The organism is Bordetella sp. (genome assembly GCF_057362025.1).
In genome coordinates, this window is sequence record NZ_JBMQQZ010000105.1 from 1 (window position 1) to 57,671 (window position 57,671).

Here is a 57,671-nt window from a genome sequence, read left to right on the forward strand (position 1 = left end):
CGGCCAGCGCATCGACCTGTTCGGCGCGCAGCTGCACGAGCTGCCCGACATCTGGGAAGCGCTGATCGCCGCCGGCTTCGAGACCGGGCACGCCTATGGCAAGGCCACCCGCACGGTGAAGTCCTGCGTCGGCAGCACCTGGTGCCGCTACGGCGTGCAGGACAGCGTCAGGATGGCGCTGGACATCGAAAACCGCTACAAGGGCCTGCGCGCGCCGCACAAGCTGAAATTCGCGGTCTCCGGCTGCACACGTGAATGCGCGGAAGCGCAGAGCAAGGACGTCGGCGTGATCGCCACCGAAAAGGGCTGGAACCTGTACGTGTGCGGCAACGGCGGCATGCGGCCGCGCCATGCGGAGCTGTTCGCCACCGATCTGGACGACGCCACCCTGATCCGCTATATCGACCGCTTCCTGATGTTCTATATCCGTACCGCGGACAAGCTGCAGCGCACGTCGGTATGGCGCGACTCCCTGGAAGGCGGCCTGGACTACCTGAAGGCCGTCATCGTCGAAGACAGCCTGGGGTTGGCCGCCGAACTGGAAGCGCAGATGCAGCTGGTCGTCGACCGCTACGAATGCGAATGGGCGAACGCGCTGAAAGACCCGGAAAAACTGAAGCGCTTCCGCACCTTCGTCAACGACCGGCGCGCCGACCCGGACATCCGCTTCGTGCAGGAGCGCGGCCAGCCCCGGCCGGCGCGGCCGGATGAAATCCGCGCCATCCCCATCGTCGAGGAGATCGCCTGATGCATGCATCCGATAACCCCCAGGCCGGCTGGCGTCCCGTCTGCCACCGCCGCGACCTGGTCGGCAACTCCGGCGTCGTCGCCCTGGTTGACGACGCGCAGATCGCCCTGTTCTACGTCCCCGGCAACGAAGGCCAGACCCTGTACGCGATCGACAACCGCGACCCGAAGTCCGGCGCCAACGTACTCGGCCGGGGCATCGTCGGCCATCTGGGAGGAGAGCTGGTGGTGGCCTCGCCCCTGTACAAGCAGCATTTCCGCCTGCGCGACGGCCTCTGCGTGGAATATCCCGAACACCGACTGCGCACCTGGCGCGCGCGGTTCAATGGGGATGTCGTCGAAACGCTGGCGGATGCCGCGTTCTAGGCCCCGGCGGCGCTAAGGCGCGCCGCGCGGCGCGCCCGTCACGAACAACAGGCGCAGCCGGCTGGCGTAAACGACGCGCGCGTCGCGCGGCAGCCGGGCGACGGCTTCGCCCTCGTCGTCGCGCGCAACCGCCACGAAAACCCGGCCCCCCGCCGGCGCGATGACATCGCCCAGCCGCTCCAGCGGGACGGCCCGCGCGGTGCCGCGCGTATAGAAACGCCCGGAAAACGGCACGCGCCCGACAAAGTAAAGGGGCTCGCCTGGCGCCTGCATGGAAGCGGCCTTGGCCACCAGGTCCTTCTCCGTCTTGAACCGTTCGGGGCTGAGGATCGCCGCCAGTGCCACCACCGCGAAAGCCAGCGGCACCGCCGCCGCACAGGCCAGAATGGCCCTGCGCGTGGCCGGCCGGGATGCGGCGGGCACGGCGGCGGCGATCAACAGCGCCACCGGCGGCAGCGCCGGCAGCACATAGGTCCAAAGGATGTTGCCCGAGAAAGTAAAGAACAGCGGCGTCGCCAGCGACCAGGCCAGCAGGTAGGTCCAGCGCGTGTCGCGCAGGACCGCGGGCAGGCGCTCGCGGACGGTGGCCCAGCGCCGGCAGCGCCAGGCAAGCGCCAGCAACCCCACGATGCCCCAGGGCAGCGACGCGACCAGCCATTGCAGCCAGATGGCCCCGTAGGCGCTGTCATGGGCCGAGCCGTACATATCGCCTTTCCACCCGGGATCCACGAAGCGGTAGAAGTGCTCGCCCAGGATGAAATAACGCAGGAAGCCGGGCGTCTTGAGCTCCGCGGCGACATACCAGGGCAGCGCCAGCACGGCGACCAGCAGTATGCCGCCGGCCCAGGGCAGGCGCCGCGCGGGGCGCGCATCCGCGGGAGCGAAGAGCCGGCACCACAGCAGCCAGGGAATAATGGCGCCCGCCACCAGGACCACGGCGACCGGGCCTTTCGCCAACAGTCCGATGGCCAATCCGGCGAAGAAGGCATAGCCCCAGCCCCGCCCCGCCGTATGCCGCGCCAGCAGGAAAGACACCATGCTCAAGGTGACGGCGAAGGCCAGATAGGGATCGGTCAGCACCGCCCCCGCCGTCGCCGCCGGCAATAGCATCGTGCTGAAGATCAGCAGCCACCACACCGCCGCATCGCGCGATATCATGCGGCGCGCCAGCACATGGCCCAGCCATAGCATGCCGATCATGGGCGGCAGCGATGCCAGCCGTATGGCCAATTCCGACAGGCCGAACATCTTGATGAACAGCGCCTGCATCCAGAAGGCCAGCGGCGGCTTGCCCCAGAATGGCACGTCCGGCGCGAACCAGGGCGTAATCCAATCGCCCGATTCCGCCATCAGCCGGGCGATCTCCGCATAGCGCGGTTCGGACGTATCCACGAAGGGCATCGCCGCCATGGCGAACAGGCGCAGGGCCCATATACCGGCCAGTGCCGGCCAGACCATTCGATCGACGAACCCCATAAGCGCTGCCTCCCCGCATCGCATCGTGGAGGCGTAGTATCGCCGTGGGACACGACGGCTGCCAAGGGCAACCGGCCGGAACGGTCAGCTCACACGGCTGCGCAGGAAGGCGGACATGCGTTCGGCGCAGACCACCAGCACGAACGTCATCACCAGCAGGAACGAGACTGTCTGGTATTGGAACAGGTTCATCGCCGTCAACAGTTGGAAGCCGATGCCGCCGGCCCCGACGAAACCCAGTACCAGCGAGGACCGCAGGTTCTCGTCGAAGCGGAACAGGCTGATGCCCAGCAGCGAGGGCAGCACGCCCGGCACCACCGCGTGCGTGAACACCTGCATCCGGCCCGCGCCGGTCAGCGTCAAGGCCTCGACGGGGCCCATATCCATGTCCTCTATCACCTCGGCGAAAAGGCGGCCCAGCATCCCCACCGAATGAACGGCCAGCGCGAGCGCCCCCGGGAAAGGCCCCAGCCCGACCGCCGTCACGAACAGCAGGGCCCACACCAGGTCGGGCACCACCCGGCATACGCCGATTACCGTCCGCGCCGCGACGTACAGCGGCCGCGATGGCGTCACGTTGGCGGCCGCCAGCACGGCCAGCGGGAAGGCCAGCATTACGCCGAACACGGTGCCGAAAATCGCCAGGTCCACGGTTTCCAGCGCCGGCTGCAGGCTGGGCAGGAACTGGTCGAAGGCGGGCGGCAGGGAGCGCGCAAGGATGTCGGCCATGCCATGCACGCCGGTGATCAGGTCCTGCGGCCGTGCCTGGACCACGATGCAGGCCTGTACGAACACGGCAATCAGCAGGATCGCCAGCAGCGCCGGATAGACGGTGCGCGTCCGGGACAGGACGGGGGACGAGCCGGAAATGGGCAGGACGCGGGACATGGATGGCAATCAGGAAGCGTAGAGGCTGGAGATGCGCTGCATGGATACCCGGGATACGGGATCGTCGAACTGCATGCGGCCGCGCCGCAGGCCCACCAGGCGGTCGGCGTACTTCGTCGCGAGCTCCGGCTGATGCAGGACGCACACCACGGCAAGCCCGTCGTCGGTGGACAGGCGGCGCAACAGGCGCATGACTTCGTCGGCAGCTTCCGGGTCCAGGCTGGCGACGGGTTCGTCGGCCAGCAGCACATGGGGCCGCTGCGCCAGCGCGCGAGCGATGGCCACGCGCTGCGCCTGGCCGCCGGAAAGCGTGCCCGCCCGCTGGCTTGCCAGGTGCAGCAAGCCCACTTCATCCAGGAAACCCAACGCCGGTTCGACCTCGACGCGCGGTATCCGGCCGAACATCGAGGCCAGGGTGCGATGCCGTCCGAGCGTGCCGGCGCAGACATTGGCCAGAACGCTGCGGCGCTTGACCAGGTTCGCATTCTGCGAAATCAAGGCGATGGGCATGCGCGCTGCCCGCAGCGCCTTGCCCGTCAAACTCGCGAGATCGCGCCCGGCAACTTCGACCGAGCCGCCGGTGGGCCGGTTCAGGCCCACCACGCACTTCATGAAGGTCGATTTGCCGCAGCCGTTGCTGCCCAGGATTACCACCATCTCGCCGGCCCGCACCGACAGGTCGAAGCGATCCAGCGCCAGATGCCCATCGGCATAGCGCATCGAGAGCTCGCGCACCGTCAGGCGTCCGTGGCGATCCGCGGCCATGGGCCGCTCGAACGTCGAGGGGCCCGGATCGGAGCCCAGCAGCGCAGCGTCCAGGGCCATTTCCATAGGGGTTGCGTGTCCGAGGCTCATAGCTTGGTCAGGTCTATTTTCAGCGTCGATACCAGGTCGCGGATCAAGTTGTAGGAATCGTCCGTCTGCGGCACCGTCTTCAGCGCGGGGGTCGCGTTGGCGGCCAGGAACTTCTGGTCGGCCTCGGGCAACTCGCGGAAATCCAGCGATTGCAGGACGGAGGTCAGCCTGGCCTTGAAATCCGCCGGCAGGTCGCCGCGCACCACCAGCGGATCCAGAGGGATCTCATCGGACTTCCACAAGGTCACGAAGCCCTTGGGATCGTATTCGTTGTGCAGCTTGGCGCTGGAAATCTCTTCGCTGTTCAGCTCGCCGGATTGCACCTTGTGGTTGCGCAGTGCCTCGTAGGAAGCGGTATGGCTGCCCGCGTAGATCGCCTTGACGCCATGATCCGGATCGATACCGTTCTTGCGCAGGCCGTAGGCCGGAAACAGGTGGCCCGAAGTCGAGGCAGGATCCGAATAGGCAAACGATTTGCCCTTGACGTCGGCGATCGTGGCGATGCCCGAGCCGGGCCAGGTCACGATCGAGGCGTAATACGTCGCCGGCTTGCCGTTCGGGCCGACGAAACTGGCGACGGCCTGCGCCTGCGCCACCTGGTGCGCCAGGACGTAGCCCAGCGGGCCGAACTGCGCGAACTCCAGCTTCTTGTTGCGCATGGCCTCGATCTCGGCGTTGTAGCTCGTCGCGAGGTAGAGCGTCACATCGCAGCCGATCTTGCTTCCTATCAGCTTCGCCAGGTCGGTATACACGGGCAGCAGGCGCTGCGAGGACTCGTAGGGCTCGACACCGAAGCGGACGGGACCATCGACGGGACAGGTGCCGGCGGCGTGCGCGCCGTTGGCAAGGCCGCAGAAGAGCGCGAGGGTGGCGGAGATTTTCAGGAGTTTCATGATGGGCGGGGAATGGACGGGTGGAGTAAGGCAATGGCGAATCGCGATCTACTTTAGGCGCGGAAAATGATGGCAAGGTGACAACGTACGGTCATACGTCTCATATATATTCCCGCGCGCGCGCGGGCCGACACGAAACCGCAACATTCGCCACGCGGCAGCCGCATCGTCAGCCGCCGCGCCTGTGCAGCAGCACCCTGGCCAGGATGTTGATGGCCAGCACCACCGCCACCACCAGCACCGCCGCGGCATAGGCGAGCGCATGCGCCGAAGGAAACGGCTGGTTGATGAAACTCCAGATGACATAAGTCAGGTAACCGATGGGTTCCTGCGTCAGCCTGCCGGTCCACAGATAGTTGGACCACCCGACGGTGTAGATCAGCGGCGCGGTCTCACCCACCGAGATCGCCAGCGACAGCAGAATGCCGGTGATGACGCCGGAGCGCGCGGCGGGAAGCAGGATGCGCAGCGTGGCGACGTACTCCCGGCAACCCAGCGCGTACGCGGACTCGCGCAGCGCCGGCGGATTCTGGCGCATGGAAAGCTCGGTGAAGCGGACGATGTAGGGCAGCACCAATACGCCCAGCGTGATCACGCCCGCGAGGACGGAGAATTGCCAGCCCAGCCAGACCACCATCGTGATGTAGCTGACGTAGCCCAGCACGATGGAAGGCACCCCCACCAGCACGTCCGCCAGGAAGCGCACGATGGCGGCCCATGCGCCGTGGCCGTGCTCGGCCAGGTAGATGCCGGCCGCCACGCCGGCGGGAGCGGCCCACGCCAGCGCACCCAGGCTGAGCACCAGCGTGCCTTCGATCGCATTCAGCAGGCCGCCGCTGATGCCGTTCGTGACTTCGGTGAAGACGCGCCAGGTCAGCGCGTCGGCGCCACGTGCGAACACCGTCCACAATATGCTGGCCAGCGGAAGGACCACCAGCGCGAATGCCACCAGGCACAGCAGTGTGAAGACGGCGTCGCCACGGCGCCGCGCGGGCGCCATGGCGGGGAAGCGCTCACGCGTCGGCGCCGGCGAGAGCGTGTCGGGTAAGAAGGCGTGCGATGACATTGACGATGACCGAAATGACCAGCAGCACCAGCGCGATCTCCGCCAGCGACCGCACGGCCATGCCGCTGGGGTCCTGCAGGGCGCTGTCCAGCTGCGAGGCGATGAAAGCCGCCACGCTGGTGATGGGGCTGTAGAGGGTATTGGGCAAATAGTTCAGCGCCCCGCCGCTGACCATAAGCACCGCCATGGTCTCGCCCAGCGCCCGCCCCATGGCCAGCATCGCGGAGCCGATCAAGGGCACGCGCACGGCCGGCAGCAGGATCTTGCGCACCATTTCGGTCCGCGTGGCGCCCAGCGCCATGGTCGATTCGCGCAGCTCGCGCGGCACCCGCTGCATGGCTTCCAGCAAGGTACTCGAAATGACGGGCAGCACCATCAGCACCAGGACCAGGCCCGCCGTCAGCAGGCCATAGCCGGAGCCGGCACGCGCCGACAGGAACGGAACGAAGAAAAAGACCTTGGCGATCAGGGGCGCGATGTTTTTGTAGACCAGCGGCGCCAGCACTTCCAGGCCCCACAGGCCGTAGACGACGCTGGGAACCATGGCCAGGACCTCGACGATCTGCGCGAAGACATGGCGCACCGCCGGGGGGGTGTACTCGGAGACGAACAGCCCCACCCCGATCCCCATGGGCACCGCGACGGCCAGCGCAATGGCGGAGCTGGCCAGGGTACCCACGATAAACACCCAGATGCCGTAATGCGCGCCGGCCGGGACCGCCTGTCCATCCCGCATCACGGGATCGGCGTACAGATTGCCCAGGCTCCAGGTATCGGAGACCAGGAAATGCAGGCCATTGAAGCGGATCGCCGGCCACGCATAGACGGCCAGGAAGACGAACAGGGACAGCAGCGCCAGCGGCACGAGCGCGGCGAAGCATCCAAGACCGGTACGGAAAAATCGCATGAAAGGACGCCGGCGCCGCCCCGCGCGGATGACGCCGCGACGTCATCCGGCATGGGCGGCTGATGGGCAGCTACCGGATCTTCAGGATCTGGTCGCGGCTCAGGTCGGCAATCTTGGACGGCAGCGGCACGAAGCGCACGGCGTTCAGGTATTGATCGGAGTTGCCGCCGGTCGCGCTGATGCTCCAGTTCAGGAACTGCTTCAAGGCGCTGGCGGCGGCGGCGTTGGCCTGGTGCGTATTGACGATGGCGTACTCGTAGTTGACGATGGGATAGGAGTTCTCGCCCGGTGCGAAGATCAGGCTCAATCGCTCGTCCTTGGGCGTTTTCGCGGCCATCGCGGCGGCCGCCGCATTGACGGTGGCGGTGGTCGGCAGCAGATACTTTCCGGAATGGTTCTTCAGCATCGCGGTGCCCAGGCCGGCCTCGTCGATCTGCTGGTGGAAGCTCACCCCGATATAGGCGATGGAATACGGGGTTTGCTGGGCGGCCTGGACCATGCCGGGGTTGCCGTTGGCGCCGACCGCGCCCTGCACGGCGGGCCAGCTCACCGACGTGCCGTAGCCGGCGGCATTCTTCCATGCCGGCGTGGTGAACGCCAGATACTGCGTGAAGAGGAAGGTATCGCCGCTGCCGTCGGCGCGATGGATGGTGACGATGGGGTGATCGGGCAGTTGCACGCCGGGATTCAGCGCGGCGATCTTCGCATCGTTCCAGTTCTTGATCGAACCGTCATAGATGCCGGCCAGCACCGGCCCGTCCAGCTTCAAATGCGTGCCGTTCAGACCGGGCAGGTTGTAGTTCACGGTCTGCGCCGAAATCGCCAGCGGAATGTTGACGATGTTCGCGTTCTGCTTCATCTGCGCATCGCTCATGTATGCGTCGGAAGCGCCGATCTGCGCCACGCCCGAGATCGCCTGTGCGATCCCGGTACCGCTGCCCGTCCCTTGCGTGGTGATCTTCACATCGGGATTGGCTTTCGTATACGCGGGCACCCACAGATTGAACAGCGGATACAGCAGCGTGGAGCCGGTTTCCAGCAGGTTGGCCTGGGCGGCGTGCGCACCGCAGCTGACGGCGAGGGCGGCCGCGGCGATCAGCGGCTTGAAAGGAAGGCGTCGTGTGGTCGTCATGTCGAGCTCTCTTCGTTTTGATGGATGCCGGCGCAACAGGCTGGCCATGAATCGAGCGCAACTTCAACACGAGCCGATGACGAGTCCGTGAACTTTTGTTTTCACAAAACTGAATCGTCCGCCGGCCGGCGTAGCGGTCCCCCGCGATGCGCGCGTCCCGAAGGGCGCGCCGCGAAAAATGGAGATTTATTGAAGATCGGCGTCCCGCCCCTCCCGCGCCTTCCCTCGCGGCAGCGATCGCTACTGGGTCAGGTGGCTGGACAGCTTGTCGACGGTGGCCTGCGCGCGCTTGACGGTCGCGGCGAATTCCTCCGGCGAGCTTCCCACCGGCTGGATCAGCAGGGGCTGCAGCACTTTCTGCACTTGCGGATCCCTGGCGGCCAGCCGCATGCCGTCCGCGATCCTGCCGACGACGGCATCGGGCGTCTTTGCCGGCACGAAGATGCCGTACCAGTTGTTGGTGAAATCCACGTCGCCCAGGCCGCTCTCGGCATAGGTGGGGACATCCGGGACTTCCGGCAACCGCTTGTCGCTGCTGAGCGCCAGGATTTTCATGGTGCCGGCCTTGTGATGCGGCACCACGGACGAGAGCCCGGTGACAACCATCGTGACCCGGCCTCCGATGATGTCATTGACGGCTGCCGACGTGCCGGCATAGCGCACGTTGGTCATGTTCTTAAGGCCCATTTTCTCCACCAGCCCCGTCCCCGCCAGCAAGGTAAACGGCTCGCCGCTGGCCCAGCTGCAGCGCGCGGCATTCTTGGCGCAGGCTTTCTTCAGATCGTCGATCGTCCGGATATCGGTCCCGCCCTTCACGACGATGCCGGTGGGACCCGATGCCAGCATGCTGACGGGACGCAATTCCACCAGCGGATCGGCGTCCATTGCCTTGTTGATGTACTTCAGCGCCGCGATGGCCGGGATCGAGATGAGCAGCGTGTAGCCATCGGGCGCCGCCCGCATGACCTGCCGGGTGGCGATCATGCCGTCCGCGCCGGGCTTGTTCTCGACGATGACGGGATGCTTCCAGTACTGCGACAGGAAGTTCGCGGCGGCGCGCGCGATATTGTCGCTGCCCCCGCCCGGCGAATACGGCACGACCAGGGTCACGGGCTTGTCCGGAAAACTGTCCGCCTGGGCCTGTACCGCCGTACCGATGAACCCCAGCGTGGAGGCGATGAGCGCTGCGATGATCCGTTGCTTCATGGTTTGTCTCCTATAAGACCCTAGACGGCATAGCGGGATTCTTCCCGCGCGATACGATCCAGGCCGACGAAGCCGTTGAAGTCCTCGAAGGACGTCAGGCGGTCCGCGATGGCGTTGGTGGAGCATCCTTCGCGCATGAAGGTCTCCATCATTTCCTTGACGGCCTTGTGCATGGCGAGCATGGGTTCGACCGGACACAGCGCATAGTCGAAACCGATATCGTGGACCTCCTTCAGTGACAGATAGGGACTTTTGCCGGATCGCACCATGTTGAACAGGATGGGTTTGCCCAGCGGCTTCAGCCGGCGCACGATCTCTCGCATCTGCTCGACGCTTTCCGGCGCGTCGGCGTACAGGCCGTCGACGCCGGTCTCCGAATACGCCTCCAGGCGATCCAGCGCATCGGCAAGCCCCGTGACGGCGATCGCGTCGGTGCGCGCCACGACAAAGAAGTTCGGGTCGGTGCGCGCGTCCAGCATGGCGCGCAGCTTCTGCGTCATCTCCTCCTTGGAAACCAGCTGCTTGCCGGCGAAGTGCCCGCACCGCTTGGGCACTGCCTGGTCTTCCAGGTGCAGGACTGAGGCTCCGGCCTCTTCCCAGAGCTGGATGGTGCGCTGCGCATCGAGCACACCGCCGTAGCCGGTATCGGCGTCGGCGAACACGGGGATGCTGGTCACGCGGCAGATGCGGCGGATATGGTCGAACATCTCCGTCTGCGACAACAGCCCCACGTCCGGCTTGCCGGCCACGATGGCCGACGCGACGAAACCGCTGACATAAATGGCCGGCGCGCCGGCCTGTTCGGCAAGCATGGCGGTCACGGCGTCGTGGGCGCCCATGCAGACGAACGGCGGTTTCCTGAGCAGTTCGCGAAATCTTTCAGAACGGGTCAAAGCAGTCTCCTCGTCGTGGTTCTTATCCGGGACGGCATCCCGCCGCCCGGCTCGGGCCGCCGTGGCACCCCTACCGCGCCGGCGTACGCGCGTGCCCGCCAGCGCGGGCACACATGCCATGCCTCAGTTCTTTCCGGCTGCCTTGCCGCGGACCTCCACGCCCGCGGCCTGCTCGGCCAGCCGCACGATCTCGGTCATGTCGGCCTGGTCGCCCAGGCGCGCCACCGCGTCATCGAGAAGGTCGCGCACGGCGCGGCCGACGCGCAGCGGTACGCCGATCGCCTCGCTTTCCGCCAGGCACAGGCCGACATCCTTGGCGGACAGGCCCATGGCGAAACCGAAGCCGAAGCTGCGGCTCAGGACGTACTTCGGAATCTTGTCTTCCGACGAGTTGCTGCGACCCGAGCCGGAATTGATGACCTGCACCATGATGTCCGGATCCAGTCCTGCCTTGACGCCCATCACCAGCGCTTCGGACGTGACCGCCAGCGCGGTCACCGAGACCAGGTTGTTGATGACCTTCATGGTCTGCGCCAGGCCGGGCTGTTCGCCGATGTAGAAGGACTTTCCCAATACTTCCAGCACCGGACCCAGCGTATCGCACGCCTCCTTGGGCCCGGATAGCATCAAGGCCAGGGTGCCCTTGGCCGCACCACCGATTCCCCCGCTGACCGGGCAATCCACCGACGCGATCCCATGTTCGCCCAGGCCTCGCGCCAGGCGCTGCGCCGCCTGGGCGCCCGAGGTCGAAAGGTCGACGACGATGCGTACCGCCTTGCCATGCATCAGCCCTTCGGCCCCCAGCGCGACCTCGGTGACGATATCCGGTTTCGGCAACGAGACCAGCACGATGGACGCCGCGTCGGCCACCGCCCGCGGCGTATCCGCCGCGCGGGCACCCAGCGCCACCAGGGTCTGTACCGCGTCGGCCTGCCGGTCGTGAATCGTCAGCGGAAAACCGGCTTCCAGCAGGCGCCGCGCCATGGGTGCGCCCATGCGGCCGATGCCCACGAAGCCCAGGTGGGGTTTTGCCTTATCGTTCATCGTCGTCTCCATTCAGTGCGATAGGTAGAAGTGCTTGCGCCCGCGGGACCGCGGCGCCATTCATGCAGGCGGGCCGCTCACGCGGCCGTCCAGCCGCCATCGACGGGCAACATGGCGCCCGTGATGTCGGCCCCGGCCGTCGAACACAGCAGCATCGCCATCGCGGCGACGCTTTCCATCGCCACGAAACGGCCGGTGGGCTGGCGTGCCCGCAGGTAATCCGACGCCGCCTCCGCCTCGGAAATGCCGCGGTCGGCGGCAATACCGGCGATCCGCTCCACGATGGGCGGCGTCGGTACCGTGCCGGGCATCAACGCGTTGCAGGTCACGCCGGTACGCGCGGTTTCGATGGCGATGGCGCGCGTCATGCCGATCAGCGCCGTCTTGGTCGTGATGTAGGCGATCCTGTCCTGGGTGGCGCCGGCCCCATAGACCGAGGACATATTGACGATGCGGCCCCAGCCCCGTTCGCGCATTCCGGGCAGGGATAGCCGCACGGCATGAAAGGCCGCCGACAGATTGACGGCCAGGGCCTCGTTCCACTGCTCCGTGCGCAGCTGGTCCACCGGCGCGAAATGCCGGACCACGGCGTTGTTCACCAGGATATCGATACCGCCCAGCTCTTCCTCGGCCTGGGCCATCATCGCCTCGATCTGGCCGACGTCGGTCAGGTCCGCGCGCGACAGCCGTACCCGCGCGCCGGTTTCGCGCGCCAATCGATCCGCCGCCGCCCGCGCCACCTGCGGCGGTTCGAGGCCATGCAGGACTACGGCGGCGCCCGCGGTAGCGAGCCGGCTGGCAATGGCGTGGCCCAGTCCCGCGACCGACCCGGTCACCAGCGCACGTTTGCCGCGCAGCGATGGCGCAAGCGCCTCATCGTTCTCCATGATCGTTTTCGTCTCCAGCGGCCCGTGGCAGAAACCCGGGCGAATCGATGTTCTGGTTCAGCAGGACGGTATGATTGTATTACCGAAATGACATTCCAGTGATATATTCAGTCAATCATACAATCATCCAAGATAGCGCACCGATACGCGCCGCGGGGCCGGCGATCCGCAGGCGATACCACGCCCGTCCCGCGCACCTCTCCATGGAGCAGACATGTCGCACGCATCCCGCCTGGACCACTTCGGCCCCCTCACACGGGACATCGCCAGATTCGGGGCGGAGTGGCGCTGGGAAGACATCCCGGAGACGGTGCGCCATGAAGCGAGGCGTTCGCTGTTGAATTACTTCGCGGTGGCGCTGGCCGGCGCGACCGACCCCACTCTGGACATCGCCGCCCGCGTCTTCGCGCCGTTCAGCGCCGGCCGGCAGGCCGATATCATCGGACGCGGCAAGCGCACCGATATCCTGCACGCGGCCAGCTTGAATGCGATGGCGGCCAACGTCTTCGATTTCGACGACACGCACCCCGCCACCATCATCCATCCGACCGCGCCGGTCGCGCCGGTGGTCTTCGCGCTGGCGCAGTGCAGCCCCATCACCGGCGCGCAATTGCTGCACGCTTTCATACTGGGCGCGGAAATCGAATGCCGCATGGGCAAGGCGCTGACGCTGGGCCACTACACGCGAGGCTGGCATATCACGTCGACCTGTGGGGTATTCGGGGCGGCCATCGCCGCCGCCCGGCTGCTGGGGCTGGATCCTTGCCGTACCGCCTGGGCCCTGGCCTGCGCCGGCAACCAGACCGGCGGCCTGGTAGAGACCCTGGGCACGATGGCCAAGAGCATTGCGGTCGGCAATGCGGCCCGCAACGGCCTGCTTTCCGCGCTGCTCGCGCGCGAAGGCTACACGGGGCCCGACCAGCCGCTGGAAGGGCCGCGCGGCGTCCTGCAGGTGCTGTCGGATTCCCCGGACCCGGCGCAGCTGAACGGCGAACTGGGCCAGCGCTGGGAGCTGGGCGGCAACACCTACAAGCCCTACCCTTGCGGCGTCGTGCTGAACCCGGTGATCGAGGCTGTGCTCGCCCTGCGCGGCGACCCGGAGCTGGGCGCCGCCGGCCTGGCGCGCGTGGCGCGCGTGGACCTGCACGGCCACCCGCTGCTGCGCCAACGCACCGATCGCCCCGGCGCACGCACGGGGCGGGAATCGCAGGTCAGTGCCCAGCATGCCGTCGCGGCCTGCCTGCTGCATGGGCGCGCCGGCCTGGCCGAGTTCTCCGACGCCGCCGTCGCCGAGCCGCGCGCACATGTCCTGGACACGCGGCTGCACTTCCACGACGACCCCCACTACGCCATCGATGCGGTGGAAGTCCGCATCGCGCTGGACGACGGCCGCACCTTCGCGCATCGGGTCGCCGCGGCGCGAGGGTCGGCATCCAACCCGCTTGCCGACACGGACCTCGAACGCAAGTTGCGCGAGCTCTGCGCCTACGGCAATACCGGCTGCGACCCGCAAGCCATCATCGATGGCGTCTGGGCACTCGAGCGGACGGCAGACGCCGGCAGCCTGATGGCGCTCGCCGCCGGAAGGCCCAGGGGGCCGGAGGCCTGAGGTACGGGCGCGCATGCGAATGTTCCCGCAATTCGCCACGGCGGAAGCGCGGGGCTCTTCGACTTACCGGGCAGGAAAGGAAACGCGAAAATTCCGATCGCGCGGCCTGACCGGACAGGCGGCTGCCGCTAGCGGCCGGGGCGGCCGGCGGGTGGGCGCAGCCGGTCCAGCCGCAGGCGGTCGCGCGTATCCGTCAGTCGCCGCATGGCCGCGTAGGCGGCGCCCATGGCGGCCAGCGCGCTGGCGCCGCACAGCAGGAACATCAGCAGGATCTGGTATTTGGCGGCTTCCACGGGATCCATCCCGGCGATGATCTGGCCGGTCATGATGCCGGGCAAGGTGATGATGCCGGCGGCCGACATCTGGTTGACGCTGGGAACAATGCCGCGCCGCACCGACTCGCGCAGCAGGCCCGCGAACGCCTGCCGCGCGGATGCGCCCAGCGCCAGCCTGGCCTCGATGGCTCCGCGCTCGCGCCGCACGCCGGACAGGATGGTATCCAGGCTCAGGCTTGCGGAATTCAATACGCTGCCCAAGACAATCCCGACCAGCGCGATGCTGTAGCGCGGGTCGTACCAGGGATCGGGCCGCATCGCCGTATGCAGGACGAACATGGCCGTTACCAATGTGGTGGACATCACGGTAAGCGCCGCGACGACGCCGTTGCCGTGCCCCTTCATCCGGATCGCCGGCCGCGCGGCGACTTCGCGCGCGGCAAGGGCCATCATGACCACGCCCACCAGGACGGTCAGCCATGCCGATGCATGCGCGAACACCAGGCGCAGGATATGCCCGACCAACAACAGCTGCACGACCGTCCGCGCCGCCGCCCACAGGACCTGCCCGTGCAAGGCCAGGCGCATGCCCATGGAGATCAGCGCCGCCAGCGCGACCAGGCATGCGGCAAGCGCGATATCCGAGGCGCTCAGATAAATGACATTCATCCGGCCTGCTCCAGGCGTCCCTGCCGCATACTCCAGAAATGCGTGGCCACGCGCCGCGCCTGTTCGGCGCTGTGCGTCACCCATAGCACGGCCGCGCCATCGCGCCGGCAGGCTTCGATTTCCTGTTCGACGCGCAGGGTGGACTGCGCGTCCAGCGATGCGGTCGGCTCGTCCAGCAGCAGGACCGCGGGACGCAGCAGCAGCGCGCGTATCAATCCCAAACGCTGCCGTTCGCCGGTCGATAGGTCGTGCACCACGGCATCCAGCTTGTCGGGCGACAGCCCCAGGCGCGCCATGATGGCAAGCGCCGCGGCGCGATCGGGAAAATGGGACGCGACCTGTTCATGCCACCATCCCGCTTCCGCCTGGCAATACATCACTTGCCGGCGCCATTGCGGCCCCGACATCCGCGAACGGTCGACACCGCGCAGGGCGACCGTACCCTGGCCGGGATCCAGGTCGGCGATCAGGCGCAGCAGCACGGATTTTCCGGACCCGGACGGGCCCAGGACGGCGTGGCAGTCACCGGCTTCGCAACGCAGGTCCACCGGCGACAGGCGCGGGGACGAAAGCTGAGTCAGTTCCAGTAACGGCATGCCGGGGATCATACCCCGGCGAAAGGCCCTTCGATGAAGCGCGGCGGCCTCGAAAAGCGGCTGTGGCGCAAATCGATTCGGCGCGGCCGCGTGCGCAATGGGCCGCGCCGCCCCGGATCAGCCGCGATGGGTCTCCGCCATCTTTGCCAGGGCGACCGTTAGTGCGGCACCGCCCAGGGTCTTGATCAGGCTGGCGTGCTGCGCATAGAAGGCGCTCATATGCTCGACGATGTCCGGGTTGTGCTGCTCGGCGTGGGCGGCGATCTGCGCCACCTGGTCCGGCGTGACGGCCGCTGCCTGCTCGGGCGTGACCGTCGGCGGCGCCCCGCCTTCGGCCGGTGCCGCCTGTCCCAGAAGGGAAGCGAGCCCGCCGCCGGCGGCCCCGCCCATGAGCGAGGCCAGCGCCGTCGGCCCCATGCCGCTCAGCAACTGGTTGAGAATGCCGGCCTGTTGGGTCCCGTTGGCCTGGCCGAACAACTGGGCCACCGTCTGCTGGAAGGGCGGCGTCGCATCGGAATGGAACATGGCCGCCAGCCCCTGGCTGAGCAGGTCCGGCGGGGCCGCCTGCGCGGCTTGCTCGAAATGATCGGACACGTCGCCGGCGGCGGCGTTCGCGCCGGCAGGGACGGTGGTGTTGTTGCCACTGGCGGCGTTGGCGAATTGCGCGAGCAGATTACCGAGATCGAAAGCCATGATGGTCTTCCTTCAAGAGCAGGCCGCGGCTGCGTCCGCCGGCTGGCCAGAGGGAAAAATCTCGCCGGGAACCGTCGAAAAAATCATGTCGATTCCCCTTCAAGGGGCTGACGCTAGGCCGGATAGTATCGCCGCCCACCTGCCGCGCGGCGGCCCGGCGCATTTGCTTACCTTTCATTTCGCCATAGGTTTCCGCGCGAAGCTTTGCCGCCAGGCGCACGCGCGCCGTCGCCATGGAACGTCCGCCGGAGTTCCATGTCGAAGCATCGGGGCCGAACGGACGCCCCGGTTCCGGAGCGCCGATGTGCGACTACTGCTGATAGAAGACGACGCGATGATCGCGGAAAGCCTGTTCGAAGCGCTGCGGCGCGCCGGCTACGCGGTCGACCGCGTGGGGGACGGACGGCAGGCGGAACTGGCCACGGCACACGATGTTTACGACCTGATCCTGCTCGACCTGGGCTTGCCGGTGCGTGACGGCATCGCGCTGCTGAAGGACTATCGCAAGAGAGGGGGACGGGCACCCGTCCTGATCGTGACGGCGCGCGATTCGGTGGCGGACCGTATCGGCGGACTCGATGCCGGCGCGGACGACTACATGGTCAAGCCTTTCGATATCGATGAATTGGGGGCCCGCGTGCGCGCCCTGCTGCGCCGCCGGCACGGCAACGTCATGCCGGTCCATGTCCACGGCGATCTGCGCCTCGATCCCGTGGCGCACGAGGCCCATCTGGGCGACACGCCGCTTACCCTGGTGCCGCGCGAATTCGCCCTGCTGCATGCCCTGATAGAGGAACCGCGGCGGGTATTCACCCGGGAACAGCTGGAGGAAAAACTCTACGGCTGGAACGAGGAAGTCGGCAGCAACACCATCGAGGTCTATATCCACAGCTTGCGGCGAAAAATGGGCGCCAGACGCATCGTCACCGTGCGCGGGGTGGGCTATCGCCTGGCGGCGGTGGAGCATGGCGCATGAGGTCCATGAAACGCTGGCTGCTCGCCTGGCTGATTTGCGGCTTCGCCGTCGTCAGCGCGATGGCGGGCTACCTGATCTTTCGTACCGCCACGATCGAGGCGGGGGAACTCTTTGACTACGAGCTGCATGCCGTCGCCATCTCCCTGCCCCATGGCGCGGACTCGGACGTCGCCATAGAGAAGTCTCCCGACTTCGAAGGCATCGCCGACGACGGCATCGCCATCCAGATCTGGGACGCCGCCGGAAACATCGGCTACCGGTCCCTGGCGAGCACCGGATTACCTCCATTGGGGGATGGGTTCCATGACGCCGAATTCCAGGGCAGGCGCTGGCGCGCGTTCGGCCTGACGGACGGCGACCGCGTGGTCCAGGTGGCGCAGCCGACCGCCATACGCAACGAACTCGCCCTGAAACTGGCGGCGCGCGTGCTCTGGCCCCTGGCGCTGCTCTTTCCCTGCGCCATCCTGCTCGTATGGTTCGTGGTTACGCGCGGGCTGCGCCCGCTTACCACCCTGTCGGACCTGATCGCCACGCGCTCGGCGGATGTACTGGACCCGCTGCGCGTGGACAACGGCGTATCCCGCGAGTTCATGCCCCTGGTCAAGCGCATGAACGATCTGCTGGCACGCCTGGATACCGCATTGCGCAGCCAGCGGCTGTTCGTCGCGGACGCGGCGCATGAGCTGCGCTCGCCCCTGACCGCCCTCAAACTGCAGTTCCAGCTCGCCGCCCGCGATGGCGCGCTCCAGGGCAATCCCGAGCTGCTGACCAAGATAGACGGGCGGCTGAACCGCACCATCCATCTCGTCCAGCAGCTGCTGACTTTGGCGCGGGAAGATGCCGGGGTAACGCCCAACGAAGGCGCGTTCGACCTTGCCGAAGTCGCGACGCAGGTCGTCAGCGACGCCTCGATCCTGGCCGAGCAGAAAAATATCGACCTGGGGTTGCTGCGCGACCGGAATCGACAGGTCCCCGCCGTCGGCGCCCCCGCCGCGATTACCGTGCTACTGGCCAACCTGGTGGACAATGCCATCCGCTACACGCCGGAGGGCGGACGCGTCGATGTTTCCATCGGATGGCAAGAGGAATACGCCTGGGCCGATGTCACCGACAGCGGCCCGGGGATCCCGCCGGGCGAGCTCGAACGGGTATTCGACCGCTTCTATCGGGTGGCCGGGTCCGCCGCGCACGGCTCCGGATTGGGGCTTGCCATCGCCCGCCGTATCGCCGACCGGCATCGGGCGGAATTGCAGCTCAGCAACCGCGAACCGGGACCGGGACTGCGCGCGCGGCTGGTGCTGTACTACCACGATGGCCTCCGCACCCAGCCGGAAATCGACGCCGCGCCCGCCCGCGTGGCGGGCCACGCCACGATGGCCCCGCCTGGCTAGCCGCTGCCCATGGCACGGCCGGCCGGCGCGATGGGATCCCGCGCCAGGACCGCCTCGCCGGCAGTTGCAGCCGAAGCCGCGCTGTCCACGGCATCGGGCACGCCGGCACCAGGGGTGGACAGGAAGGCCTCCAGGCACACCATGGTGCGCCGGACGACGCCGGCATGGCTGGCGACGTAGCGCAGGCCGGCGGCCGCCATCGCGGCCCCGGCGGACACGTCGGCCAGCAAGCCGGCCGCGGCATCGATTGCCGCGCCGGCGGAAGGCCGGCGTAGCGCGGCCCCGGCGGCGATGGCCTCATCCGTGACCTGCTGGAAGTTGCGCGCATGCGGGCCGACGACGACCGGCACGCCGGCGGCGCACGCTTCGATAAGATTCTGCCCGCCTTCGGCGATAAAGCTGCCGGCGACGATGGCGACGTCGCTGGCGGCGTAGTAGGTCGCCAGCTCGCCCATGCTATCGCCCAACAGCACCTGCGTTTGCGCCGGCAGCGGCTGCCAGGGATCTACCGCCGTGCGGCGCGCCACGCGCAGGCCGCAGGCTTGCAATTGCTTTTCCACGGCGTCGAATCTTTCCGGATGGCGTGGCACGATGACCAGCAACGCGTTCCTCAATTCCGCCGCGCGCCCCGTGATGGCGCGCGCGAATTCCGCTTCCTCGCCTTCATGCGTGCTGGCCACCGTGATGACGGGCCGGTCCCACGCGGCTCGCCAGGCACGGCCTCGCGCCATCTGATGCTCCGAAAGCACAGAGTCGAACTTCAGGTTGCCGCAGGTCTCGACGCGACGCGCGCCGGCCGCGCGCAGGCGCCGCGCGTCAGCCTCGGACTGCGCGAGCACAATGTCCAGCCCGGCGTAAGCATCGCGCAGCACCCTGCCCGCATGCAGGCCTCGCCGCGCCGAACGCGCCGACAGCCGCGCGCTGGCCATGATCATCGGAACGCTACGCCGATTGGCCTCGTGGATCAGATTCGGCCAGACCTCGCGTTCGATCAGCACGCCGCAGACGGGATTCATCATCTCGAAAAAACGGCTGCAGGCACCGGGCAGATCGTAGGGTAGCCAGGCTTGCAGCAACTGGCCCCGCTCGATCGCGACGGCAAACAGTTTGCTGCCTTCGCGGCGCCCCGTCGCGGTCATGTGTGTAAGCAGCACCGGAATCTGGCGCTCCAGCAGCGCCTGTATCAGCGGCTGCGCGGCGCGCGTCTCGCCCAGGCTGACGGCGTGCACCCATACCGGCCGCGCGCGCATCGTCCTGCCGCCGGCGAACGCAGCGGCATGCATCGCATCGCGATACCACCCGAACCGTTCGCCGATCGCCGTGCCGTACGAAGAATCGAAACGGGCCCGCATCAACACACGCGCGGCCAATAGCGGCGCGAGAGCCCGCGCCAGACAGCTGTAAAGGGCCCGATTCATCGCGCCCTCTCTTCACGAGCATTCCGGCCGCATCCGCGGCAGGACAAACAATCCGCACCGATAAACAAAGCGAACTCCCGAGCACTTCCTCTCTTGCGAGCGGTGTGGCAAACCCACGCCGGGCATTGTCTTCAGTGAATGATTAAGAGACCCTTAAGCAGCGGCGCGATCGCGCGGCCGCGCGCCGCTCGGACCGGAATGCATACGGTGGACATTTGCGATGCGACAGCGGCAAGGCCCACGCACGACATATCGCCGACGAAAAATTCGATGAGAATTCGACACGACCGAAGCCATACTCACCAACGCCCCGTCAACCGCAACGCATCAGGAAGGACTGGACGAACAGCCATGGACGCAGACCCGAAGATCACCGTCGCCAAAGTCCCCGAGGTCGTCCTCGGCTTCTGGCTTATCAAGATCGCCGCGACCACGCTCGGGGAAACCGGCGGCGACGCGGTATCGATGTCGATGAACCTGGGCTATCTGGTCAGCACGGGGCTGTTCGCCGTGCTGTTCCTGATCGCAGTCACCGCGCAGATCAGGTCCAGCAAGTTCCACCCCTTCCTGTACTGGACGACCATCATCGCGACCACCACGCTCGGCACGACGCTGGCCGATTTCGCCGATCGCTCGCTTGGCATCGGCTATGCGGGCGGCTCGACCCTGCTGCTGCTCTTGCTGCTCGCCTCGCTGTTTGCCTGGCACCGGACGCTAGGGTCGATTTCGGTAAGCACCGTCAATGCTCCCGTCGCCGAAGCGTTCTACTGGATCACGATCATGTTCTCGCAGACGCTGGGCACGGCACTGGGCGATTGGACGGCCAGCATGGGGGACATGGGCTACGGTGGCGCGGCCATGCTGTTCGCCGCGGCGCTTATCGTGGTCGCGGCGGCCTATTACCGGACCCGCGTGTCGCGTACCCTGCTGTTCTGGCTGGCGTTCGTCCTGACGCGGCCGCTCGGCGCCGCCGTCGGCGATTTCCTGGACAAGCCGGTCAGCAATGGCGGCCTGGATTTGAGCCGCTACTCGGCGTCCGCGGCATTGCTGGCCTTCATCCTGCTGATGATTCTGCTATTGAAGCCGCGCGCGGCCAGAACCGCGCACTGACGGGCGGCCCCACGCCCCCGCCACGCGATGCACGCCCCGCAACGCGGAATCGGCGTCCGAAAGCAAGGCGATCGGCGCGGCCATTGCCCGAAAAACAAAAGGACTTACAGCTCAAAAAAAACTGTAAGCCCTTGATTTGAATGGTCGGGGCGGCGGGATTCGAACTCGCGACCCTCTGCTCCCAAAGCAGATGCGCTACCAGGCTGCGCTACGCCCCGACGGCCGTCCGCAATCCGGACGGGCCTGCATTGTACCCGAGACTCCGCCGCGCATTGTGCGGCCACCGAACGGTCATCCGCAGACGCCACCCGCGCCTGTACCAAACGCGAAAGCGATACGGACCCAGCGCCGCACCACGTCGCTGGCGCAAGAGCCCGGCGACGTTTGCGCAACGCATCATCCGGCATGAATACGAAGCACGCCGGCACGCATGGGATCGACAAAAATCAAAACGCGCTGCTGGCGCGATCGCTTGATTTCCATCAACGCGGACACGGCGCTTTACAAGTACGCTGCACCACCATTCAAATAAGCGTACCCCCGATACGCATAGACCGGTGGAGGCCTATGAGCCACTTTCTGGATCGGCTGCGTTATTTTTCGGCATCCCGCACGGAATTCTCCAATGGCCATGGCGCCGTGACGGATGAAGACCGCAAATGGGAGGACGCCTACCGGCAGCGGTGGCAGCACGACAAGATCGTGCGCTCCACGCATGGGGTGAACTGCACGGGCTCCTGTTCCTGGAAGATCTACGTCAAGGGCGGCATCGTCACTTGGGAAACCCAGCAGACGGACTATCCCCGCACCCGCCCCGACATGCCCAACCATGAGCCGCGCGGCTGTTCCCGCGGCGCCTCCTATTCCTGGTATTTGTACAGCGCCAACCGGCTCAAGTATCCCCTGGTACGCAGCGCCCTGGTCAAGCTGTGGCGCGAACGCCGACGTTCGATGCAGCCCGTCGAGGCCTGGCAATCCATCGTGCAGGACGACGCCGCCCGCCGCGGCTACCAGGAGCGCCGCGGCCTGGGCGGCTTTGTACGGTCCGACTGGAACGAGGTCAATGAAATCGTCGCGGCCGCCAATGTGTACACGGTCAAGCGCCACGGCCCGGACCGGGTGGTGGGGTTCTCGCCGATCCCGGCGATGTCCATGGTGTCCTATGCCGCGGGCTCGCGCTATCTGTCGCTGATCGGCGGCGTCTGCCTAAGCTTCTACGACTGGTACTGCGACCTGCCTCCCGCATCGCCGCAGACCTGGGGCGAACAGACGGACGTGCCGGAATCGGCGGATTGGTACAACTCCACCTTCATCATGATGTGGGGCTCCAACGTCCCGCAAACCCGCACGCCCGACGCGCATTTCCTGACCGAAGCGCGCTACAAGGGGACCAAGATCGTCTCCATCTTTCCGGACTATTCGGAAGGCGCGAAGTTCGGGGACATCTGGCTGCACCCCAAGCAGGGCACGGATGCCGCGCTGGCGCTGGCCATGGGGCATGTGATCCTGAAGGAATTCCACCTGGCGCGGCAAAGCGACTACTTCATCGACTACTGCCGGCGCTACACCGACATGCCCTGTTTGGTGCGACTGGTGCCGCACGAGGGCGGACTGGTGCCCGAGAGGCTCGTGCGCGCCTCGGATTTCGAAGGCGCGCTGGAGCAGGGCAGCAATCCCGAATGGAAGACCGTTGTCATCGACGATGCCACGGGCGCGCCGGCGGTACCGACCGGCTCCGCGGGTTTTCGCTGGAACCAGAAAGACGGCGAGGACCGTGGCAAATGGAACCTGAAATCCGAATCCGCCCAAGGCGAACCGCTGCAGCCGCGCCTGTCCTTCACCGACGCCCACGATGAAGTCGTCGAGGTCCTGTTCCCCTACTTCGGCAACCAGCACCATCCGCATTTCAACAACACCGCGCACGCCTCCACGCTGGCGCGCCGCATCGGCGCGCGGCGCCTGCGCACGCCCGGCGGCGATATGCTGGTGGCCACGGTCTACGACCTGTTCATCGCCAACTACGGGCTGGACCAGGGGCTGGGCGGCGCCAACGTCGCCGCCAGCTACGACGACGACATCCCGTACACCCCGGCCTGGCAGGAAACCATCACCGGCGTCAAGCGCGCCGACGTCATCACGGTGGCGCGCCAGTTCGCGGAAAACGCCGAGAAAACGCAGGGCAAGTCCATGGTCATCATCGGCGCCGGGATCAATCACTGGTTCCACATGGACATGTCGTACCGCGCGATCATCAACATGCTGATCATGTGCGGGTGCGTCGGCAAATCCGGCGGCGGCTGGTCGCACTACGTCGGCCAGGAAAAGCTGCGGCCGCAGACCGGCTGGACGGCCCTGGCCTTCGCCCTGGACTGGCACCGCCCGCCGCGCCAGATGAACTCGACGTCGTTCTTCTATGCGCATACCGACCAGTGGCGCTACGACCCCATGGATCCGGCCGCGCTGCTATCGCCCCTGGCCGACAGGAACCTTTTCCAGGGCGCGCCCATCGACTACAACGTGCGCGCCGAACGCATGGGTTGGCTGCCGTCCGCGCCGCAACTGGGCCGCAACCCGCTGCAGGTGGGACGCGAGCTGGCCGACCCCGCCACGGCCGCTGCCGATATCGCGCGCCAGGTCCAGCAGGGCAGCCTGAAGATGGCCTGCGAAGCGCCGGACGATCCGGCCAATTTCCCGCGCAATCTCTTCGTCTGGCGCTCCAATCTGCTGGGTTCGTCAGGCAAAGGACACGAATATTTCCTCAAGCATCTGCTGGGCACCACGCATGGCGTGCAGGGCCAGGAGGTCCTCGACGACGGCGGTGTGCGCCCGCGCGAAGTGGCCTGCGACAGCGAGGCGCCGCGCGGCAAGCTGGACCTGCTGGTGACCCTGGATTTCCGCATGTCGACCACCTGCATGTATTCCGACGTCGTCCTGCCCACCGCGACGTGGTACGAGAAGGACGACATGAACACCTCCGACATGCATCCCTTCATCCACCCCCTGAGCGCGGCGGTGGACCCGGCATGGCAGGCGCGCAGCGATTGGGACATATTCAAGGGCATCGCGCGCCGTTTTTCGGAATTGGCCGAAGGCCATCTGGGCGTGGAGCGCGATGTCGTGCTGGCGCCCATCGCGCACGACTCGCCGGCGGAGCTGTCGCAGCCCTTCGAAGTCAAGGACTGGAAGCGCGGCGAGTGCGAGCCGGTGCCGGGCAAGACCATGCCCTCGGTCCTGGTCGTGGAACGCGATTATCCCGCGACCTATGCGCGCTACACCTCGCTGGGCCCGCTGATGGACAAGCTGGGCAACGGCGGCAAGGGCATCAGCTGGGACACGAAGGACGAAGTCGCGCTGCTGGGCGAGCTGAACTACCGCGTCCCCGATGACAACGGCTCGCGCGGCCGGCCGCGCATCGACTCGGCCATGGACGCCGCGGAAGTCATTCTGGCGCTGGCGCCGGAGACCAACGGCGCGGTCGCGGTGAAGGCATGGCAGGCGATGTCCGCCACCACCGGGATCGATCATGCCCACCTGGCCGAGGCGCGCGAGGACGAGAAAATCCGCTTCCGCGATATCCAGGCGCAGCCGCGCAAGATCATTTCCTCGCCCACCTGGAGCGGCATCGAGTCCGAACACGTTTCGTACAACGCCGGCTATACCAATGTGCACGAGCTGATACCGTGGCGCACGCTCAGCGGTCGCCAGCAACTGTACCAGGACCATCCCTGGATGCGCGCCTTTGGCGAATCCCTCTGCGTCTACAAGCCGCCCATCCTGACCGGCAGCTACGAGCATATGCTGGGCACGCGCTCAAACGGCAATCCGGAAATCGCATTGAACTTCATCACCCCGCACCAGAAGTGGGGGATACACAGCACCTATACCGATAACCTGCTGATGCTGACGTTGTCGCGCGGCGGTCCGATCATCTGGATATCGGAAGACGACGCCCGGCGCATCGGTGTCGTCGACAACGATTGGATCGAGGGCTACAACTCCAACGGCGCGCTCTGCGTGCGCGCGGTGGTCAGCCAGCGCATCCCGTCAGGCATGGTCATGATGTACCACGCCCAGGAAAAGATCGTGAATACGCCGGGGTCGGAAATCACCGGTACGCGTGGAGGCATCCACAATTCGGTCACGCGGGTGGCGCTCAAGCCCACACATATGATCGGCGGCTACGCGCAACTGTCATACGGCTTCAACTACTACGGTACGGTCGGCTCGAACCGCGACGAGTTCCTGATCGTGCGCAAGATGAAGCGCATCGACTGGCTGGACGACGCACCGCCGGACCCCATCAATCCGGCCACCGAGCACAAACTGCGACAAAGCGAAGACAGCCACGCGGCGGGCGCCGCGCGGAATGCCCGCCCGGCGGCGGATAAAGGAGACGCCGCATGAAGATCCGCGCTCAGATCGCCATGGTGCTGAACCTGGACAAGTGCATCGGTTGCCATACCTGCTCGGTGACGTGCAAGAACGTATGGACCAGCCGCGAGGGCATGGAATACGCCTGGTTCAACAATGTCGAGACCAAGCCAGGCATCGGCTATCCCAAGGACTGGGAGAACCAGGACCGCTGGCAAGGCGGCTGGACGCGCAAGGCTGACGGCAGGATAGAACCCCGGCTGGGCGGCAAATGGCGATTGCTTGCCAAGATCTTCGCCAACCCGCGCCTTCCGGAAATCGACGACTACTACGAGCCGTTCACCTTCGACTACGCGCATTTGCAGGATGCCGGCGACGCGCGCGCCATGCCGGTCGCACGGCCACGCTCGCTGATCAGCGGCGAACGCCTGGAAAAAATCGAGTGGGGACCCAACTGGGAAGAAATCCTGGGCGGCGAGTTCGAGAAACGTGCCCACGACTACAACTTCGAGCAGGTACAGAAGGATATCTACGGCCAGTTCGAGAACACCTTCATGATGTACCTGCCGCGCCTGTGCGAGCATTGCCTGAACCCCGCCTGCGTGGCGTCCTGTCCATCGGGATCGATCTACAAGCGCGAGGAAGACGGCATCGTGCTGATCGACCAGGATAAATGCCGTGGCTGGCGCATGTGCGTATCCGGCTGCCCCTACAAGAAAATCTACTTCAATTGGCATAGCGGCAAGGCGGAAAAATGCATCTTCTGCTACCCCCGCATCGAAGCCGGCCAACCCACGGTGTGTTCGGAGACCTGTGTCGGGCGCATTCGCTACCTGAGCGTACTGCTTTACGATGCGGACCGCATCGAAGCGGCCGCCAGCGTGGCCGATGAACAGGACCTGTACGAATCCCAGTTATCGGTGTTCCTGGACCCCAACGATCCGGAAGTCGCCGCGCAGGCCGAACGCGACGGGGTGCCGCCCTCGTGGATCGAGGGCGCCCGCCGCTCTCCCGTCTACAAGATGGCGATCGATTGGCGCATCGCCTTCCCCCTGCACCCGGAATATCGCACGCTGCCCATGGTGTGGTACGTGCCGCCGCTGTCGCCGATCAATGCGGCGGCCAATAGCGGAGACCTGGGTATGAACGGCTACCTGCCGGATGTGGATGCGCTGCGCATTCCCCTGCGCTATCTGGCGAACCTGCTGACCGCCGGCAAGGAAGCGCCTGTGAAGTTGGCCCTCGAACGCCTGCTGGCCATGCGCGCCTACATGCGCGCCCGACACGTGGACGGCGTCGAAGCCCCCGCGGTGCTGCGCCAGGCGGCCCTGGACGTCGCCCAGGTGGAAGAGATGTACCGCTACCTGGCGATCGCCAACTACGAGGACCGCTTCGTCATCCCTACGTCGCACCGCGAATACGCGGAAGACGCGTTCGACCTGCGCTCATCCTGCGGCTTCTCGTTCGGCAACGGCTGTTCCGACGGCCGTTCCGAGATGAGCCTGTTCAGCACGAAGAAGCACAACCGCAAGATCCCGATCCGCCAGGAGCTTTGACATGGCCTCGTCCCTCCCCCCGTCCGGCGCCGTGTACGCGGCCCTGTCGGTACTGCTCGACTACCCCGGCGAGGACCTGCGCGAGGCGCTGCCGGAATTGCGGGCCTGCCTGGACGAAGCGCGGTTCCTGCCACGCGATGTCCGTGCCGGACTGCGGCGCTTCGTGGATTACCTGGCCCAGCGTGAGCTCCTGACGCTGCAGGAAAACTACGTGGCCTTGTTCGACCGGGGCCGGGCGACCTCGCTGTATCTCTTCGAACACGTCCATGGGGAGTCGCGCGACCGGGGCCAGGCCATGGTGGACCTGCTGCGCATGTACGAAGGCCAGGGCATGTACCTGCGCGACGGCGAGTTGCCTGACTACCTGCCGGTGTTCCTGGAATACCTGTCGCGCCTGCCCCCCCGCGGCGCGCGCGACCTGCTGGCCGAAACTGCCGAAATCCTGCAATCCATCACGGCGCAACTGGCCAAGCGGGGCACGCATTACAGCCTGGTCACGGCGGCGCTGCTGCCGCTGGCCGGCGGCGAACCCGTCGCGACGCCGCCCCAGGCACACGACGACGATGCCGGGGACCTTCCGGACGCGGAGCATTACGGCGCCCTGGACGCCGCTTACGCCGACGAGCCGGTGCGCTTCGTCGGCGCGGCGACGCCTGCCGCCATCCCCATCAGATTCCACGAGAAACGGCCGCAACGCTGAGACGGCCATAGCCGGCGAAGCCGGCCGCCACCGCAGACGAGGAGACTCGCGATGGACACCTACCTGCACGATTTCCTGTTCGGCATCTATCCCTATATCTGCCTGGCCGTGCTGCTGCTGGGCAGCCTGGTCCGCTTCGACCGCGAGCAATACACCTGGAAGAGCGACTCCTCGCAACTGCTGCGGCATGGCGCCCTGCGGCTGGGCAGCAACCTGTTCCACTGGGGCATTCTCGTCGTGGTGATCGGCCATTTCGTCGGCTTCCTCGTGCCGCACTGGATGGTTTCGCCTTTCCTGAATGCATCGGCCCATCAGTTGCTGGCCATGGTGTTCGGCGGAGCGGCCGGCGCCGTCGCCATCGTCGGACTGACGATATTGATCTGGCGCCGGCTGTCCGACCACCGCATCCGCCGCAACAGCCGGGTGTCGGACATCGTCGTCGTGCTGATGCTGTGGGTACAACTGGCGCTGGGCCTGGGTACCGTCGTGCTGTCCACCCGCCACCTGGACGGCGTGCTGTTCGAGCAGCTAACCAGCTACGTCAAGGGTGTCGTGACCTTCCAGCCCGGCATCGCCGGCCTGCTCGCTGGCGTGCCCCTTACCTACCAGCTGCACATCCTGCTGGGCTTCACGATCTTCCTGATCTCGCCCTTCACCCGCATGGTCCATATCTGGAGCGGCATCGCCTCCGTCGCCTACCTGATCCGGCCTTACCAACTGGTACGCAGACGCTAAGGGTCCGCCGCGATGAACGACGTCATGGAAAGCGTGGAAGTCTTCCGCCGCGGGCACGGCCCGCAAGAAGCGATACCGCGGCACGACGCCCGGCCGCCGGCGATGCCGGAATCCGTGGCCCGGGCAACGGCGCAAGCCTCGCAAGAGGCAGTGCGTGAAATCCCGGCCGGGGAGATCCGCATCAACGGACATCTCATCGAATCCAGCGCCATCGCCGAGGAAAGCGCCTTGCACGGCGAGGCGCGGGATCCCATCACGGCGGCCGCCCGCGCGCTGGCGATACGCGAGCTGCTGCGCCAGCGCGCCGCCGCGCTGGGCCTGATCGCTAACGATGGCCTTCTGGGCGACGAGGCGCTGGACGCGATGCTGGACCGCGAGCTCACCCTGCCCCGGTCCACGCCGGACGATTGTCGGCGCTACTACGATGCCCATCCCGCCCGCTTTCGCCGCAACGACATCGTCTACGCCAGCCACATCCTCCTGGCCGTGACGGACCGCGCGCCCCTGGCGCTGCTGCGCCGCAAGGCCGAGGAAACCCTGGCACAGGCTCTGGCCGAGCCCGCCGCATTCGAAGGCCTGGCGCGCGAACGGTCCAACTGCCCCTCCGCCGCCGTGGGCGGCAACCTGGGCCAGCTGCTGCGCGGCGACAGCGTGCCGGAATTCGAGCGTGCCCTGTTCGATACCCGGGAGACCGGCATCCTGCCGCGGCTCGTCAACACCCGTTTCGGTTTCCATATCGTCCGGATCGAACGCCGCGTCGATGGCGAGCCGATTCCCTTCGATACGGTGCAGCCCAATATCGCCCGATTCCTGGAGGCCCGCGCGCGCCACCAAGCCACGCGCCAGTATGTCCAGATCCTGGCGTCGCAGGCGCGCATGGAAGGCGTCGCGCTGGGGGAAGCCAACGGCCCGCTGGTCCGATGACGATGCCGCACGCCGCCCGGACAACCACCCACGAGAGACCAATATGAACTCCAACGGCGATACCGCCAGCCTGGCACCGGCCGGCCCATCCGTATCCGTCCCGGTACCCGCCACTACGCACAAGGTCAGCGCGCAGGCTTGGTCAGTTCTTTTCGCGAGCACATTGGCCTTTCTGGTCTGCTTCGTCGTCTGGATGATGTTCGGCGTACTCGGCGTGCAGCTGCGCCAGGAGCTGCACCTGAACAACACGCAGTTCGGCCTGCTCACCTCCACGCCCGTGCTGACTGGCGCGGTCATGCGCCTGCCGCTGGGCATATGGACCGACCGCTTCGGCGGCCGCATCGTCATGACCCTGCTGCTTGTCATTTGCGCGATACCGGTCTACATCGTCAGCTACGCCACGGCGCTATGGCAGTTGCTGCTGATCGGCCTATTCCTGGGCTGCGTGGGCGCGTCCTTCGCGGTCGGCACCCCGTATGTTGCACGTTTTTTCCCGCCGGCACGGCGCGGCTTCGCCATGGGGTTCTTCGGCGCGGGCACGGCGGGCGCGGCGGTCAACCTGTTCGTTACGCCATCGCTGCTGGCAGCCTACGGCTGGCGCTTCGTCCCGCGCGCCTATGCGGTAACCCTGCTGGTCACCGCGGCGATCTTTTGGCTGGCATCGGCGCGCGACCCCGGCGCGGGCAAGCGCCAGGGCTCGCTGCTGGATTCGTTCAAGGTGTTGCGCGACCCGCGCGTGTGGCGGCTCTGCCAGTACTACTCCATCACCTTTGGCGGCTTCACGGCGCTTTCCCTCTGGATGCCGCAATACCTGCAAGGCCAATACGGCATATCGCTGGTCGCGGCATCCGCCTTCGCGGCGGGTTTCTCACTGCCGGGGTCGGTGCTGCGCGCCGTCGGCGGCGGCTTGGCCGACCGCTTCGGCGCCCACAGCGTTACGTGGTGGTGCCTGTGGGTAGCATGGATCTGCCTGTTCCTGCTGTCCTATCCGCCCACGGATTTCGCCATCCATACGCTTGACGGCACCCTTTCTTTCCAGCTGCACACGCCACTGCTGGTCTTCATCGCGCTGACCTTCGTCCTGGGCGCGGTATTCGCCTTCGGCATGGCGTCCACCTTCAAATACGTCGCGGACGATTTCCCCGCCAACATGGGCGTCGTCACGGGCATCGTCGGCCTGGCCGGCGGCCTGGGCGGCTTTCTGCTGCCCATCCTGTTCGGCGCCATCCAGGACCTGGTCCGGATACGCTCTACATGCTTCATGCTGCTCTACGGCATCGTGTGGGTATCGCTGGTCCTGATTTACTTGTCAGAGGTGCGACGCACGCCCATAACAGGCCGAGCGGGCGGCTGACCGCTTACTATGAAGCGCAGGCGTCGCCCTCTTCGTCGCTGAAGAAAACGCCGCGAACCTCTGCCTCGATGGCATCCAGGACCTGGGCCGGAACCCGAGGCAGATACTGTTTGCGACGATGCTGGGAAATTCTTCCACCTTGGCTGTACGCCATTCGAATCAGCGCGTGCAGATCCTTGTTCAATACGTCGTATCGGGCGTTGATGCTCGCGCTTACCATGTCGAAGCGCTTCAAGTATTCAGTCTCCTGGATAAGCGAAGTGTCCAAAGCATAATGTGTCATGCGAAGACCGAACTCCAAGCAGTGCGTCGCATCCCAATAGCGATAAGGGTTCGCATTACCCACAAAACGCGCGTCGATGCGGTCCTCGTCGATGATCGTCACATCCCAAAGATCGCGTATCGGCCTGGAGACGCTTCCCAGTGCCCGCAAGTAGTCGGCTTCATGGTGCGACATCGCAACCGAGATGGGCAGAATTAGCCCGTCGGCAAGCTTGCCGGAGCGGCACAGGCTATGGTGGACCAGAAACCGCGAGATCCGGCCGTTGCCGTCCATGAACGGATGGATGAAAACGAAGGCGAACGATATCAAAAAGGCCTTGAGCAGCGGGTCGATAGTATCGGCGGCATTGGCGAAGGCCATCAGGACGTCCATCAACGGACGCGCCTCTTCCGGCGGGGGAGGAAGATAGCTAACACTGGACGCACGTAATCGGCCACCTTGTTGCAGCCAGTTCTGATCTCGCCGAAACGCAAAAGCTTCAAGGAGCGGATTGGTTATTGTGGCGCGCTGCAGTTCAGCGAGATACTCCTCTGACAGTTCGCGCCCTTCGTGTGCGCCATGCAACAGTTGTACAAAGCGCTTGGCCTTGTCATCGGATGGCGCCTCATGTTCGATGGCAAACGACCCACGCGTTTCGTCAAGGTACGCCCACCCCAGCGCACGGTCCAGGTTCTGGGCGCCACCGATGGAATCGACGAATGCCCATAGGTCTGCAATGATGTCTCTCGTCAGCAGCCGTTGCAACGTCTCCGTACGGCGCACCACAGGACAGAACGCCAAGTCTCCGATCCCATTGAAGTTCACCCGAAACTTGGCTTGTCTACGTACGGTTCCGCATACGTACGTGCCGGTATCAAACAGGTTGACGTAGGGTGCCGTTATGGAATTAGTGCGCAACTCCTTTCCCGTGAAGGCCTCATACAGGGCCGCGATCATCCGGGCGTACTTTCCGTTCGGCGTGGCGTCCAGGCGCGCTTGGATAACTTCGGCGGGCAACGCCATGCACGTGGCTTGGATGACTTCGAGCTCGACACCCTGGTATTTCAGCGCGAACTCCAGATGCGCGACGGGATCCCCGCTGCTGGGGGCCACGCCAGCAGGTACCTGCAGCACTCCGCCCTGTTTTCGCACGGAGAGCACCCCCGGATCGACCCTGGCCGGAAGTTGGTACCCGGAAACGCGCAGCTTCAGTTCGGCTATCAAGTAGCCGTAGCCGATTTCGCTGCGGGCGCGCGTTGCCACCATGGTTGGCCCCAAAAAAAAGTTCACTGTTACAATATTTTATTCACAATTCCGCCTTCATCAAATTTTTTATTAATTATTGGACGGATGCGGGTCTCCAAATCCGGGCCTCACCCCCAGGACGGCCCCGATAGACCGCCGTTCAGATCGAAACGCAGCGTCGCCCAGCTCAGCGCCAAAACGAAAACGGTTTGCGGACCTAATCCGCAAACCGTCGGTGATCAAATATCGATACGTTCCTGCTACGCGCACACCGGACTTCCTATGCCGATGCGCAGCCTTCGGCTTAACCGAAACGGCCGGTGATGTAGTCTTCCGTTTCCTTGCGCTTGGGCTTGACAAAGATCTGGTCGGTTTCGCCGAACTCCATCAGTTCGCCCAGGTACATGTACGCCGTGTAGTCGGAGCAGCGCGCCGCCTGCTGCATATTGTGCGTGACGATGACCACCGTGTACTCGTTCTTGAGTTCGGCGATCAATTCCTCGATCTTGGCGGTCGAAATCGGGTCCAGCGCCGAGCAGGGTTCGTCCAGCAGCAGCACTTCGGGCTTGATGGCCACGCCGCGGGCGATGCACAGGCGCTGCTGCTGCCCGCCCGACAGGCTGTTGCCGCTCTGATGGACCTTGTCCTTGACCTCATTCCACAACGCGGCCTTGGTCAGTGCCCATTCCACGCGCTCGTCCATTTCGCCCTTGCTCAGGCGCTCGAAAAGACGCACGCCGAAGGCGATGTTGTCGTAGATGCTCATGGGAAACGGCGTCGGCTTCTGGAACACCATGCCGACCTTGGCGCGGATCAGCGAGATATCCGTGCGCGTGGTCAGCAGGTTCTCGCCATCCAGCAGGATTTCGCCTTCGGCGCGCTGGCCCGGATACAGCTCGAACATCCGGTTGAACGTGCGCAGCAGGGTCGACTTGCCGCAGCCGGACGGCCCGATGAAGGCAGTGACTTTCTTTTCCCGGATCGACATGTTCACGTTGCGGATCGCGTGGAACTTGCCGTAGTAGAAATTCAGGTTCTTGACCTCGAGCTTCGAGGCGAGGGCTTGTGCGGTGTTTTCCATATCGTTTCCCAAGTGCCGCGCCGACGGGCGCGAGCGGCGGATCAGGTCGGTCGGGTCAGGACTTGCGGAACATGTTGCGGGCGACGATGTTGATCGCCAGGACGACCAGCGTGATCAGGCCGGCGCCGGCCCAGGCCAGGTTGTTCCATTCCTTGAACGGGCTGGCCGCGAACTGGTAGATCACCACCGGCAGGTTGGCCATCGGCGCGTTCATGTTCAGGGACATGAACTGGTTGGACAGGGCCGTGAACAGCAAGGGCGCGGTCTCGCCCGAGATGCGGGCGACGGCCAGCAGGATGCCGGTCATGATGCCCGAACGCGCCGCGCGGTAGCAGACCAGGGTGATCATGCGCCACTTGGGGCAGCCCAGCGCGGCGGTTGCCTCGCGCAGGCCATTGGGCACCAGCAGCAGCATGTTGTCGGTAGTGCGCACGACCACCGGCACCACGAGGATGGCCAGTGCCAGCGACCCCGCCCAGCCCGAGTAGTGGCCGACCTGGGCGACATACACGGCGTAGATGAACAGGCCGATGATGATGGAGGGCGCCGACAGCAGCACATCGTTGAGGAAGCGCGTGGCAGGCGCCAGCCAGCCTGCGCGGCCATACTCGGCCAGGTAGGTGCCGGCCAGGATGCCCACCGGCGTGCCTATCAGGGTCCCGACGCCCACCATCATCAAGCTGCCCATGATCGCGTTGATCAGGCCGCCGGCCTGCCCGGGAGGCGGCGTGATTTCGGTGAACAGGGCGAACGAGACCGCCGCGCCGCCTTTCAGCAGCAGGGTGGCGATGATCCAGAACAGCCAGAAGAGGCCGAACACCAGCGCGGCCATCGACAAGGTCAGCATGACCTTGTTGACGACACGGCGGCGCCGGTAGATGGCGTTCTGCATATTGATGACGGATACGGCCATGACGATTTTCCGACGCCTTAGTTTTTCTTGCCTTCCTGCAGCGCCAGCCGAGCCAGCAGCAGCTTGGAAAGCGCGAGGACGATAGTGGTGATGATGAACAGCACCAGGCCCAGTTCCAGCAGGGCGGACTTCTGCAGGCCGCCCGCCTCGTTGAACTCGTTGGCCAGGGCGGAGGCGATCGAATTCCCCGGCGAGAACAGCGAACCGCCCAGCGAGAAGGAATTGCCGATGACGAAGGTCACCGCCATGGTCTCGCCCAGGGCTCGGCCCAGTCCCAGCATGATGCCGCCGATGACGCCCGACTTGGTGAACGGCAGGACGACCCGCCACATCACTTCCCAGGTGGTGCTGCCCAGGCCGTAGGCCGATTCCTTCAGCATGGGCGGCACGAGTTCGAAGACGTCGCGCATCACCGCCGTGATGAAGGGGATGATCATGATGGACAGGATCAGCCCGGCGGTGAAGATGCCGATGCCGAACGGCGGGCCGGCGAACCAGTCGCCGATCAGCGGGATGTTGCCCAGCACTTCGATCAGCGTCGGCTGCACATACTGCTGGAAGACCGGCACGAAGACGAACAGGCCCCACATGCCGTAGATGATGGAAGGGATCGCCGCCAGCATCTCGATGGCGGTGCCCAGTGGCCGGCGCAGCCAGGTGGGCGAGAGTTCGGTCAGAAAGATCGCGATGCCGAACGACACCGGCACGGCGACGATCAGCGCGATGGCCGACGTCGCCAGCGTGCCGTAGATCGGCACGACGGCGCCGAAATGGCGCTTGACGGGGTCCCAATCGTTGGTAAACAGGAACGACAGGCCGTACTGCGCAAGCGTTTCGCGGCTGCCGTAGATCAACGACACAAGGACCGCGGCCAGCAGGCTGAAAACCAGGAAGGCAAATAGACGCGTAAGGTTCTTGAACAGCGCATCCATCAGCGCATTATTGTTTTGCTTCATTGGGGAAGGTGTGCCGTAGGCTACGGAGGTGTCCGCGTCATGCGGAATCGGCACATTATTATCCACTACCGCGCTCATGGATGGGCTTTCCTAGAGGAAGAGAAAGGCCCGGGCATGGGCGCCCGGGCCTTGCGGGGACGGCGTTACTTCCAGACAGCCTTGCCGTCGGCGGACTTGATGCCGCTCCAGGAGGCACGGATCTGCGTGGTCACCGCGTCAGGCAGCGGCACGTAGTCCAGGGCCGCGGCCGACTTCTGGCCGTTCTTGAAGGCCCAGTCGAAGAACTTCAGCACGGCTTCGCCCTGCACCGGCTTGTCCTGGACCTTGTGCACCAGGATGAAGGTGGCGGAGGTCACGGGCCAGGATTTTTCGCCCGGCTCGTTGGTCAGCACCACGCCCATGCCGGGCGCGCTCTTCCAGTCGGCGTTCGCGGCGGCCGCGGCGAAGGCGGACTGCTCCGGCTGGACGAACTTTCCGGCTTCGTTCTTCAGCTGCGTCCAGGCAAGCTTGTTCTGCTTGGCGTAGGCGTACTCGACGTAGCCGATGGAGTTCTTCAGCTGGCCGACATAGGCGGACACGCCTTCGTTGCCCTTGCCGCCCTGGCCGACCGGCCACTTGACCGCCTTGCCTTCACCGACTTGCGACTTCCAGTCGGCGGAAACCTTGGACAGGTAGTTGGTCCAGCCAAACGTCGTGCCCGAGCCGTCCGAACGATGCACCACGATGATGTCGGCCGAAGGCAGCTTCAGGTCCGGATTCATCGCCTTGATCTGGGCATCGTCCCACTTCTTGATCTTGCCCATGAAGATGTTGGCCAGCACGGGGCCGGACAGCTTCAGTTCGCCGGCCTTCACGCCGTCGATGTTCACCACGGCGACGGTGCCGCCGATCACGCCGGGAAACTGCAGCAGACCGTTCTTGTCCAGGTCCGCGCCGCTCATCGGGTCATCCGACGCGCCGAAGTCCACCGTCTTGGCGATGATCTGTTGCTGGCCCCCGCCCGATCCGATGGACTGGTAGTTGACCGCGCTGCCCGTCGCCGCCTTGTAGTCCGACGCCCACTTGGCGTAGACCGGGTACGGGAACGAAGCACCGGCGCCGGTGATGTCGGCGGCCTGCACGGCAAATACCGCAGCGCTCAGGGCGACGCCCAGGGAGATCTGCTTGAACACACGCATTGTGGTTTCCTTATCGTTTGTGGGTGAATGACTGCGGGAGGGTCCCCGCTTGTTCGTCATGCCCCGCATGTTAAGAGGCGAAAATGACAAGATAGTGACAGTCATAATTGTCCACCCCCGAAGCGCTGCGCGCTTCCCCCTCAAGGGGGCGACGCCAGAGGACCGGGGGGAAGGCCCACCCCCGAAAGCGCTGCGCGCTTTCCCCCTCAAGGGGGCGACGCTGGAGGACCGGCGGAGCCGGATCCTCGGCGTCCCCGATTGGCTACACCGGTTTTTTGCGTGGGGTAGTTCGGAATAATTTCAACCCCGAAGCGCTGCCCGCTTTCCCCTCCAGGGAGGGCGACGCTGGAGGGACGGCGGAGCCGGATCCTCGGCGTCCCCGCTTGGCGGCACCTGTCCGGGTCGGTCGGGATGCCGCTCGGCATATTTCACCCGGGTAAAATTCTGGCTATGCCGTGCTGCCGTTGCCCAGCTTGCGCATCAGGTGCTCATGCAGGTTGAACGGCGCCGCGCGGCTGCGCACCCGTGTGTAGTCCCCGTCCGCCTGCTGCTGCCACGCCAGTTGGTTATCCCGCAGCGCATAGGTGAACGCCTCGTCGATGACCCGCTTCTTCAATGTTTTGTCCTTCACCGGAAAGGCAATTTCGACACGGCGAAAGAAATTGCGGTCCATCCAGTCGGCGGAGGACAGATACACCGTTTCCTTGCCTTCCGCATGGAAATAGAAGACACGCGAATGCTCCAGGAAACGGCCGACGATCGAGCGCACGCGGATATTCTCCGACAGGCCGGCGACGCCGCTGCGCAGCGCGCAGACGCCGCGCACGACCAGGTCGATCTTCACGCCGGCCTGGCTGGCCTCGTATAGCTCTTCAATGACCCCGGTTTCCAGTAGCGAGTTCATTTTGGCCATGATGCGGGCCTTGCGGCCCTGGCGGGCCGCCTGTGCCTCCGCGCGGATCAGGGCCACCATGCTTTCATGCAATGTAAACGGGGATTGCAGCAGCGCCTTCAGCGTGCGGCGGGCACCCAGGCCGGTCAACTGGGCGAACACTTTGTCCATGTCCTCGCAGATATCCGGATCGGCCGTCAAAAGGCCGAAATCGGTGTACAGCCGCGCCGTGCGGGGGTGGTAGTTGCCGGTCCCCAGGTGCGCGTAGCGCCGCAGCCGGCCCTGCTCGCGCCGCAACACCACGGCCATCTTGGCATGGGTCTTGTGCCCGACCACGCCATAGACAACGTGGGCGCCCACTTCCTCCAGGCGCGCGGCCCAGTTGATGTTGGTCTGCTCGTCGAAACGGGCCATCAGTTCGACGACGACCGTGACCTCCTTGCCTGCCCGCGCCGCCGCCAGCAGGATCTGCATCAGTTCGGAATCCTCGCCGGTCCGATAGATGGTCTGCTTGATGGCCATCACGTCCGGGTCCAACGCCGCGGCGGTCAGGAAGTCGATCACCGGCTGGAAGGACTGGTAGGGATGGTGCAGCAGCCGGTCGCCCGCGGCGATCGCGGCGAACATGGTGGCGGGATTGACCGAGGGCTGGTCGAACGGGGCCGGCACCGGCGCGCGGTATTCCGGAAACAGCAGGTAGGGCCGGTCCGGCACGTTGCACAGCTGCATCAACCGCGACAGGTTGACCGGGCCGTTGACCCGATAGGTGTCGCTCTGTGCCAGCGAGAACTCGCGCTGCAGGAAGGCTTCCAGGTCGGGCGGGGTCAACTTGTCGATTTCCAGCCGCACGGCGGAGCCGAAGTTGCGCTGCGACAATTCGCCCTGCAGCGCCTGCCGCAGGTTGGTGACTTCTTCCTCGTCGACGAAGAGATCGCTGTTGCGCGTCACGCGCCACTGGTAGCAGCCCTGCATCTCCATGCCGGGGAACAGCTCGCCGACGAAAGCGCGCATCAGCGAAGTCAGCAGCACATAGCCGTCGGGATGGCCGGACAGCTCCGGCGGCATGCTGATCAGCCTGGACAATGCGCGCGGCGCCTGCACGATGGCAATGGACGCCTTGCGTCCGAAGGCATCGATACCGCGCAACGGCACGATGTAATTCAGGCTTTTGTTGTACACGCGCGGAAACGGGTGGGCCGGGTCCAGCCCGATCGGCGTCAACAGCGGCATCACGTCGCGATGAAAGGTCTCGCGCGCCCAGGCCTGCTGCGCCTCGTTCCATTCCGAGGCATGGTGCAGCACGATGCCCTGTTGGTTCAGGCAGGGCAGGATTTCGTCGTTCAGCAGGTCGTACTGGCGTCCCACCAGGATATGGACGGCAGCCTGCACCTGCTCGTAGGCTTCGCCCGGCGTCAGTCCGTCCGCGCCGACCAGGTTCGGCGTCTGCCGCTGCTGCTCCTTCAGGCTGGAAATACGGATCTCGAAGAATTCGTCCAGGTTCGAACTGACGATGCATACGTAGCGCAGCCGCTCGAGCAAGGGGGTCGAGGGATTCTGCGCCATGGCCAGGACGCGCTCATTGAACTTGAGGAGCGAGAGCTCCCGATTCAGGAACAAGGGCGGGGATGCCACATTCGAAGTCATTCGGAATTCCGTATCTTGTAAGCCAGCGGACGGGTTTTACGTCAGTTTTGTGACTATTCCATGACAGCCTGGTGTCAAACTCTGCAAGCCTACGCCCAATTTTCCTCGCGCGCGACCGTGTGCAAAATCACCTCTCTATAATGGCGCGTCTCCCCCGCTTTCTTGCTTTCAGCCGCATGGATCATCTACTGGCCGCCGTCGACCTTGGTTCCAACAGTTTCCGCCTGTCCATCGGGCGGGTCGTCCAACAGGAAGGCGCGGCCCAGATCTACCAGATCGACAGACTGAAGGAAACCGTTCGCCTGGCGGCCGGCCTGGATGCCGACAAGCGCCTGTCCGGCGACGCCGTCGAGCGCGCCATCGAAGTCCTCGAAAGATTCGGCGAAAGGCTGCGCAGCTTCCACCCCAGCCGGGTGCGCGCCGTCGCCACCAATACCTTCCGGGTCGCCCGCAATACCGCCGAATTCCTGCCGCGCGCCGAAGCCGCGCTGGGGTTTCCCATCGAGGTCATCGCCGGTCGCGAGGAAGCACGCCTGATTTTCTCCGGCGTGGTCCACACCCTGCCCCCCTCCCCCAACAAGCGGCTGGTGATCGACATCGGCGGCGGGTCCACCGAAGTCATCATCGGCAAGGGCTACGAGCCGGGCCTGATGTCCTCGCTGTACATGGGGTGCGTCAGCTACAGCCGGCAGTTCTTCCGCGACGGCGTGGTCGATGCGCATCAGATGAAGCTGGCCGAACTGGCCGCGCGCCGCGAGGCCGAAGTCATCGCCAAGCAATACCGCAAGATGGGGTGGAAAGAAGCCTACGGGTCCTCCGGCACGGCCAAGGCCCTGTACGCCATCCTGACGGAATGCGGGTTTTCCAATCGCGGCATCACCCGCGCGGGGCTGAGCAAGCTCAAGGACCGCATCGTCCGCGCCGGGCGGGTCATCCCTTCCGACCTGCCCGGTATCAAGGTGGAACGCGCCGACGTGCTGCCCGGCGGACTGGCCATCATGAGCGCGCTGTTCGACGAGCTGAACATCGACGTCATGCACACCGGTGACGGCGCCTTGCGGCTGGGTGTCCTCTACGACCTGCTGGGCCGTGACGATCAGCACGACAAGCGCGACGAATCCGTGCGGCAGTTCATGAAGCGCTATCACATCGACGTCAATCAGGCCGCGCGCGTGCGCCGCGCCGCGCTGACGCTGTTCAAGGAATCGGGCATCGAAGACGGCGGCGATCGCCACGAACTGGCGCACGCGCTGGGTTGGGCGGCGGACTTGCACGAAATCGGTTTGTCGATCGCGCACAACGACTACCACAAGCATTCCGCCTACGTCCTGGGCAACGCGGACATGCCGGGTTTCTCGCGCGACGACCAGCGCCTGCTGGCCTTGCTGGCCCTGGGCCACCACGGCAAGCTCGGCAAGCTGGAACCCCTGGTGCGCAACCGCGAGGAATGGCTGGCCATCCTGTGCCTGCGCCTGGCGGTATTGCTGTTCCGCCGGCGCGAAGACCTGGCCGCCCTCCCCCTATCGGTCTCCGTGCGAGGCGATTCCATCGTCGTACGCGTGCGGCACGAATGGCTGACCGAACACCCCTTGAGCGACTTCACCCTGCGCGCCGAAGAATCGGAATGGCGCAAGGTGGGGTTTTCGTTCGAACTGCTCGAGTTCTAAGGCAGGCACCGCCAGGCCTGCTGGATCCGGTCCAGGGCGACCGGCCCGGCAAGGCCCGGATCAGGCCGCCTTGCGCACCGGGCCGCCCGTGCCCTGCGCCGTGGCCGCGATCGACGGATCCAGCCCGAAGTGTCGGCGATACCGCTCGTCCATGCACTTCATTTCCAGCAGGACAGGGAAATCGGCGGCGTTGAAATCCGGGTCCCAGGCCGGTTCGCCGCAGATCTTGGCACCCAGTTTCAGGTAGCCCTTGATCAGCGGCGGCACGCGGGCGGGCAGCGTGGTGCTGTTGAGCTTTTCCAGCGGGTAGCGATGCAGCGGCTGCACACGGGGCAAGGTCGTATCGCCCATGTGCCCGGACACCGCTCGCCACACTTCCGCGGCGGTGACGCCGTCGTCGCGCAGGCTGACACTGGCGCAGCCGAGCAGGTAATCGTACCCGCCGCGCCGCATGACTTCCGCCACGCCGGACCACAGCAGCATGATCACCGCGCCGTTGCGAAAGTCCGGATGCGTGCAGGACCGCCCGGCCTCGACCATCCGGTCGCGAACGGCACCCAGGCCGGACAGGTCGAATTCGGATTCGGAATAATAGCCACCCGCCTCGCGGGCATTTTCGGGGGTCAGCAGGCGATAGGTGCCGACCACCCGCCCGGTATGCAGTTCGCGCACCATGACGTGTTCGCACCACGCATCGAAGCGGTCCTGATCTATGCCATCCAGCGCGTCCGGGAATACCGCGCCCATGTCCTCGGTAAAGACCCGGAAGCGCAGGCGCTGGATTTCCTCGATCTCTTCCGCCGTACGCGCCAGGCCGACGACGAGGCCGCCAGCGGCGGGATGGGTCCACGCATCGGGCGTGGCGGTACGATCGGGGTCGATGCGGACTAGTTCAAGCATTCGGCCAACTCCTAGGTGTCCGGGTAGTGTGGGCGTCATGTATGTCAGGTATTTGACCGACATGTTACGTGACTGTGAACCAACCCGCTGCGAACCCTGGCCAGGGGAAGGGCTAATTCTTAACCACAACAAAATGTAACTGCTATCCCGCCAAACCGGCGGCCAGGCTCTGCGCGCAGGCCATGGCCAGAGCGGATTCCTCCGCTTCGACCATCAGGCGTAGTTTCGGTTCGGTACCGGATGCGCGAATCAGCACGCGGCCCCTGCCCGCGAGTTCGGCCTCGACATCGCGCCGCGCGGCCAGCAAGCCCGGATGGGTCTTCCAATCCTGCCCCGGCGCCAGCGGCACGTTGATCATCTGCTGGGGATACATGCGCAAGTCAGCAATCCATTCCGCCAGCGTGGTGTCGTTGCGGCGCAGCGCGGTCAGCACCTGCAAGGCGGCGATGATGCCGTCGCCCGTGGTGTGGCAGTCCAGGCAGATCAAATGGCCGGAGCTTTCGCCGCCATACAGCCAGCCGCGCGACTGCATCTGCTCCATGACATAACGGTCGCCCACATCGGCGCGGTGGAACCCCACGCCGACCTGCTCGAGCCGCCGCTCCAGCCCATAGTTGGTCATCAGCGTGCCCACCACGCCGGCGACGGCGCCTCGCTGCATGCGTTCTTTCAGGATGGCGTAGAGAAGCTCGTCGCCGTTGTAGATGCGTCCGCTTGCGTCCACCATTTGCAGGCGGTCCGCGTCGCCGTCCAGCGCGATGCCCAGTTGTGCCCCCCGGGCGCGCACTTCGGCGGCCAGGGCTTCCGGATACAGCGCGCCCACACCCTTGTTGATGTTGAAACCGTCCGGCTGGACCCCCACCGCGTGGACGTCCGCGCCCAGCTCGCGGAACACGTGGGGAGCGATGTGATAGGCGGCGCCATGGGCCGCATCCACCACCAGGCTCAGCCCGTTCAGGTCCAGATCGTTGGGAAAGGTGCTTTTGCAGAATTCGATGTAGCGGCCCGCGGCGTCGTCCAGCCGCCGCGCGCGTCCCAGCGCCTCGGAGCTCACGCAGCCCAGCGGCTCGTCCAGCGCCGCCTCGATGGCCGCCTCGACGTCGTCGGGAAGCTTCATGCCGCCGCTGGAAAAGAACTTGATGCCGTTGTCGTGATAGGGATTGTGCGATGCACTGATCACGATGCCGGCGGTCTGGCGCAGCACGCGCGTCAGGTAGGCGATGGCGGGCGTCGGCAGCGGTCCGGCCAGCAGCACATCGATGCCCGCCGCCGAGAAACCCGCTTCCAGCGCCGATTCCAGCATATAGCCCGATATCCGCGTGTCCTTGCCGATCAGCACCTTGGGGCGGCTGGTGCCGCGCATGCCGCGCGCGAAGACCTTGCCGGCCGCATAACCCAGCCGCAGGGCGAATTCCGCGTTGATGACGGGACCGCCTACCTCACCCCGCACACCGTCGGTGCCGAAGTATTTGCGTGTACTCATGTATCGATTCCTGTGGCAAAGCGCCGGATTATTTCCCGGTTTCCCTGAGGGGATTCCGGACATCGGTGGGAATGCCGCCCTGCTCGACCGCCTGCCAGACCTTCAAGGCATCGACGGTCGCCGCGACATCGTGCACGCGCACGATGGCCGCACCCCGGGCCACGCAGCCCAGGGCGGCCGCGATACTGCCGGGCACGCGGCTGCGCACATCGCGGCCCGTGGCATGGCCGATCATGGATTTGCGCGAGACGCCCACCAGCAGGGGGTAACTGGATACGCGCAGGCTGCCCAGGCGCCTGGCCAATTGGTAGTTCTGGTCCGCCGTCTTGCCGAACCCGAAACCCGGGTCCAGCACGATGCGGCGGGGATCCACCCAGGCGCTGCGCAGCTTCTGCACGCGGGCGCCCAGGAAAAGGCCGATCTCGCCCAGCAGATCGCTGTACTCGGGTTTTTCCTGCATGGTTCGGGGTTCGCCCTTCATGTGCATGACGCACAGCCCGCAGCGCGATCCGGCCACGGCTTCGATCGTGCCCGCCTGCCGAAAACCGTAGATGTCATTGATCATGTCGGCGCCGGCATCCAGGACCGCGCGCATGACGCCCGCCTTGAAGTGTCCACCGAAAGCGGCACGCCGCAGTCGCGCAGCGCCTCGATGATGGGCAGCACGCGCGCCAGTTCCTGTTCCTCGGACACCGGGGCGGCCCCGGGACGGGTCGATTCCCCGCCTATGTCCAGGATATGCGCGCCTTCGTCGACCAGTTGACGGGCGTGGGCAATGGCGGCATCGGTATTGTCATGCTCCCCGCCGTCCGAGAACGAATCGGGAGTGACGTTGACTATGCCCATGACCAGCGGGCGCTCGAGATCGAACTCGTAGCGCCCGCATAGGAACGTATTGGCCATCTAACGTATCGCGTCCAAACCGCTATCAGACCGCCGGTGCGGTACTGTTGCCGCCGGGGGCCAGGCCGCTGGGCGGCGTGTCGGCGGTATCCGACGGTCCCTGCGGGGTCTTGGGGGGCCGCGGCGGACGGCCGGAGATAATGTCCTCGATCTGGTCCGAGTCGATGGTTTCCCATTCGAGCAGGGCAGCAGCCATCGCTTCCACCTTGTCGCGGTTGCCTTCCAGGATCTTGCGCGCCACATCGTATTGCTCGTCGATGATGCGGCGTATGGAAGCATCCACCTTCTGCATGGTGGCCTCGGACACGTGCGTCGTCTTGGTGACACTGCGTCCCAGGAAGACTTCGCCTTCGTTCTCCGCGTACACCATCGGGCCCAGTTCCTGGTCCATGCCGTAGCGCGTGACGATGTCGCGCGCGATGGCGGTGGCGCGTTCGAAGTCGTTCGAAGCGCCCGTCGTCATCTGGTCCATGAACAGTTCTTCGGCGATGCGCCCGCCGAACAGCACGGCGATGGTGCTGAGCAGGCGCTGCTTGTCCATGCTGTAACGGTCGCTTTCAGGCAACTGCATGGTCACGCCCAGCGCGCGGCCGCGCGGGATGATGGTGACCTTGTGCACGGGGTCGGTCTTGGGCAGCATGCGCGCCACGATGGCGTGGCCGGACTCGTGGTACGCGGTGTTCTTGCGCTCTTCCTCGGGCATCACGATGGAACGGCGTTCCGCACCCATGATGATCTTGTCCTTGGCCTTTTCGAAGTCGGACATGTCCACCGTGCGGCCGTTGCGGCGCGCGGCGAACAGCGCGGCCTCGTTGACCAGGTTGGCCAGGTCGGCGCCCGAAAACCCCGGGGTGCCGCGCGCCAGGACGGAAGCGTCCACGTTGGGCGACAGCGGAACCTTGCGCATGTGCACCTTCAGGATCTGTTCGCGGCCGCGGATGTCCGGCAGGGGCACCACGACTTGGCGGTCGAAGCGGCCCGGACGCAGCAGCGCCGGATCCAGCACATCGGGACGGTTGGTCGCGGCGATCACGATGACGCCCTGGCCGGATTCGAACCCGTCCATTTCCACCAGCATCTGGTTCAGCGTCTGTTCGCGTTCGTCGTTGCCGCCGCCCAGGCCGGCGCCACGCTGGCGACCGACCGCGTCGATTTCGTCGATGAAGATGATGCAGGGCGCGTGCTTCTTGGCGTTTTCGAACATGTCGCGGACGCGGGCCGCGCCCACGCCGACGAACATTTCGACGAAGTCGGAACCGGAAATGCTGAAGAACGGCACCTTGGCTTCGCCCGCGATGGCCTTGGCCAGCAGCGTCTTGCCGGTACCGGGCGACCCCACCATCAGCACGCCGCGGGGAATCCGGCCGCCCAGCTTCTGGAACTTGCTGGGATCACGCAGGAAATCGACCAGTTCCTGCACGTCTTCCTTGGCCTCGTCGCAGCCGGCAACATCGGAGAACGTAATCTGGTTGGTATTTTCGTCCAGCATGCGCGCGCGCGACTTGCCGAAGCTGAATGCCCCGCCGCGTCCGCCGCCCTGCATTTGCCTCATGAAGAATATCCATACGCCGATCAACAGCAGCATGGGGAACCATGAGACGAAGATATTCATCAGCAGCGATTGTTCTTCGCGTGCCTTGCCCGATACCTGGACGCCATATTTGAGCAGATCCGAAACCATCCACAGATCGCCCGGCGAGGTCAGCGTATACGGACGGCCGGCGTCCGGCGTCACGTAGAGCATATCGCCCTGCACGTCGACCTTGCGGATGCGACCCGCCTTGGCGTCGTCCATGAACTGCGTATAGCTCACGCCGTCCTGGGACTGGGTGCGCCCGTCGAATTGCTTGAAGACGGTGAATAGCACCAGCGCTATCACCATCCACACCGCAACTTTGGAAAATGAATTATTCAAGGTCGATCTCCTGCTTTCGATTCCGACCAGTGATTGCGGCAGCCTCTGCCATAGGACACAACCACAAGGATGTCAATAGCGATTCTACCCCGTCGAGGGGCACACGTGGGACGTTCCCCGCGGAACGCCGTTTATAGGGCTTTTCGGGGCTTTTGGCCGAATGCAAATGTAAAAAGCAGGCACGCGGGGCTGGCGCCTGGAAACTGCCCGAAACTGCAGGGCTTCCCGGTAACCGCGAAATCCGCAATATCAGCCTGGGTGCTTGAGGTTCCTCGCGACAAGAAAGGTTTCCGACGAATTGGGCCGCGACGCCTTCGGCTTGCGCTCGACCACCCGTTTGAAATGCTGCTTGAACGATTGCACGATTTGCGAAAACCCGCTTCCGTGGAAGGCTTTCACGATCAGGGCGCCGTCCGGCTTCAAATGAGCCAACGAAAATTCGAGCGCAAGGTCGCAAACGTGCTGGATACGCGCCGCATCGGCGACCCCCACACCGGACAGGTTGGGGGCCATATCCGAAATCACAAGGTCGACTGCCTGCCCGTCCAGGGTTTTTTCCAGGATTTCCAGCACCGATTCCTCGCGGAAGTCGCCCTGGATGAATTCCACCCCTGCCACGGGTTCCATCGGCAGGATGTCGAGCGCGACGATGCGCCCCTCGACGACCCCGCCCGAACCGACCAGGCGCTCGCGGGCGACCTGCGACCAGCTGCCCGGGGCGGAGCCCAGATCCACCACCACATCCCCGCGGCGCATGAGTTTTTCGGTTTCCAGGATTTCGATCAGCTTGAAAGCGGCGCGGGCCCGGTAACCCTTCTGCTGCGCCAGCTTTACATAAGGATCGTTGATATGCTGGTGCAACCAATCCTTGGAAAATTTATTCTTGGCCATTCCCGTACAATTCCGACATGCCTATATTAGAAATTACATCCCGAGAGCGCAGCGCGCTGCGGTCCGCCGCCCACGCCCTGCGTCCTGTCGTCCTGATCGGCGATAAAGGACTGTCGGATGCGGTCCTGAAGGAAATCGACGCCAACCTGACCTCGCACGGCCTGATCAAGGTGCGGGCGGGCGGAGAAGACCGCGACACGCGCGAGGAAATGCTGGCGTCCATTTGCGATGCCCTGTCCTGCGCGCCTGTCCATCATCTGGGCAAAGTCCTGATTCTGTACCGCCCCCAGCCCGGCATGCCTTCGCTGCTGGCCCCGGCCGCCCCGCCCAAGCGCAAGGCATCCGAGCCCTATACCCCGAAAAAGCTGGCCGCGGAAGGCAAGACCCTGGCGAAACCGACCCGCGCGTCGCGCAAGGCCGCCGCCGGGGAAGAAGACCGCCGTCCGGCACGCACGGAATTCAACGACGCCGGCAAACCGATGCGTCCGAGTACGCGCAAGGCCGCCCCGGCCCACGGCATCCCGCGTCGCGCGGGCAGCGCGCTCAGCCTGCGGGCCGGCGCCCGCGGCGGCGTACAGCGCCCGGCGCGCAAAACCGTCAAGCGCTAGGCGATCCGCCGCCGATGGCGCGGCGCTGCCCAGGACGCTTGCCGCTTACAGGTAGCGAACGCTGATCACCTCGTACTCGCGCACCCCGGACGGCGCCTGGACCTCGACGACATCGCCTTCGCTCTTGCCGATGAGCGCGCGCGCCACCGGGCTGGAAACGGAAATTTTGTTCGCGCGGATGTCCGCTTCGACGTCGCCCACGATCTGGTACACGACCCTGTCGCCTGAATCCAGGTCTTCGATTTCCACGGTCGCGCCGAACACGGCCCGGCCGTCGGCATCGAGCTCACCCGGATTGATCACATGCGCATTGGACAGGGTGGCCTCGAGCTCCGCGATGCGTGCCTCGATAAAGCCCTGGCGCTCGCGCGCGGCATCGTATTCGGCGTTTTCGGACAGGTCGCCCTGGGCGCGCGCCTCCGCGATGGCACCGATCACAGAGGGCCGCTCAATGGTCTTGAGCCGGTGCAATTCTTGTCGCAGGCGCTCGGCGCCGTCTACCGTCAACGGAATGGCTGACATATCGCAATCTCTACTAAAAGTGGAAAACGCCCCCGCCGGGGCGTTTCGGTAACGGTCGAAGCACGGCGGCAGCATGCCGGCCAGCAGCGCACAAACAGGGACGTATTTCCGCATGCGACGGCGGCAATGGGGCCGCCATCGCGGCACGCCCCAGCACCCGCCTTCCTGGGAAGGGCCGCCGGTTCTCCTCGCCGTGCCCGCTCTTTCACGCCGGCGTCCACGCCGGCGGCGGCAAGCTTCGACCAAAACAAAACCCCGGCTCGGAAACCGGGGCGATCAAGTGACATTGTGGTCAAAGCCGGACTGAATTGCAAGCCGCCCCTAAGGCTGAGGATAGGCGCGTCCCTGATTTCAGCCGGCCGGTGGAGCGCTCCTCCTTACGAAGCCCGCCCGGCTGGCGCGAGGGGGCGCAGCAACGCATAAAGGATAATGGCACCGAAGGTGGCCGTGCCGATGCCGCCCAGGGCGAAGCCGCCCAGCCGGACGGTGAAATCGCCGGCGCCCAGGACGAGCGTCACCGCCGCCACGATCAGATTGCGGTTATCGCTGAAATCCACCCGGTTGACCACCCAGATCCGGGCACCCGCCACGGCGATCAAGCCGAACACGACCACGGACATGCCGCCCAGCACAGGGCCGGGAATGGTCTGGATCAGGGCGCCGAACTTGGGCGAAAACCCCAGGAGGATGGCGATCAGGGCCGCCACCGCGAACACCACGGTGGAATAGATCCGGGTCACCGCCATGACGCCGATGTTCTCCGCGTAGGTCGTCACGCCCGTCCCTCCTACCGCGCCCGAGACCATGGTGGCGACGCCGTCGCCGACGAAGGCGCGTCCCAGGTAGCGATCCAGGTCGCGCCCGGTCATGGCGCTGACCGCCTTGATATGGCCCAGGTTTTCCGCGACCAGGATAATGGCCACCGGTATCAGCAATCCCGTCGCGGAGGCCTGGAACACCGGGGCGGCGAAATGCGGCAGGCCCAGCCACGCCGCGCGCGCCACGCCGGAGAAATCCATCGGCTTGCCCAGTCCCAGACCGTTGGCGCAAATCGCATAAACGATGCAGGCCAGTATCAATCCGGCCAGGATGAGCAGGCGCTGCAGCATGCCGCGCGTATACACCGCGATGCCGCCCACGCACAGTATCGTCACGACGGCCATGGACGCATCGAAGCCGGATGTCCCCATAGCGCCCTTGGCGGCGACCGGCGCCAGGTTCAGGCCGATGACGGCCACCACGGCGCCCGTGACGACCGGCGGCATCAGTGCCTCGATCCAGCGCGCGCCGCCGCCCGTGCCGGCGCTGGCCGTCCACACCAGCACGCCGATCAGGGTGTAGGCCAGCCCGCAGAGGATGATGCCGCCCAGGGCGACACCGATATTGGGATTGGGGCCGGCGCCGGCATAGCCCGTCACGGCGATCACCCCGCCGATGAAGGCGAAACTGGAACCCAGGTAGCTCGGCACCCGGCCGCCGACAAAGACGAAGAAAATCAGCGATCCGACGCCGGACATCAGAATGGCGACGTTGGGGTCGAATCCCATGAGCAAGGGCGCCAGCACGGTGGAGCCGAACATGGCGACCACGTGCTGCAGGCCCATCGCGACGGTCTTGGGCCAGGGCAAGCGTTCATCGGGCGCCATCACGGCGCCAGGCGCCATATCGCGCACCAGGCGCCAGCGCGGGAAATACGATCCGGACATACCTTCCCCTCGGTTATGTATACAAGGCGGCCGCAAGTTTATCGGGGCTCAAGTTTTTAGGGTAGCGTGCCGTTACTCATCCATGGCGGGCCGCCGTCGACGCGCGATCGATGAACGCCGTCCTGGCGTGCGCCGGCAGGCGCCTTTCGGCTGACAGACGCCGACCGTAAGGCGGCGTGTGCGGGACTCGGGCCAGGCCATCTTCCCAGGAAACGGACATGACGATTTCGGTGATTTCTTCCACATTGGCGTCCGCCTATGGCTCGACCCAGCTGGGGCCGCGCGCGCTGCAGAACAACAGCGCCGCGCCGGACGACGGCAAAGCGGCCTTGAACGGCGATGCGTCCACGGCGGGCGGCAATGGCACGTCCTCGGCCGACGGCCAGCGCACCAACACGAACTTCCAGGCGAGGCCAGCGTCGGCAACCCAGGCATCCAGCGACAGCGGCGGCGACGACGCTACCAGCCAGACGATCAAACAGCTGGAACGGCAACTGCGCCAGGTGCTGCAGCAGATCCAGCGGCTGCAGGCCAGTTCGATACCCGATGAGCAAAAGGCCCCCCAATTGCAGGCGCTGAACGCCGAGGCGGCAACGCTGCAGGCGCAGATCTCGGCGCTGATCGAACAACAGGCACAGGCCGCCAAGGGCGTGACCACGGCCTGAACGGCGGACACGGGCTTTTTCGCGGATACTATCGGATTCTCGGCGGCCGCCGCATGGCGGTTGCCGCAAGTTTTCCATTCCTCGAACGCTTTCCTTTGCCATGACAGAAATCTGGCTGATCCGCCACGGAGAAACCGACTGGAACCGGGCGCGCCGCCTCCAGGGATGGAAGGACACGCCGCTGAATGCCCATGGCCTGAACCAGGCCCGCCTGCTGGCCGAACGGCTGGCGCAGGACGCGCTCAACGGCCCCTTCGACGCCTTGTACAGCAGCGACCTGCAGCGCACTCTGCAGACGGCCGAGCCGGTCTCGACACGGCTGGATTTGCGGGTGCGGCCGGAACCCGGCCTGCGTGAGCGCTGCTACGGCGTACTGGAAGGCATCACCATGGATCGGCTGGATGTCGACCAGCCCGAGGCGTCCGCCGCCTGGAAAAGCCGCGAACCCGATCGCGCCCTGGATGGCGGCGAAACGCTGCGCCAGTTCCATAACCGCATCGTCGCCACCATCGACGACATCGCCGAACGCCATGGCGAGGAGCGGGTGCTGGTGTTCACCCACGGCGGCGTACTGGACATCGTCTGGCGCCACGCCCACGGCATACCGCTGACGCATGCGCGCGACGCGGCGCTATTGAATGCGGGCGTAAACCGGCTGGCGGTGGACAACAGGCGCTGGCACGTCATGGGCTGGGGCGACGTTACGCATATCGCGGCGCTGGCTGCCGACGACATCGTATAGGCGCCACACGCGGCAGGGCCCACGCCGCCCCGCGGCTTCTCTTATCGCGGCCCGCCTTGCCTGGGCTTGCGCGGCGCGTTGCGCGCCAGGCGATCGTATAGCGCATCGGGCAGCAGCCGCATCAGCTTCGCAGCCACACCCATCTGCCAGGGAATCACTCGATAACTGTGCCCGCGGGCGATGGCCGTGGCGGCATGCGCCGCGAAATCGTCGGCTTCCATCAGAAAGGGCATGCGATAAGGGTTGTGCTCGGTCATCGCCGTGCGGATATACCCCGGCGCGATCGTGACCACACGGATACCGTCTCGCGCCAGCTCGGTGCGCAGGCTTTCGCAATACACAGCCACCGCTGCCTTGGAAGCGCTGTAGGCGCCCGCCCCGGGCAATCCCCGCACGCCCGCCACGCTGCCGATGCCCACCAGCCGCCCTGCCCCTGCCCGGCGCATGCCGGCGATGAAGGGTTCGAAGGTGGCGACCGTCGCCAACAGATTGGTCTGGATGATGGACTGGAAGACGTCGAAATCTTCTTCTTGCTGGGTGAGCGTGCCGGCGCTGATGCCGGCGCTGGCGATCACCACATCCACCGTGCCGCCACAGCGCGAAAGGAAATCGGCCGCCGACGCATGCAGCGCCGCGCGGTCGCGCACATCCACCGCGTACCGGGGATGCTCGCCGGGCAAGGTCGACGCCAGTTCGCGCAGAGCATCCTCGCGCCGCCCAACCAGCCCCACGCGCGCGCCGCGCCCCGCATAATGCCGCGCCAGGGCGCGGCCCAGGCCGCTGCTGGCGCCCGTGATGAAAACGTGGCGCAAGGCCGGCGCGGCAGATGGCATCAGGGCCAGAAGATCCAGGCCATGACAGCCATTACGACCGCCCACTTCATGATGTAGTAGAGCGGCTTGCTTTTCTTCTTGACCCGCTTGCCGAAACGCCGCACCGCGTAGACAGAACCGAAGATGCGGTTGATGCCGCCGGTGCGGTCTCCCTCCTGGTTGGGCGAAGTGGCCGCGCGCAACAGCACGCTGCCAATGAAGTGATTGACCGCCTGTGCCCAGCGGTAGCGCATGGGGCGTTCGATATCCGCGAACAGGATGATACGGTTGATATCGGTCTTGTTCTCGGCGTAGTGAATGAATGTTTCGTCGAACACGACGGCCTCGCCATCGCGCCAGTAGTAGGTCTGGCCATCGACGTCGATATAGCAGTCGGCATCGTTGGGCGTGATCAGACCCATGTGGAATCGCAGCGAACCCGCATAGGGATCGCGATGGCGCGGCAGCCGGCTACCCGGCGGCAGGGCGGTGAACATCGCACCTTTGATGGTCGGAATACCGGCCAGCAGGCTCGTGGTTACCGGGCATAGGGCGCGCGCCGAGGGATGGTCGGTGTCATACCACTTCAGGTAGAACCGCTTCCAGCCGCTCTTGAAGAAGGAATTGAATCCCGCGTCGTTATAGGCATTCGCCACTTTGATATGGCCGGCCGTAAACAGTGCCTCGGCTTCCGCGCGGATGTCCTGCCAGCGCTGCTGCAGGATGTTGAGTTCGGGGAACTCCGCCAACGACAGGAAGGGCTTGTTCGGTACGCGCGAGAACGCGTACATGAAAACGTTGATGGGAGCCGTGAATGTGGAGTGGTCCAGGACCTGGCGGGAGAACCGATGTCGCACCCTGCCGCGATAATGCACCACGATCGCGCAAACGATAAAAAGCGCGAGTATCCACCATTTCATTTCGACCTCCAGCGCCCCGCGCTGCTCTTCCTATCCTCGGTCGTCCGACGGGTCCCTGGTCGGCAAAGCGTTTTGTCGCCAGGGGCCCGACACGGCCATGCGGCGGATCAAGCCGCCGGTTTCAGCGATGCGTGCAATTCCTGCAAAGGATACACCTGCAAGCCATGTCCTTGCCGCAGATACTGCATGCCTTCGACGGCGGCTCGGGCGCCGGCGATCGTGGTGTAGAAAGTCACCCGGGCCGCCAGCGACTGCGTGCGGATCGCGCGCGAGTCGGCTATGGCGTTGCGGCGTTCCTCTACCGTATTGATGACCAGCGAGACTTCACCGTTCTTCAGCATATCGACGATGTGCGGACGCCCTTCCGTCACCTTGTTGACCACCTGCACGGGAATGCCCGCCGCTTCGATCTCGGCCGCGGTGCCGCGCGTGGCCACCAGCTTGAAGCCCAGGGCATGCAGGCCGCGGGCGACTTCGACGGCGCGAGGCTTATCCTGCGGCTTGACGCTGATGAAGGCCGTACCGGTCTCGGGCAGACGCACGCTGGCGGCCAGCTGCGACTTCACGAAGGCCTCGCCGAAGCTGGCGCCCACGCCCATGACTTCGCCCGTCGATTTCATTTCCGGTCCCAGGATGGTGTCCACGCCCGGGAACTTGACGAAGGGGAAGACCGCCTCCTTCACCGAGAAATAACTGGGCACCACTTCGCGCGTGACGCCCTGCGAAGCCAGCGTCTTGCCGGCCATGGCGCGCGCGGCGATCTTGGCCAATTGCAGCCCGGTCGCCTTGGACACGTATGGCACGGTACGGGAAGCGCGGGGATTGACCTCCAGCACGTAGACGTCGCCGTCCTGGATGGCGAACTGCACGTTCATCAGGCCGATGACGTTCAAGGCCTTGGCCATCATGGACGTCTGGCGCTTGATTTCCGCGATGATGTCCTCGGACAGCGAATACGGCGGCAGGCTGCAAGCCGAGTCACCCGAATGGACGCCGGCCTGCTCGATGTGCTCCATGACGCCGCCGATGAAGACGGTTTCGCCGTCGGCCAGGCAATCGACGTCCACTTCCGTCGCGTTGTTCAGGAAGCGATCCAGCAGCACGGGCGAATCGTTGCTGACCTTGACCGCTTCGCGCATGTAGCGCTCCAGGTCCTGCTGCTCGTGCACGATTTCCATGGCGCGGCCGCCCAGCACATAGCTGGGACGGACCACCAGGGGATAGCCGATCTCTGCGGCATGTGCCAGCGCTTCGGCTTCCGTGCGCGCGGTGCGGTTGGGCGGCTGGCGCAAGCCAAGCTTGTTCAGCAGCTTCTGGAAGCGTTCGCGATCTTCGGCGACGTCGATGGACTCAGGACTGGTGCCGATGATGGGCACGCCGTTGGCTTCCAGGGCGCGCGCCAGCTTCAGCGGCGTCTGCCCGCCGTATTGGACGATCATGCCGACGGGATTTTCCTTGTGGACGATCTCCAGCACGTCTTCCAGCGTCAGCGGCTCGAAATACAACCGGTCGGAGGTGTCATAGTCGGTCGACACCGTCTCCGGGTTGCAGTTGACCATGATGGTCTCGTAGCCATCATCGCGCAGCGCCAGCGCCGCATGCACGCAGCAGTAGTCGAATTCGATGCCTTGCCCGATACGGTTGGGGCCGCCGCCCAGCACGATGATCTTCTTGCGATCGGTCGGCGCGGCTTCGCATTCTTCCTCGTAGGTGGAATACATATACGCGGTGCGCGTGGCGAACTCGGCCGCGCAGGTATCGACGCGCTTGTAGACCGGCCGCACGTTCAACTGGTGGCGCAGGCGGCGCACTTCCGATTCGGACGTGTCCAGCAGGAAGGCCAGCCGGCGGTCGGAGAAGCCGCGGCGCTTCAGGTGCCACAGCGTGTCGTAATCCAGCTCGGCCAGAGTCTTTTGTTCCAGCGCCAGCTCGATGTCGACGATTTCCTTGATCTGCGCAAGGAACCAGGGATCGATGTGCGTCAGGTTGTAGACTTCGTCCAGCGTGAAGCCCTGGGCGAAGGCATCGCCCACGTACCAGATGCGTTCCGGTCCGGGTTCGCCCAGTTCGACCTGCAGCTTTTCGCGATCGGTGGTTTTCTGGTTCAGTCCGTCCACGCCCACTTCCAGGCCGCGCAGGGCTTTCTGGAAGGATTCCTGGAACGTCCGGCCGATCGCCATGACTTCGCCCACGGACTTCATCTGGGTGGTCAGGCGCGCGTCGGCGGTGGGGAATTTTTCGAAGGCGAAGCGCGGCACCTTGGTGACCACATAGTCGATGGTCGGCTCGAAGGACGCCGGGGTCGCGCCGCCGGTGATTTCATTGCGCAGTTCATCCAGCGTATAGCCGACCGCCAGGCGCGCCGCCACCTTCGCGATGGGGAAACCGGTGGCCTTGGAAGCCAGGGCCGACGAACGCGAGACGCGCGGATTCATCTCGATGACGATCATGCGGCCATTGGTGGGGTTGACCGCGAACTGCACGTTCGAACCGCCGGTATCGACGCCGATCTCGCGGAGCACCGCGATGGAGGCGTCGCGCATGATCTGGTATTCCTTGTCGGTCAGCGTCTGCGCCGGCGCGACAGTGATGGAATCCCCCGTGTGCACACCCATGGGGTCCAGGTTCTCGATGGAGCAGACGATGATGCAGTTGTCGGCGCTGTCGCGCACGACTTCCATCTCGAATTCCTTCCACCCCAGCAGCGATTCCTCGATCAGCAGCTCGCTCGTGGGCGAGGCTTCCAGGCCGCGCCGGCAGATCGTTTCGAATTCCTCGGCGTTGTAGGCAATACCGCCGCCGGTGCCGCCCAGCGTGAAGCTGGGCCGGATCACCGCGGGAAAGCCCGACGTGCCCAGTTCGGTCGCGATGCGCTTCTGGACTTCCCACGCTTCGTCCATGGTGTGCGCCACGCCGGACTTGGCGGACTCCAGGCCGATATCGGTCATGGCCTGCTTGAACTTCTGGCGGTCCTCGGCCTTTTCAATGGCCTGCTCGTTCGCGCCGATCAGTTCGACCTTGTAGCGTTCCAGCACGCCGTTGTGTGCCAGGTCCAGCGCGCAGTTCAGCGCGGTCTGGCCGCCCATGGTGGGCAGCAGCGCATCGGGCCGTTCACGCTCGATGATCTTTTCCACCGCCTGCCACGTGATGGGCTCGATGTAGGTGACGTCCGCCGTTTCCGGGTCCGTCATGATCGTGGCCGGGTTGCTGTTGACCAGGATGGTGCGGTAGCCCTCGGCCTTGAGCGCCTTGCAGGCCTGGGCGCCCGAATAGTCGAACTCGCAGGCCTGTCCGATGATGATGGGGCCGGCCCCGATGATCAGTATGCTTTTTATGTCTGTACGCTTGGGCATGGTGCAATCTTTACGCGGTCTTGGCTTGGCCGGCCATCTGGCTGATGAACTTGTCGAACAGCACGAGGATGTCGTGCGGCCCCGGGCTGGCTTCGGGGTGACCCTGGAAGCAGAACGCGGGCCGGTCGCTCAGTTCGAAGCCCTGCAACGTACCGTCGAACAACGAAATATGGGTAATCCGGGCATTCTTGGGCAAGGTAGCCGCATCGACCTCGAAGCCGTGGTTCTGGCTGGTGATGAAGACGCGCTTGCTGCCGACGTCCTGCACGGGATGATTGGCGCCGTGATGGCCGGTTTTCATCTTGCGGGTCTTGCCGCCCACGGCCAGGCCCATGATCTGGTGTCCCAGGCAGATGCCGAAGACCGGCAGCTTGCGGTCCAGGAAGGCGCGCGTCGCCTCGATGGCGTAGTCGCAGGGTTCCGGATCGCCAGGGCCGTTGGCCAGGAACAGCCCGTCGGGATTCAGCTTGAGCGCATCCTCGGCCGGAGTTTGGGCGGGCACCAGCGTGATGTGGCAGCCACGGTCGGCCAGCAGCCGCAGGATATTGCTCTTGACCCCGAAGTCGTAGGCGACGACGTGGTACTTGCCGGTCCTGGGGTGGGCATAGCCCTGACCCAGGTGCCACGTACCTTCGTCCCACTCGCCGCGGGTTTCGATGGACACCGTCTTGGCCAGGTCCTGGCCCGACATGCCAGGGAAAGCGCGGGCCAGCGCCACGGCCTGGTCGACGTCGGTGCCGACCAGGATGCAGCCGCCCTGGGCGCCCTTCTCGCGCAGGATGCGCGTCAGCTTGCGGGTATCGATGCCGGCAATGGCCACGATACCCTGCGCATTGAGGTATTCGGGCAACGAACTGGTGGCGCGGAAATTCGACACGCGCGCCGGGCAATCGCGCACGATCAGCCCCGAAGCGAACACCTGGCGCGATTCCACGTCCTCGGCATTGACGCCGGTGTTGCCGATATGCGGATAGGTCAGCGTGACGATCTGGCCGGCATAGCTGGGATCGGTCAGGATTTCCTGGTAGCCGGTCATGGATGTGTTGAACACGACCTCGGCCACGGTATGCCCCGGCGCGCCGATGGAGATGCCTCGGAACACGGTACCGTCCGCAAGAGCCAGAATTGCAGGAGAAGGCCGATGCACGCCATCGGACCTCTCGGAAAAAAGCCCTGGAAAAAGTTGCGGCAGCACGATAAACCCCGGTTTCAGAATCAGTAAACAAACCTTGGGATTATACCGCGAACGGCCTCTTTCCCCCGAAAGCCGCGCCAGCCGGTCCTCTCCGGCCGATCAGCCCACCCGCGCCCCGCCCCCAAAAAGAGGAAGCGCGTAACACTTCGGGATGAAACAACCCACCACACCAGCACGCAAAAAACAGGTGCGGCGAAGCGGGGACGCCGAGGATCCGGCTTCGCCGGTCCTCCAGCGTCGCCCCCTTGAGGGGGAAAGCGCGCAGCGCTTCGGGGGTGGGCTACACCTTTTCGGTTTCGCCGGCGCGCGGCTGCCACTTCATCAGGCGGCGCTCGACCAGCGTCACCAGGCCGTCCAGCACCAGCGCGAACGCCGTCAGCACCACGATGCCGGCGAATACGGTGTTCACGTCCAGCGTGCCCTCCGCCTGCAGGATGAGGTAGCCCACCCCGCTGGCCGAGCCCAGGTACTCGCCGACGAC

The 57,671-nt window shown here is 65.4% G+C and carries 47 protein-coding genes, 1 tRNA gene and 2 pseudogenes (1 of these 50 running past the window's edge); 16 read left to right on the forward strand and 34 right to left on the reverse strand.

Going from position 1 to position 57,671, the window contains the following annotated elements:
• Both ACO1P8_RS23995 and nirD read left to right on the forward strand, forming a co-directional pair.
• A pseudogene (locus tag ACO1P8_RS23995) lies at positions 1-748 on the forward strand (nitrite reductase (NAD(P)H)); the annotation flags it as partial.
• Positions 748-1,113 carry a nitrite reductase small subunit NirD gene (nirD, locus tag ACO1P8_RS24000; RefSeq protein WP_486298354.1) on the forward strand — a complete coding sequence of 122 codons (366 nt, stop codon included), beginning with the start codon at positions 748-750 and terminating at the stop codon, positions 1,111-1,113. The pseudogene ACO1P8_RS23995 and the gene nirD, both read left to right, overlap by 1 nt.
• A gap of 12 nt (positions 1,114-1,125) precedes the next feature.
• On the opposite strand, the gene ACO1P8_RS24005 is transcribed toward nirD, so the two are convergent.
• From ACO1P8_RS24005 to ACO1P8_RS24055, 11 genes are all read right to left on the reverse strand, one after another.
• On the reverse strand, positions 1,126-2,589 hold the full coding sequence (locus ACO1P8_RS24005; protein WP_486298355.1) for an ArnT family glycosyltransferase: 1,464 nt from the start codon (positions 2,587-2,589) through the stop codon (positions 1,126-1,128).
• A gap of 84 nt (positions 2,590-2,673) precedes the next feature.
• A complete protein-coding gene (gene phnE / locus ACO1P8_RS24010) occupies positions 2,674-3,477 on the reverse strand; it encodes a phosphonate ABC transporter, permease protein PhnE (protein ID WP_486298356.1) in 804 nt (267 codons plus the stop codon).
• Between the two features lie 9 nt (positions 3,478-3,486).
• Complete coding sequence (locus ACO1P8_RS24015; RefSeq protein WP_486298357.1) at positions 3,487-4,308, reverse strand: phosphonate ABC transporter ATP-binding protein; 822 nt, start codon at positions 4,306-4,308, stop codon at positions 3,487-3,489.
• 20 nt (positions 4,309-4,328) lie between these two features.
• On the reverse strand, positions 4,329-5,225 hold the full coding sequence (locus ACO1P8_RS24020) for a phosphate/phosphite/phosphonate ABC transporter substrate-binding protein (RefSeq protein ID WP_486298358.1): 897 nt from the start codon (positions 5,223-5,225) through the stop codon (positions 4,329-4,331).
• Positions 5,226-5,394: 169 nt separating this feature from the next.
• The gene (gene pstA, locus ACO1P8_RS24025) at positions 5,395-6,291 is read right to left on the reverse strand and encodes a phosphate ABC transporter permease PstA (RefSeq protein ID WP_486298359.1); all 897 of its coding nucleotides are present in this window, start codon (positions 6,289-6,291) and stop codon (positions 5,395-5,397) included.
• Positions 6,239-7,198, reverse strand: a complete 960-nt coding sequence (pstC, locus tag ACO1P8_RS24030; protein WP_486298360.1) for a phosphate ABC transporter permease subunit PstC — start codon at positions 7,196-7,198, stop codon at positions 6,239-6,241. The genes pstA (ACO1P8_RS24025) and pstC (ACO1P8_RS24030) overlap by 53 nt, the downstream gene beginning before the upstream one ends.
• Positions 7,199-7,268: 70 nt before the next feature.
• A complete protein-coding gene (pstS, locus tag ACO1P8_RS24035) occupies positions 7,269-8,330 on the reverse strand; it encodes a phosphate ABC transporter substrate-binding protein PstS (protein WP_486298361.1) in 1,062 nt (353 codons plus the stop codon).
• Between the two features lie 240 nt (positions 8,331-8,570).
• Complete coding sequence (locus ACO1P8_RS24040) at positions 8,571-9,536, reverse strand: Bug family tripartite tricarboxylate transporter substrate binding protein (protein ID WP_486298362.1); 966 nt, start codon at positions 9,534-9,536, stop codon at positions 8,571-8,573.
• Positions 9,537-9,556: 20 nt separating this feature from the next.
• Entirely contained in the window at positions 9,557-10,429 is an 873-nt protein-coding gene (locus ACO1P8_RS24045) for an isocitrate lyase/PEP mutase family protein (RefSeq protein ID WP_486298363.1), read from the reverse strand.
• Between the two features lie 123 nt (positions 10,430-10,552).
• On the reverse strand, positions 10,553-11,473 hold the full coding sequence (locus ACO1P8_RS24050; protein ID WP_486298364.1) for an NAD(P)-dependent oxidoreductase: 921 nt from the start codon (positions 11,471-11,473) through the stop codon (positions 10,553-10,555).
• 77 nt (positions 11,474-11,550) lie between these two features.
• Entirely contained in the window at positions 11,551-12,360 is an 810-nt protein-coding gene (locus ACO1P8_RS24055) for an SDR family oxidoreductase (RefSeq protein WP_486298365.1), read from the reverse strand.
• 214 nt (positions 12,361-12,574) lie between these two features.
• Here ACO1P8_RS24055 and ACO1P8_RS24060 point away from each other — a divergent pair, with 214 nt between their 5' ends.
• A complete protein-coding gene (locus tag ACO1P8_RS24060; RefSeq protein ID WP_486298366.1) occupies positions 12,575-13,969 on the forward strand; it encodes an MmgE/PrpD family protein in 1,395 nt (464 codons plus the stop codon).
• Between the two features lie 128 nt (positions 13,970-14,097).
• On the opposite strand, the gene ACO1P8_RS24065 is transcribed toward ACO1P8_RS24060, so the two are convergent.
• From ACO1P8_RS24065 to ACO1P8_RS24075, 3 genes are all read right to left on the reverse strand, one after another.
• Positions 14,098-14,913, reverse strand: coding sequence for an ABC transporter permease (locus ACO1P8_RS24065; RefSeq protein ID WP_486298367.1), 816 nt, complete (start codon positions 14,911-14,913; stop codon positions 14,098-14,100).
• A complete protein-coding gene (locus ACO1P8_RS24070) occupies positions 14,910-15,509 on the reverse strand; it encodes an ABC transporter ATP-binding protein (protein WP_486298368.1) in 600 nt (199 codons plus the stop codon). The genes ACO1P8_RS24065 and ACO1P8_RS24070 overlap by 4 nt, the downstream gene beginning before the upstream one ends.
• Before the next feature lie 117 nt (positions 15,510-15,626).
• The gene (locus ACO1P8_RS24075) at positions 15,627-16,202 is read right to left on the reverse strand and encodes a hypothetical protein (protein ID WP_486298369.1); all 576 of its coding nucleotides are present in this window, start codon (positions 16,200-16,202) and stop codon (positions 15,627-15,629) included.
• Between the two features lie 304 nt (positions 16,203-16,506).
• Between ACO1P8_RS24075 and ACO1P8_RS24080 the strand changes: the two genes are divergently transcribed.
• Together ACO1P8_RS24080 and ACO1P8_RS24085 are read left to right on the forward strand one after the other, a co-directional pair.
• The gene (locus ACO1P8_RS24080) at positions 16,507-17,178 is read left to right on the forward strand and encodes a response regulator (RefSeq protein ID WP_486298370.1); all 672 of its coding nucleotides are present in this window, start codon (positions 16,507-16,509) and stop codon (positions 17,176-17,178) included.
• Positions 17,175-18,569 (forward strand): ATP-binding protein, encoded by a 1,395-nt coding sequence (locus tag ACO1P8_RS24085; protein ID WP_486298371.1) that lies wholly within the window; start codon positions 17,175-17,177, stop codon positions 18,567-18,569. The genes ACO1P8_RS24080 and ACO1P8_RS24085 overlap by 4 nt, the downstream gene beginning before the upstream one ends.
• Here the strand turns inward: ACO1P8_RS24085 and ACO1P8_RS24090 are convergent.
• Entirely contained in the window at positions 18,566-19,987 is a 1,422-nt protein-coding gene (locus tag ACO1P8_RS24090; RefSeq protein ID WP_486298372.1) for a 3-deoxy-D-manno-octulosonic acid transferase, read from the reverse strand. The two genes, ACO1P8_RS24085 and ACO1P8_RS24090, sit on opposite strands and share 4 nt — an antisense overlap.
• Positions 19,988-20,338: 351 nt before the next feature.
• Here ACO1P8_RS24090 and ACO1P8_RS24095 point away from each other — a divergent pair, with 351 nt between their 5' ends.
• Complete coding sequence (locus tag ACO1P8_RS24095) at positions 20,339-21,097, forward strand: COG4705 family protein (protein WP_486298373.1); 759 nt, start codon at positions 20,339-20,341, stop codon at positions 21,095-21,097.
• 141 nt (positions 21,098-21,238) lie between these two features.
• Here ACO1P8_RS24095 and ACO1P8_RS24100 read toward each other — a convergent pair.
• Positions 21,239-21,315, reverse strand: a tRNA-Pro gene (locus tag ACO1P8_RS24100).
• A 349-nt stretch (positions 21,316-21,664) separates the two neighbouring features.
• On the opposite strand from ACO1P8_RS24100, the gene ACO1P8_RS24105 reads away from it, so the two are divergent.
• The 6 genes from ACO1P8_RS24105 to ACO1P8_RS24130 all read left to right on the forward strand — a co-directional run bounded on the left by ACO1P8_RS24105 (position 21,665) and on the right by ACO1P8_RS24130 (position 30,737).
• On the forward strand, positions 21,665-25,501 hold the full coding sequence (locus ACO1P8_RS24105) for a nitrate reductase subunit alpha (RefSeq protein ID WP_486298374.1): 3,837 nt from the start codon (positions 21,665-21,667) through the stop codon (positions 25,499-25,501).
• Entirely contained in the window at positions 25,498-27,024 is a 1,527-nt protein-coding gene (narH, locus tag ACO1P8_RS24110; RefSeq protein ID WP_486298375.1) for a nitrate reductase subunit beta, read from the forward strand. Before ACO1P8_RS24105 ends, narH begins: the two co-directional genes overlap by 4 nt.
• Position 27,025: 1 nt before the next feature.
• Positions 27,026-27,724 (forward strand): nitrate reductase molybdenum cofactor assembly chaperone, encoded by a 699-nt coding sequence (narJ, locus tag ACO1P8_RS24115; protein ID WP_486298376.1) that lies wholly within the window; start codon positions 27,026-27,028, stop codon positions 27,722-27,724.
• Positions 27,725-27,775: 51 nt separating this feature from the next.
• Entirely contained in the window at positions 27,776-28,459 is a 684-nt protein-coding gene (gene narI / locus ACO1P8_RS24120; RefSeq protein ID WP_094840761.1) for a respiratory nitrate reductase subunit gamma, read from the forward strand.
• Between the two features lie 102 nt (positions 28,460-28,561).
• Positions 28,562-29,383: a peptidylprolyl isomerase gene (locus ACO1P8_RS24125; RefSeq protein ID WP_486298412.1), complete on the forward strand. Its 822-nt coding sequence runs from the start codon at positions 28,562-28,564 to the stop codon at positions 29,381-29,383.
• 43 nt (positions 29,384-29,426) lie between these two features.
• The gene (locus ACO1P8_RS24130; RefSeq protein ID WP_486298377.1) at positions 29,427-30,737 is read left to right on the forward strand and encodes an MFS transporter; all 1,311 of its coding nucleotides are present in this window, start codon (positions 29,427-29,429) and stop codon (positions 30,735-30,737) included.
• A 7-nt stretch (positions 30,738-30,744) separates the two neighbouring features.
• Here the strand turns inward: ACO1P8_RS24130 and ACO1P8_RS24135 are convergent, their stop codons facing one another.
• The 6 genes from ACO1P8_RS24135 to ppk1 all read right to left on the reverse strand — a co-directional run bounded on the left by ACO1P8_RS24135 (position 30,745) and on the right by ppk1 (position 38,908).
• Positions 30,745-32,265 carry a Fic family protein gene (locus ACO1P8_RS24135; RefSeq protein WP_486298378.1) on the reverse strand — a complete coding sequence of 507 codons (1,521 nt, stop codon included), beginning with the start codon at positions 32,263-32,265 and terminating at the stop codon, positions 30,745-30,747.
• Between the two features lie 283 nt (positions 32,266-32,548).
• Positions 32,549-33,325: a phosphate ABC transporter ATP-binding protein PstB gene (gene pstB, locus ACO1P8_RS24140; protein WP_486298379.1), complete on the reverse strand. Its 777-nt coding sequence runs from the start codon at positions 33,323-33,325 to the stop codon at positions 32,549-32,551.
• Between the two features lie 55 nt (positions 33,326-33,380).
• Positions 33,381-34,238 (reverse strand): phosphate ABC transporter permease PstA, encoded by an 858-nt coding sequence (pstA, locus tag ACO1P8_RS24145; RefSeq protein ID WP_486298380.1) that lies wholly within the window; start codon positions 34,236-34,238, stop codon positions 33,381-33,383.
• Between the two features lie 17 nt (positions 34,239-34,255).
• Complete coding sequence (gene pstC, locus ACO1P8_RS24150) at positions 34,256-35,272, reverse strand: phosphate ABC transporter permease subunit PstC (protein WP_486298381.1); 1,017 nt, start codon at positions 35,270-35,272, stop codon at positions 34,256-34,258.
• Between the two features lie 65 nt (positions 35,273-35,337).
• Entirely contained in the window at positions 35,338-36,372 is a 1,035-nt protein-coding gene (gene pstS / locus ACO1P8_RS24155; RefSeq protein WP_486298382.1) for a phosphate ABC transporter substrate-binding protein PstS, read from the reverse strand.
• Positions 36,373-36,820: 448 nt separating this feature from the next.
• Entirely contained in the window at positions 36,821-38,908 is a 2,088-nt protein-coding gene (gene ppk1 / locus ACO1P8_RS24160; RefSeq protein ID WP_486298383.1) for a polyphosphate kinase 1, read from the reverse strand.
• A gap of 176 nt (positions 38,909-39,084) precedes the next feature.
• Here ppk1 and ppx point away from each other — a divergent pair, with 176 nt between their 5' ends.
• Positions 39,085-40,575, forward strand: a complete 1,491-nt coding sequence (ppx, locus tag ACO1P8_RS24165) for an exopolyphosphatase (protein WP_486298384.1) — start codon at positions 39,085-39,087, stop codon at positions 40,573-40,575.
• Between the two features lie 60 nt (positions 40,576-40,635).
• Here ppx and ACO1P8_RS24170 read toward each other — a convergent pair whose 3' ends face one another.
• The 5 genes and pseudogenes from ACO1P8_RS24170 to ACO1P8_RS24190 form a co-directional block, all read right to left on the reverse strand.
• Complete coding sequence (locus ACO1P8_RS24170; RefSeq protein ID WP_486298385.1) at positions 40,636-41,475, reverse strand: GNAT family N-acetyltransferase; 840 nt, start codon at positions 41,473-41,475, stop codon at positions 40,636-40,638.
• 142 nt (positions 41,476-41,617) lie between these two features.
• On the reverse strand, positions 41,618-42,958 hold the full coding sequence (glmM, locus tag ACO1P8_RS24175) for a phosphoglucosamine mutase (protein ID WP_486298386.1): 1,341 nt from the start codon (positions 42,956-42,958) through the stop codon (positions 41,618-41,620).
• Between the two features lie 28 nt (positions 42,959-42,986).
• Positions 42,987-43,861: pseudogene (gene folP, locus ACO1P8_RS24180) on the reverse strand (dihydropteroate synthase).
• Positions 43,862-43,886: 25 nt separating this feature from the next.
• On the reverse strand, positions 43,887-45,776 hold the full coding sequence (gene ftsH, locus ACO1P8_RS24185) for an ATP-dependent zinc metalloprotease FtsH (RefSeq protein WP_486298387.1): 1,890 nt from the start codon (positions 45,774-45,776) through the stop codon (positions 43,887-43,889).
• Between the two features lie 249 nt (positions 45,777-46,025).
• A complete protein-coding gene (locus ACO1P8_RS24190; RefSeq protein WP_486298388.1) occupies positions 46,026-46,667 on the reverse strand; it encodes an RlmE family RNA methyltransferase in 642 nt (213 codons plus the stop codon).
• 17 nt (positions 46,668-46,684) lie between these two features.
• Here ACO1P8_RS24190 and ACO1P8_RS24195 point away from each other — a divergent pair, with 17 nt between their 5' ends.
• The gene (locus tag ACO1P8_RS24195; protein ID WP_486298389.1) at positions 46,685-47,275 is read left to right on the forward strand and encodes a YhbY family RNA-binding protein; all 591 of its coding nucleotides are present in this window, start codon (positions 46,685-46,687) and stop codon (positions 47,273-47,275) included.
• A 45-nt stretch (positions 47,276-47,320) separates the two neighbouring features.
• Here the strand turns inward: ACO1P8_RS24195 and greA are convergent, their stop codons facing one another.
• Both greA and ACO1P8_RS24205 read right to left on the reverse strand, forming a co-directional pair.
• The gene (gene greA / locus ACO1P8_RS24200; RefSeq protein WP_486298390.1) at positions 47,321-47,797 is read right to left on the reverse strand and encodes a transcription elongation factor GreA; all 477 of its coding nucleotides are present in this window, start codon (positions 47,795-47,797) and stop codon (positions 47,321-47,323) included.
• A 377-nt stretch (positions 47,798-48,174) separates the two neighbouring features.
• Complete coding sequence (locus ACO1P8_RS24205; RefSeq protein ID WP_486298391.1) at positions 48,175-49,503, reverse strand: solute carrier family 23 protein; 1,329 nt, start codon at positions 49,501-49,503, stop codon at positions 48,175-48,177.
• A gap of 218 nt (positions 49,504-49,721) precedes the next feature.
• On the opposite strand from ACO1P8_RS24205, the gene ACO1P8_RS24210 reads away from it, so the two are divergent.
• Positions 49,722-50,168, forward strand: a complete 447-nt coding sequence (locus tag ACO1P8_RS24210) for a hypothetical protein (RefSeq protein WP_486298392.1) — start codon at positions 49,722-49,724, stop codon at positions 50,166-50,168.
• Between the two features lie 100 nt (positions 50,169-50,268).
• Positions 50,269-50,910 carry a histidine phosphatase family protein gene (locus ACO1P8_RS24215; RefSeq protein WP_486298393.1) on the forward strand — a complete coding sequence of 214 codons (642 nt, stop codon included), beginning with the start codon at positions 50,269-50,271 and terminating at the stop codon, positions 50,908-50,910.
• Between the two features lie 41 nt (positions 50,911-50,951).
• Here the strand turns inward: ACO1P8_RS24215 and ACO1P8_RS24220 are convergent, their stop codons facing one another.
• The 5 genes from ACO1P8_RS24220 to ACO1P8_RS24240 form a co-directional block, all read right to left on the reverse strand.
• Positions 50,952-51,722, reverse strand: coding sequence for an SDR family oxidoreductase (locus tag ACO1P8_RS24220; RefSeq protein ID WP_486298413.1), 771 nt, complete (start codon positions 51,720-51,722; stop codon positions 50,952-50,954).
• Between the two features lie 20 nt (positions 51,723-51,742).
• A complete protein-coding gene (gene lpxO / locus ACO1P8_RS24225) occupies positions 51,743-52,642 on the reverse strand; it encodes a lipid A hydroxylase LpxO (RefSeq protein WP_486298394.1) in 900 nt (299 codons plus the stop codon).
• Positions 52,643-52,749: 107 nt separating this feature from the next.
• Complete coding sequence (gene carB, locus ACO1P8_RS24230; RefSeq protein WP_486298395.1) at positions 52,750-55,995, reverse strand: carbamoyl-phosphate synthase large subunit; 3,246 nt, start codon at positions 55,993-55,995, stop codon at positions 52,750-52,752.
• Positions 55,996-56,005: 10 nt separating this feature from the next.
• Complete coding sequence (gene carA / locus ACO1P8_RS24235; RefSeq protein ID WP_486298396.1) at positions 56,006-57,190, reverse strand: glutamine-hydrolyzing carbamoyl-phosphate synthase small subunit; 1,185 nt, start codon at positions 57,188-57,190, stop codon at positions 56,006-56,008.
• A 280-nt stretch (positions 57,191-57,470) separates the two neighbouring features.
• Positions 57,471-57,671, reverse strand: partial view of an ABC transporter permease gene (locus ACO1P8_RS24240; protein ID WP_094840742.1) — the 3' end only. Its footprint extends 585 nt past the window's final position; 201 of the gene's 786 nt are visible here — the last part of the coding sequence; the start codon falls outside the window, past its right edge; its stop codon occupies positions 57,471-57,473.

Bases quoted from the DNA above. Each gene is read 5' to 3' on its own strand.
- phnE (WP_486298356.1), bottom strand. From the start codon at position 3,477: ATGTCCCGCGTCCTGCCCATTTCCGGCTCGTCCCCCGTCCTGTCCCGG.
- ACO1P8_RS24195 (WP_486298389.1), top strand. From the start codon at position 46,685: ATGCCTATATTAGAAATTACATCCCGAGAGCGCAGCGCGCTGCGGTCC.
- ACO1P8_RS24205 (WP_486298391.1), bottom strand. From the start codon at position 49,503: ATGTCCGGATCGTATTTCCCGCGCTGGCGCCTGGTGCGCGATATGGCG.
- ACO1P8_RS24075 (WP_486298369.1), bottom strand. From the start codon at position 16,202: ATGGCTTTCGATCTCGGTAATCTGCTCGCGCAATTCGCCAACGCCGCC.
- narH (WP_486298375.1), top strand. From the start codon at position 25,498: ATGAAGATCCGCGCTCAGATCGCCATGGTGCTGAACCTGGACAAGTGC.
- ACO1P8_RS24040 (WP_486298362.1), bottom strand. From the start codon at position 9,536: ATGAAGCAACGGATCATCGCAGCGCTCATCGCCTCCACGCTGGGGTTC.
- ACO1P8_RS24210 (WP_486298392.1), top strand. From the start codon at position 49,722: ATGACGATTTCGGTGATTTCTTCCACATTGGCGTCCGCCTATGGCTCG.
- ACO1P8_RS24190 (WP_486298388.1), bottom strand. From the start codon at position 46,667: ATGGCCAAGAATAAATTTTCCAAGGATTGGTTGCACCAGCATATCAAC.
- ACO1P8_RS24050 (WP_486298364.1), bottom strand. From the start codon at position 11,473: ATGAACGATAAGGCAAAACCCCACCTGGGCTTCGTGGGCATCGGCCGC.
- ACO1P8_RS24055 (WP_486298365.1), bottom strand. From the start codon at position 12,360: ATGGAGAACGATGAGGCGCTTGCGCCATCGCTGCGCGGCAAACGTGCG.
- ACO1P8_RS24070 (WP_486298368.1), bottom strand. From the start codon at position 15,509: ATGCCGTTACTGGAACTGACTCAGCTTTCGTCCCCGCGCCTGTCGCCG.
- ACO1P8_RS24090 (WP_486298372.1), bottom strand. From the start codon at position 19,987: ATGAATCGGGCCCTTTACAGCTGTCTGGCGCGGGCTCTCGCGCCGCTA.
- pstC (WP_486298381.1), bottom strand. From the start codon at position 35,272: ATGAGCGCGGTAGTGGATAATAATGTGCCGATTCCGCATGACGCGGAC.
- ACO1P8_RS24095 (WP_486298373.1), top strand. From the start codon at position 20,339: ATGGACGCAGACCCGAAGATCACCGTCGCCAAAGTCCCCGAGGTCGTC.
- narJ (WP_486298376.1), top strand. From the start codon at position 27,026: ATGGCCTCGTCCCTCCCCCCGTCCGGCGCCGTGTACGCGGCCCTGTCG.
- pstA (WP_486298359.1), bottom strand. From the start codon at position 6,291: ATGTCATCGCACGCCTTCTTACCCGACACGCTCTCGCCGGCGCCGACG.
- ACO1P8_RS24170 (WP_486298385.1), bottom strand. From the start codon at position 41,475: ATGCTTGAACTAGTCCGCATCGACCCCGATCGTACCGCCACGCCCGAT.
- ACO1P8_RS24125 (WP_486298412.1), top strand. From the start codon at position 28,562: ATGCCGGAATCCGTGGCCCGGGCAACGGCGCAAGCCTCGCAAGAGGCA.
- ACO1P8_RS24105 (WP_486298374.1), top strand. From the start codon at position 21,665: ATGAGCCACTTTCTGGATCGGCTGCGTTATTTTTCGGCATCCCGCACG.
- nirD (WP_486298354.1), top strand. From the start codon at position 748: ATGCATGCATCCGATAACCCCCAGGCCGGCTGGCGTCCCGTCTGCCAC.
- narI (WP_094840761.1), top strand. From the start codon at position 27,776: ATGGACACCTACCTGCACGATTTCCTGTTCGGCATCTATCCCTATATC.
- ACO1P8_RS24015 (WP_486298357.1), bottom strand. From the start codon at position 4,308: ATGGAAATGGCCCTGGACGCTGCGCTGCTGGGCTCCGATCCGGGCCCC.
- ACO1P8_RS24020 (WP_486298358.1), bottom strand. From the start codon at position 5,225: ATGAAACTCCTGAAAATCTCCGCCACCCTCGCGCTCTTCTGCGGCCTT.
- ACO1P8_RS24065 (WP_486298367.1), bottom strand. From the start codon at position 14,913: ATGAATGTCATTTATCTGAGCGCCTCGGATATCGCGCTTGCCGCATGC.
- pstB (WP_486298379.1), bottom strand. From the start codon at position 33,325: ATGGAAAACACCGCACAAGCCCTCGCCTCGAAGCTCGAGGTCAAGAAC.
- ppk1 (WP_486298383.1), bottom strand. From the start codon at position 38,908: ATGACTTCGAATGTGGCATCCCCGCCCTTGTTCCTGAATCGGGAGCTC.
- ACO1P8_RS24130 (WP_486298377.1), top strand. From the start codon at position 29,427: ATGAACTCCAACGGCGATACCGCCAGCCTGGCACCGGCCGGCCCATCC.
- ACO1P8_RS24060 (WP_486298366.1), top strand. From the start codon at position 12,575: ATGTCGCACGCATCCCGCCTGGACCACTTCGGCCCCCTCACACGGGAC.
- pstS (WP_486298382.1), bottom strand. From the start codon at position 36,372: ATGCGTGTGTTCAAGCAGATCTCCCTGGGCGTCGCCCTGAGCGCTGCG.
- ACO1P8_RS24215 (WP_486298393.1), top strand. From the start codon at position 50,269: ATGACAGAAATCTGGCTGATCCGCCACGGAGAAACCGACTGGAACCGG.
- ACO1P8_RS24135 (WP_486298378.1), bottom strand. From the start codon at position 32,265: ATGGTGGCAACGCGCGCCCGCAGCGAAATCGGCTACGGCTACTTGATA.
- glmM (WP_486298386.1), bottom strand. From the start codon at position 42,958: ATGAGTACACGCAAATACTTCGGCACCGACGGTGTGCGGGGTGAGGTA.
- lpxO (WP_486298394.1), bottom strand. From the start codon at position 52,642: ATGAAATGGTGGATACTCGCGCTTTTTATCGTTTGCGCGATCGTGGTG.
- ppx (WP_486298384.1), top strand. From the start codon at position 39,085: ATGGATCATCTACTGGCCGCCGTCGACCTTGGTTCCAACAGTTTCCGC.
- greA (WP_486298390.1), bottom strand. From the start codon at position 47,797: ATGTCAGCCATTCCGTTGACGGTAGACGGCGCCGAGCGCCTGCGACAA.
- pstA (WP_486298380.1), bottom strand. From the start codon at position 34,238: ATGGCCGTATCCGTCATCAATATGCAGAACGCCATCTACCGGCGCCGC.
- ACO1P8_RS24085 (WP_486298371.1), top strand. From the start codon at position 17,175: ATGAGGTCCATGAAACGCTGGCTGCTCGCCTGGCTGATTTGCGGCTTC.
- carB (WP_486298395.1), bottom strand. From the start codon at position 55,995: ATGCCCAAGCGTACAGACATAAAAAGCATACTGATCATCGGGGCCGGC.
- pstS (WP_486298361.1), bottom strand. From the start codon at position 8,330: ATGACGACCACACGACGCCTTCCTTTCAAGCCGCTGATCGCCGCGGCC.
- ACO1P8_RS24005 (WP_486298355.1), bottom strand. From the start codon at position 2,589: ATGGGGTTCGTCGATCGAATGGTCTGGCCGGCACTGGCCGGTATATGG.
- pstC (WP_486298360.1), bottom strand. From the start codon at position 7,198: ATGCGATTTTTCCGTACCGGTCTTGGATGCTTCGCCGCGCTCGTGCCG.